General features: G+C 60.5%; 51 protein-coding genes (2 of these 51 only partly in view). 31 read left to right on the plus strand and 20 right to left on the minus strand.

Annotation, left to right across the window (positions count from 1 at the left end; all coding sequences use genetic code 11):
* The 5 genes from pyk to gcl form a co-directional block, all read right to left on the minus strand.
* Positions 1-27: the 5' portion of a pyruvate kinase gene (pyk, locus tag FHK92_RS21325; protein ID WP_181289821.1), read on the minus strand. The gene continues 1,389 nt to the left of window position 1, outside the view; 27 of the gene's 1,416 nt are visible here — the first part of the coding sequence; its start codon is at positions 25-27; its stop codon lies off the left edge, out of view.
* Positions 17-1,297, minus strand: a complete 1,281-nt coding sequence (locus tag FHK92_RS21330; protein ID WP_181289822.1) for a glycerate kinase type-2 family protein — start codon at positions 1,295-1,297, stop codon at positions 17-19. The genes pyk and FHK92_RS21330 overlap by 11 nt, the downstream gene beginning before the upstream one ends.
* Positions 1,298-1,444: 147 nt before the next feature.
* Positions 1,445-2,335 (minus strand): 2-hydroxy-3-oxopropionate reductase, encoded by an 891-nt coding sequence (locus FHK92_RS21335; RefSeq protein WP_181289823.1) that lies wholly within the window; start codon positions 2,333-2,335, stop codon positions 1,445-1,447.
* A gap of 163 nt (positions 2,336-2,498) precedes the next feature.
* Complete coding sequence (hyi, locus tag FHK92_RS21340) at positions 2,499-3,281, minus strand: hydroxypyruvate isomerase (RefSeq protein WP_181289824.1); 783 nt, start codon at positions 3,279-3,281, stop codon at positions 2,499-2,501.
* A 124-nt stretch (positions 3,282-3,405) separates the two neighbouring features.
* Entirely contained in the window at positions 3,406-5,181 is a 1,776-nt protein-coding gene (gene gcl, locus FHK92_RS21345; RefSeq protein WP_030142311.1) for a glyoxylate carboligase, read from the minus strand.
* Between the two features lie 267 nt (positions 5,182-5,448).
* Here gcl and FHK92_RS21350 point away from each other — a divergent pair, with 267 nt between their 5' ends.
* On the plus strand, positions 5,449-5,889 hold the full coding sequence (locus FHK92_RS21350; RefSeq protein ID WP_181289825.1) for a GlcG/HbpS family heme-binding protein: 441 nt from the start codon (positions 5,449-5,451) through the stop codon (positions 5,887-5,889).
* 209 nt (positions 5,890-6,098) lie between these two features.
* On the plus strand, positions 6,099-6,557 hold the full coding sequence (locus FHK92_RS21355) for an REP-associated tyrosine transposase (protein ID WP_181289826.1): 459 nt from the start codon (positions 6,099-6,101) through the stop codon (positions 6,555-6,557).
* A gap of 129 nt (positions 6,558-6,686) precedes the next feature.
* Here the strand turns inward: FHK92_RS21355 and FHK92_RS21360 are convergent, their stop codons facing one another.
* A complete protein-coding gene (locus FHK92_RS21360) occupies positions 6,687-7,292 on the minus strand; it encodes a TetR/AcrR family transcriptional regulator (protein ID WP_181289827.1) in 606 nt (201 codons plus the stop codon).
* A 131-nt stretch (positions 7,293-7,423) separates the two neighbouring features.
* On the opposite strand from FHK92_RS21360, the gene FHK92_RS21365 reads away from it, so the two are divergent.
* Positions 7,424-8,338: a DUF808 domain-containing protein gene (locus FHK92_RS21365; RefSeq protein ID WP_181289828.1), complete on the plus strand. Its 915-nt coding sequence runs from the start codon at positions 7,424-7,426 to the stop codon at positions 8,336-8,338.
* A 133-nt stretch (positions 8,339-8,471) separates the two neighbouring features.
* Here FHK92_RS21365 and FHK92_RS21370 read toward each other — a convergent pair whose 3' ends face one another.
* Positions 8,472-9,260: an MlaA family lipoprotein gene (locus tag FHK92_RS21370; RefSeq protein ID WP_181289829.1), complete on the minus strand. Its 789-nt coding sequence runs from the start codon at positions 9,258-9,260 to the stop codon at positions 8,472-8,474.
* Positions 9,253-10,551: a serine/threonine protein kinase gene (locus FHK92_RS21375; protein ID WP_181289830.1), complete on the minus strand. Its 1,299-nt coding sequence runs from the start codon at positions 10,549-10,551 to the stop codon at positions 9,253-9,255. The genes FHK92_RS21370 and FHK92_RS21375 overlap by 8 nt, the downstream gene beginning before the upstream one ends.
* Before the next feature lie 428 nt (positions 10,552-10,979).
* Between FHK92_RS21375 and FHK92_RS21380 the strand changes: the two genes are divergently transcribed.
* The 3 genes from FHK92_RS21380 to FHK92_RS21390 all read left to right on the plus strand — a co-directional run bounded on the left by FHK92_RS21380 (position 10,980) and on the right by FHK92_RS21390 (position 14,115).
* Positions 10,980-11,834, plus strand: a complete 855-nt coding sequence (locus FHK92_RS21380) for a glycine betaine ABC transporter substrate-binding protein (RefSeq protein ID WP_181289831.1) — start codon at positions 10,980-10,982, stop codon at positions 11,832-11,834.
* 314 nt (positions 11,835-12,148) lie between these two features.
* On the plus strand, positions 12,149-12,460 hold the full coding sequence (locus tag FHK92_RS21385) for a DUF485 domain-containing protein (protein ID WP_122565961.1): 312 nt from the start codon (positions 12,149-12,151) through the stop codon (positions 12,458-12,460).
* A complete protein-coding gene (locus FHK92_RS21390; RefSeq protein ID WP_181289832.1) occupies positions 12,457-14,115 on the plus strand; it encodes a cation acetate symporter in 1,659 nt (552 codons plus the stop codon). The genes FHK92_RS21385 and FHK92_RS21390 overlap by 4 nt, the downstream gene beginning before the upstream one ends.
* A 270-nt stretch (positions 14,116-14,385) precedes the next feature.
* On the opposite strand, the gene gltA is transcribed toward FHK92_RS21390, so the two are convergent.
* The gene (gene gltA / locus FHK92_RS21395; RefSeq protein WP_003172803.1) at positions 14,386-15,675 is read right to left on the minus strand and encodes a citrate synthase; all 1,290 of its coding nucleotides are present in this window, start codon (positions 15,673-15,675) and stop codon (positions 14,386-14,388) included.
* A gap of 365 nt (positions 15,676-16,040) precedes the next feature.
* On the opposite strand from gltA, the gene sdhC reads away from it, so the two are divergent.
* From sdhC to FHK92_RS21450, 11 genes are all read left to right on the plus strand, one after another.
* Positions 16,041-16,415 (plus strand): succinate dehydrogenase, cytochrome b556 subunit, encoded by a 375-nt coding sequence (gene sdhC / locus FHK92_RS21400; RefSeq protein WP_024780620.1) that lies wholly within the window; start codon positions 16,041-16,043, stop codon positions 16,413-16,415.
* A complete protein-coding gene (gene sdhD / locus FHK92_RS21405) occupies positions 16,409-16,777 on the plus strand; it encodes a succinate dehydrogenase, hydrophobic membrane anchor protein (protein WP_003179222.1) in 369 nt (122 codons plus the stop codon). Before sdhC ends, sdhD begins: the two co-directional genes overlap by 7 nt.
* Before the next feature lie 3 nt (positions 16,778-16,780).
* Positions 16,781-18,553, plus strand: coding sequence for a succinate dehydrogenase flavoprotein subunit (gene sdhA, locus FHK92_RS21410; RefSeq protein ID WP_053123969.1), 1,773 nt, complete (start codon positions 16,781-16,783; stop codon positions 18,551-18,553).
* 11 nt (positions 18,554-18,564) lie between these two features.
* Positions 18,565-19,269, plus strand: coding sequence for a succinate dehydrogenase iron-sulfur subunit (locus tag FHK92_RS21415; protein WP_039594133.1), 705 nt, complete (start codon positions 18,565-18,567; stop codon positions 19,267-19,269).
* A gap of 262 nt (positions 19,270-19,531) precedes the next feature.
* A complete protein-coding gene (locus FHK92_RS21420) occupies positions 19,532-22,363 on the plus strand; it encodes a 2-oxoglutarate dehydrogenase E1 component (protein WP_181289833.1) in 2,832 nt (943 codons plus the stop codon).
* A gap of 44 nt (positions 22,364-22,407) precedes the next feature.
* Positions 22,408-23,631, plus strand: coding sequence for a 2-oxoglutarate dehydrogenase complex dihydrolipoyllysine-residue succinyltransferase (gene odhB / locus FHK92_RS21425; RefSeq protein WP_030138331.1), 1,224 nt, complete (start codon positions 22,408-22,410; stop codon positions 23,629-23,631).
* 111 nt (positions 23,632-23,742) lie between these two features.
* On the plus strand, positions 23,743-25,179 hold the full coding sequence (gene lpdA, locus FHK92_RS21430) for a dihydrolipoyl dehydrogenase (protein WP_030138332.1): 1,437 nt from the start codon (positions 23,743-23,745) through the stop codon (positions 25,177-25,179).
* A gap of 196 nt (positions 25,180-25,375) precedes the next feature.
* Positions 25,376-26,542, plus strand: a complete 1,167-nt coding sequence (sucC, locus tag FHK92_RS21435; protein WP_003179235.1) for an ADP-forming succinate--CoA ligase subunit beta — start codon at positions 25,376-25,378, stop codon at positions 26,540-26,542.
* A complete protein-coding gene (gene sucD / locus FHK92_RS21440) occupies positions 26,542-27,426 on the plus strand; it encodes a succinate--CoA ligase subunit alpha (protein ID WP_003179236.1) in 885 nt (294 codons plus the stop codon). Before sucC ends, sucD begins: the two co-directional genes overlap by 1 nt.
* 516 nt (positions 27,427-27,942) lie before the next feature.
* Positions 27,943-29,256, plus strand: coding sequence for a branched-chain amino acid transport system II carrier protein (gene brnQ, locus FHK92_RS21445; protein ID WP_181289834.1), 1,314 nt, complete (start codon positions 27,943-27,945; stop codon positions 29,254-29,256).
* 244 nt (positions 29,257-29,500) lie between these two features.
* Entirely contained in the window at positions 29,501-30,238 is a 738-nt protein-coding gene (locus tag FHK92_RS21450; protein ID WP_181289835.1) for a DUF599 domain-containing protein, read from the plus strand.
* 77 nt (positions 30,239-30,315) lie between these two features.
* On the opposite strand, the gene FHK92_RS21455 is transcribed toward FHK92_RS21450, so the two are convergent.
* Entirely contained in the window at positions 30,316-30,567 is a 252-nt protein-coding gene (locus tag FHK92_RS21455; RefSeq protein ID WP_030138335.1) for a hypothetical protein, read from the minus strand.
* Between the two features lie 136 nt (positions 30,568-30,703).
* Between FHK92_RS21455 and FHK92_RS21460 the strand changes: the two genes are divergently transcribed.
* From FHK92_RS21460 to FHK92_RS21475, 4 genes are all read left to right on the plus strand, one after another.
* Complete coding sequence (locus tag FHK92_RS21460) at positions 30,704-31,180, plus strand: PaaI family thioesterase (RefSeq protein WP_181289836.1); 477 nt, start codon at positions 30,704-30,706, stop codon at positions 31,178-31,180.
* A complete protein-coding gene (locus tag FHK92_RS21465; protein WP_181289837.1) occupies positions 31,177-31,638 on the plus strand; it encodes a PaaI family thioesterase in 462 nt (153 codons plus the stop codon). The genes FHK92_RS21460 and FHK92_RS21465 overlap by 4 nt, the downstream gene beginning before the upstream one ends.
* Positions 31,639-31,725: 87 nt before the next feature.
* On the plus strand, positions 31,726-33,630 hold the full coding sequence (gene htpG / locus FHK92_RS21470; RefSeq protein ID WP_181289838.1) for a molecular chaperone HtpG: 1,905 nt from the start codon (positions 31,726-31,728) through the stop codon (positions 33,628-33,630).
* A 70-nt stretch (positions 33,631-33,700) separates the two neighbouring features.
* The gene (locus tag FHK92_RS21475) at positions 33,701-34,429 is read left to right on the plus strand and encodes a dienelactone hydrolase family protein (RefSeq protein ID WP_030138339.1); all 729 of its coding nucleotides are present in this window, start codon (positions 33,701-33,703) and stop codon (positions 34,427-34,429) included.
* A 141-nt stretch (positions 34,430-34,570) separates the two neighbouring features.
* On the opposite strand, the gene FHK92_RS21480 is transcribed toward FHK92_RS21475, so the two are convergent.
* Positions 34,571-35,431 (minus strand): pirin family protein, encoded by an 861-nt coding sequence (locus tag FHK92_RS21480; RefSeq protein WP_181289839.1) that lies wholly within the window; start codon positions 35,429-35,431, stop codon positions 34,571-34,573.
* A gap of 141 nt (positions 35,432-35,572) precedes the next feature.
* Between FHK92_RS21480 and FHK92_RS21485 the strand changes: the two genes are divergently transcribed.
* Together FHK92_RS21485 and FHK92_RS21490 are read left to right on the plus strand one after the other, a co-directional pair.
* Positions 35,573-36,565, plus strand: coding sequence for an amidohydrolase family protein (locus tag FHK92_RS21485; RefSeq protein WP_181289944.1), 993 nt, complete (start codon positions 35,573-35,575; stop codon positions 36,563-36,565).
* Positions 36,566-36,774: 209 nt separating this feature from the next.
* On the plus strand, positions 36,775-37,239 hold the full coding sequence (locus FHK92_RS21490) for a DUF3859 domain-containing protein (protein WP_030138342.1): 465 nt from the start codon (positions 36,775-36,777) through the stop codon (positions 37,237-37,239).
* Positions 37,240-37,452: 213 nt separating this feature from the next.
* Here FHK92_RS21490 and fabB read toward each other — a convergent pair whose 3' ends face one another.
* The 5 genes from fabB to FHK92_RS21515 all read right to left on the minus strand — a co-directional run bounded on the left by fabB (position 37,453) and on the right by FHK92_RS21515 (position 44,407).
* Positions 37,453-38,673: a beta-ketoacyl-ACP synthase I gene (gene fabB, locus FHK92_RS21495; RefSeq protein ID WP_181289840.1), complete on the minus strand. Its 1,221-nt coding sequence runs from the start codon at positions 38,671-38,673 to the stop codon at positions 37,453-37,455.
* Between the two features lie 11 nt (positions 38,674-38,684).
* A complete protein-coding gene (fabA, locus tag FHK92_RS21500; protein WP_030138344.1) occupies positions 38,685-39,200 on the minus strand; it encodes a 3-hydroxyacyl-[acyl-carrier-protein] dehydratase FabA in 516 nt (171 codons plus the stop codon).
* A gap of 249 nt (positions 39,201-39,449) precedes the next feature.
* Entirely contained in the window at positions 39,450-41,354 is a 1,905-nt protein-coding gene (locus tag FHK92_RS21505) for an ATP-binding protein (protein ID WP_181289841.1), read from the minus strand.
* Positions 41,351-42,283, minus strand: a complete 933-nt coding sequence (locus tag FHK92_RS21510; RefSeq protein ID WP_181289842.1) for an ABC transporter substrate-binding protein — start codon at positions 42,281-42,283, stop codon at positions 41,351-41,353. The genes FHK92_RS21505 and FHK92_RS21510 overlap by 4 nt, the downstream gene beginning before the upstream one ends.
* Positions 42,284-44,407, minus strand: a complete 2,124-nt coding sequence (locus FHK92_RS21515) for a TonB-dependent receptor plug domain-containing protein (RefSeq protein ID WP_181289843.1) — start codon at positions 44,405-44,407, stop codon at positions 42,284-42,286.
* Between the two features lie 199 nt (positions 44,408-44,606).
* Between FHK92_RS21515 and FHK92_RS21520 the strand changes: the two genes are divergently transcribed.
* From FHK92_RS21520 to FHK92_RS21535, 4 genes are read left to right on the plus strand one after another with little or no spacing between them, the layout of a single operon-like run.
* Positions 44,607-45,632, plus strand: a complete 1,026-nt coding sequence (locus tag FHK92_RS21520; RefSeq protein ID WP_181289844.1) for an NAD(P)H-dependent glycerol-3-phosphate dehydrogenase — start codon at positions 44,607-44,609, stop codon at positions 45,630-45,632.
* Between the two features lie 28 nt (positions 45,633-45,660).
* Positions 45,661-46,008, plus strand: coding sequence for a DUF4389 domain-containing protein (locus tag FHK92_RS21525; protein ID WP_181289845.1), 348 nt, complete (start codon positions 45,661-45,663; stop codon positions 46,006-46,008).
* A complete protein-coding gene (sixA, locus tag FHK92_RS21530) occupies positions 46,005-46,457 on the plus strand; it encodes a phosphohistidine phosphatase SixA (RefSeq protein ID WP_181289846.1) in 453 nt (150 codons plus the stop codon). The genes FHK92_RS21525 and sixA overlap by 4 nt, the downstream gene beginning before the upstream one ends.
* Before the next feature lie 46 nt (positions 46,458-46,503).
* Complete coding sequence (locus FHK92_RS21535; RefSeq protein ID WP_181289847.1) at positions 46,504-46,947, plus strand: hotdog fold thioesterase; 444 nt, start codon at positions 46,504-46,506, stop codon at positions 46,945-46,947.
* A gap of 40 nt (positions 46,948-46,987) precedes the next feature.
* On the opposite strand, the gene FHK92_RS21540 is transcribed toward FHK92_RS21535, so the two are convergent.
* Complete coding sequence (locus FHK92_RS21540; RefSeq protein WP_181289848.1) at positions 46,988-49,768, minus strand: RHS repeat domain-containing protein; 2,781 nt, start codon at positions 49,766-49,768, stop codon at positions 46,988-46,990.
* Positions 49,769-49,985: 217 nt separating this feature from the next.
* On the opposite strand from FHK92_RS21540, the gene FHK92_RS21545 reads away from it, so the two are divergent.
* From FHK92_RS21545 to FHK92_RS21560, 4 genes are all read left to right on the plus strand, one after another.
* Complete coding sequence (locus FHK92_RS21545; protein ID WP_181289849.1) at positions 49,986-50,789, plus strand: alpha/beta fold hydrolase; 804 nt, start codon at positions 49,986-49,988, stop codon at positions 50,787-50,789.
* A complete protein-coding gene (locus FHK92_RS21550) occupies positions 50,776-51,627 on the plus strand; it encodes an alpha/beta hydrolase (RefSeq protein WP_181289850.1) in 852 nt (283 codons plus the stop codon). Before FHK92_RS21545 ends, FHK92_RS21550 begins: the two co-directional genes overlap by 14 nt.
* Before the next feature lie 141 nt (positions 51,628-51,768).
* A complete protein-coding gene (locus tag FHK92_RS21555) occupies positions 51,769-52,575 on the plus strand; it encodes a DUF4892 domain-containing protein (protein WP_181289945.1) in 807 nt (268 codons plus the stop codon).
* Positions 52,576-52,637: 62 nt separating this feature from the next.
* Complete coding sequence (locus FHK92_RS21560) at positions 52,638-53,675, plus strand: AI-2E family transporter (RefSeq protein WP_181289851.1); 1,038 nt, start codon at positions 52,638-52,640, stop codon at positions 53,673-53,675.
* 96 nt (positions 53,676-53,771) lie between these two features.
* On the opposite strand, the gene xopAW is transcribed toward FHK92_RS21560, so the two are convergent.
* The 3 genes from xopAW to FHK92_RS21575 all read right to left on the minus strand — a co-directional run.
* Complete coding sequence (gene xopAW, locus FHK92_RS21565; protein ID WP_181289852.1) at positions 53,772-54,503, minus strand: XopAW family type III secretion system calcium-binding effector; 732 nt, start codon at positions 54,501-54,503, stop codon at positions 53,772-53,774.
* A 145-nt stretch (positions 54,504-54,648) separates the two neighbouring features.
* Entirely contained in the window at positions 54,649-55,686 is a 1,038-nt protein-coding gene (locus FHK92_RS21570) for a sensor histidine kinase (RefSeq protein ID WP_181289853.1), read from the minus strand.
* Positions 55,686-56,096, minus strand: the 3' portion of a protein-coding gene (locus FHK92_RS21575; protein ID WP_181289854.1) for a response regulator. It continues 348 nt past the right edge of the window; the window shows 411 of its 759 coding nt (coding positions 349-759); its start codon lies beyond the right edge, outside the window; its stop codon occupies positions 55,686-55,688. Before FHK92_RS21575 ends, FHK92_RS21570 begins: the two co-directional genes overlap by 1 nt.

The raw sequence follows: 56,096 nt of genomic DNA on the forward strand, positions 1-56,096 counted from the left end.
GATCTTGACCTTCTTATCAGGCGTCATGTTTGGGGTTCTCGAGGATCAGGATGGCGCGAAAGTCGTTGACGTTGGTGCGGGTCGGCTCGGTGACGATCAACGCATCCAGCGCGGCGAAGTAGCCGTAGCCGTTGTTGTTATCCAGTTCGTCGCTGGCGCACAGGCCCAGCTCGGCGGCGCGGCGATAGGTGTCCGGGGTCATGAGGGCGCCGGCGTTGTCCTCGGAACCGTCGATGCCATCGGTGTCGCCGGCCAGCGCGTAGATGCCGGGATGGCCCTTGAGGCTGTCGGTCAGGCTCAGCAGGAATTCAGCGTTGCGCCCGCCACGGCCGTCGCCGCGCACGGTGACGGTGGTCTCGCCGCCAGACAGAATCACGCACGGCGCGGCCAGTGGCTGGCCATGCTGGGCGATTTGCCGGGCGATGCCGGCGTGGACCTTCGCCACCTCCCGGGATTCGCCTTCCAGGTCACCGAGGATCAGCGGGCTGAAACCGGCCTGGCGCGCCTTCACCGCTGCGGCTTCCAAGGATTGCTGGGGGCGGGCGATCAGTTGGAAATGACTGCGGGCCAGGCTCGGGTCGCCGGGCTTGACGGTTTCCGATTCCGGGCTTTGCAGCCAGGTGCGCACCGAGGCCGGGATGTCGATGGCGTAGCGCTTGAGAATCGCCAGGGCCTCGGCTGAGGTGCTGGGGTCGGCCACGGTGGGGCCGGACGCGATGACCGTGGCCAGGTCGCCGGGCACGTCGGAAATCGCATAGGTGTACACCGTCGCCGGCCAGCAGGCCTTGCCCAGGCGTCCACCCTTGATCGCGGAGAGGTGCTTGCGCACGCAATTCATCTCGCCAATGGTGGCGCCGGATTTGAGCAGGGCTTTGTTGATCGACTGCTTGTCGGCCAGGGTGATGCCGGCCGCCGGCAAGGCCAGCAACGCCGAGCCGCCGCCGGACAGCAGGAAGATCACGCGGTCGTCTTCGTTGAGGTTGCTGACGAGTTCGAGCACCCGCCCGGCCACTTCCAGGCCCGCGGCGTCCGGCACCGGATGAGCGGCTTCCACCACTTCGATTTTCTGGCAGGGCGCGCCATGGCCGTAGCGGGTCACCACCAGGCCACTGATCTCGCCCTGCCAGCAACGCTCGACCACTTGCGCCATCGCCGCCGCTGCCTTGCCGGCACCGATGACGATCACCCGACCGCTACGGTCGCTGGGCAGATATTGTTCAAGGACCTGCTGCGGATGCGCCGCGTCGATGGCTGTGGCAAACAGCTCGCGCAGCAATTGTTGCGGATCGACCGACATGGCGGGCTCCCGATTTTTTATTCTTGGATTTGACACAGACCCTGTGGGAGCGAGCTTGCTCGCGATAGCGGTTTTACATTCAACAACGATGTTGGCTGGGCTACCGCTATCGCGAGCAAGCTCGCTCCCGCAAGGGGAGTGCAGGGCTTATTTGTCGCGAATCGAGAAATTGGCCATGTGTTCCAATCCCTTGATCAACGCCGAGTGGTCCCAGTTGCTGCCACCGATGGCCGCGCAGGTGCTGAACACTTGCTGGGCGTTGGCGGTGTTGGGCAGGTTGATGTTCAGTTCCTTGGCGCCTTGCAGGGCCAGGTTCAGGTCCTTCTGGTGCAGGCTGATGCGGAAGCCGGGGTCGAAGGTGCCCTTGATCATGCGCTCGCCATGCACTTCGAGGATCTTCGACGAAGCGAAACCGCCCATCAGCGCCTCGCGGACCTTCGCCGGGTCGGCGCCGTTTTTCGCGGCGAACAGCAGCGCTTCGGCCACGGCCTGGATGTTCAGGGCGACGATGATCTGGTTCGCCACCTTGGCGGTCTGGCCGTCACCGTTGCCGCCCACCAGGGTGATGTTCTTGCCCATGGCCTGGAACAACGGCAAGGCGCGCTCGAAGGCCGTGCTGTCACCACCGACCATGATGCTCAGGGTCGCGGCCTTGGCGCCGACTTCACCGCCGGACACCGGGGCGTCGAGGTACTGCGCGCCTTTTTCGTTGATCTTCGCCGCGAAGGCCTTGGTGGCGGTGGGGGAAATCGAGCTCATGTCGATCACCACCTTGCCCTTGCCAACACCGGCTGCGACGCCGTCGGCGCGGAACAGCACGTCGTCGACCTGTGGGGTATCCGGAACCATGACGATGATGAATTCGGCTTCCTGGGCGACTTCCTTCGGGTTGGCCAACGCCACCGCGCCGCCGGCCACGAGGTCGGCCGGGGCCGGGTCGTGATGCTGGGACAGGAACAGGCTGTGCCCGGCCTTTTGCAGGTTGAGTGCCATGGGGTGGCCCATGATGCCGGTGCCGATGAATCCGATTTTAGCCATGAAAAAATCCTCTCTTATTAAAGTGCCCACGGACTCTGCGGCGAAGGAGCTTGCTCCCGCTGGGTCGCGTAGCGGCCCCCAGAAATCCATGCGGATAAAAATTCATGCGTCTGCTTCGCAGCCGAGCGGGAGCAAGCTCCCTCGCCACAAGAGCTCTCGCCAGTCAGATCGCGTTATGGGTTTTCAGCCAGCCCAATCCGGCTTCGGTGGTGGTCAGCGGCTTGTATTCGCAGCCGATCCAACCCTGGTAGCCGATGCGGTCCAGGTGTTCGAACAGGAAGCGGTAGTTGATCTCGCCCGTGCCCGGCTCGTTGCGGCCCGGGTTATCCGCCAGTTGCACATGGTTGATCTCGCCCAGGTGCGTCGACAGGGTCCGGGCCAGGTCGCCTTCCATGATTTGCATGTGGTAGATGTCGTATTGCAGGAACAAGTTGGCGCTGCCCACCTGCTCGCGGATCGACAGGGCCTGGGCGGTGTTGTTCAGGTAGAAACCCGGGATGTCGCGGGTATTGATGGCTTCCATGACCAACTTGATGCCTGCGCCTTGCAGCTTTTCGGCAGCGAATTTCAGGTTAGCGACGAAGGTTTTTTCCACCAAGGCTTCATCGCAGTTCTGCGGGCGAATCCCCGACAAGCAGTTGACCTGGGTGTTGCCCAGTACCTTTGCATAGGCAATTGCCAGGTCTACCCCGGCGCGGAATTCCTCGACGCGGTCCGGCAGGCAAGCGATGCCGCGCTCACCCTTGGCCCAGTCGCCGGCCGGCAGGTTGAACAGCACCTGGGTCAGGCCATTGGCGTCAAGCAGGGCCTTGAGTTCGGCGGAGCTGTAATCGTAGGGAAACAGGTATTCGACGCCGCTGAAACCGGCCTTGGCGGCCGCTTCGAAACGGGCGAGGAAATCCTGCTCAGTGAACAGCATGGACAGGTTGGCGGCGAAACGCGGCATGGTGGTCTCCTGTAAATATTGGTGAAGCCCCTGTGGGAGCGAGCCTGCACGCGAAAGCGGTGTGTCAGTCGATACTCAATGACAGGTAAATTGCCTTCGCGAGCAGGCTCGCTGCCACAAGAGGTCAGTCGAGCAACGAAATGGCTGTCGGTGCATCGTTGCCCACCAGCGCCAAGTCTTCAAATTCATTGACGGCGTTGATCTCGGTGCCCATGGAAATATTGGTCACGCGCTCCAGGATGATCTCGACGATCACTGGCACCTTGAACTCTTCGATCATCTCCTGGGCCTTGCGCAATGCCGGTTGGATGCCGGACGGTTCGAACACCCGCAACGCCTTGCAACCCAGGCCCTCGGCCACGGCGATGTGGTCCACGCCATACCCGTTGAGCTCCGGGGCGTTGAGGTTGTCGAACGACAACTGCACGCAGTAATCCATGTCGAAGCCACGCTGGGCCTGGCGGATCAGGCCCAGGTAGGAGTTGTTCACCACGACATGGATGTACGGCAGCTTGAACTGCGCGCCCACTGCCAGTTCCTCGATCATGAACTGGAAATCATAGTCGCCCGACAGCGCCACGACCTTGCGGCTCGGATCGGCCTTGACCACCCCCAGCGCGGCCGGAATCGTCCAGCCCAGGGGACCAGCCTGGCCGCAGTTGATCCAGTGGCGTGGCTTGTAGACGTGGAGAAACTGCGCGCCGGCGATCTGCGAGAGGCCGATGGTGCTGACGTAGCAAGTGTCCTTGCCGAATACCTGGTTCATTTCCTCATAAACGCGCTGCGGCTTGACCGGCACGTTGTCGAAATGGGTCTTGCGCTGCAGGCTGGCCTTGCGTTGCTGGCAATCCTGGAGCCAGGCGCTGCGGTCCTTCAGCTTGCCGGCGGCTTGCCATTCGCGGGCCACTTCGATGAACACCGTCAAGGCCGAGGCGGCGTCGGAAACGATGCCCAGGTCTGGAGTGAATACGCGGCCGATTTGCGTCGGCTCGATGTCCACGTGAATGAACGTGCGACCTTCGGTGTAGACATCCACCGAACCGGTGTGACGGTTGGCCCAGCGGTTGCCAACGCCCAGTACCACGTCCGATTTAAGCAGCGTTGCGTTGCCATAGCGGTGGGAGGTTTGCAGACCGACCATGCCGACCATCAACGGGTGATCATCGGGGATCGTGCCCCAGCCCATCAAGGTGGGGATGACCGGAATGCCGGTCAGCTCGGCGAACTCCACCAGCAATTCGCTGGCATCGGCGTTGATGATGCCGCCGCCGGCCACCAGCAATGGACGTTCAGCCTGGTTGAGCATCGCCAGGGCTTTCTCGATCTGCACGCGGTTGGCCGCGGGCTTGGCCAGGGGCAGCGGCTGGTAGGCATCGATGTCGAATTCGATCTCGGCCATCTGCACGTCGAACGGCAAGTCGATCAGCACCGGGCCTGGACGGCCGGAGCGCATTTCATAAAAAGCTTTCTGGAAGGCATACGGCACCTGGCCCGGTTCCAGCACGGTGGTGGCCCATTTGGTTACGGGCTTGACGATGCTGGTGATATCCACGGCCTGGAAATCTTCCTTGTGCATACGGGCGCGGGGCGCTTGCCCGGTGATGCACAGGATCGGGATCGAGTCGGCCGATGCGCTGTAGAGCCCGGTGACCATGTCGGTACCGGCCGGTCCCGAGGTGCCGATGCACACGCCGATATTACCGGCCTTGGTGCGGGTGTAGCCCTCGGCCATGTGCGAGGCACCTTCAACATGGCGAGCGAGGACGTGATCGATGCCACCGACCTTTTGCAGGGCGGAGTACAGCGGGTTGATTGCAGCACCCGGGATGCCGAAGGCAGTGTCCACGCCTTCACGGCGCATCACCAGGACGGCGGCTTCGATTGCTCTCATTTTGCTCATTGTTTTGTGCCTCTTACGTTTTGTAATTGTATACAAGTGGCTTTGCTGTGGAGTGTATTCATGGGGAATGGGGCAGGTCAATCCCTTTCCTCAAGCGTTTGTTTCGTTCGTCGGGTAGCAGATTTGCTGCGGCCTTTTGTCGCTCAAGGTGATTCGTAGAAATTATTGTATACAAAAAACGTGTCTGTTGTGTTCTATTTGTGGTGTTCGGTTTTGCTGAAAGTGAAGCCGCCAAGGCTTTTCCATAACAAAAGAAGGACAGCACCCATGAGCGTTCTAACCTTGAAAGTTGCCGTCAACCTGGCGGGGCAGGCCCTCGCCGCAGGTCGCGAGGTCAATGCGGCACCCTTGACCGTCGCGGTCCTGGACAGCGGCGGACACCTGGTGACCTTGCAGCGCGAAGACGGCGCCAGCCTGCTTCGCCCGCAGATCGCCATCGGCAAGGCCTGGGGCGCTATCGCCCTGGGCAAAGGCTCACGCCTGCTCGCCCAGGACGCCCAACAGCGCCCGGCGTTCTTTGCGGCGTTGAATGGTCTCGGGCAAGGCAGCGTCGTGCCGGCGCCGGGTGGCGTATTGATCCGGGATCAGGAGGGCAGGGTGCTGGGTGCGATTGGGGTAAGCGGAGATGTTTCGGATGTGGATGAGCAGGTGGCGGTGAGGGCGGTGGAGGCTCTGGCGCTGAAAGCGGATGCGGGGGGAGTTGCCTGATTCTGTGGTGAATGGACTGGCACCATCGCGAGCAAGCTCGCTCCCACAGGGTTCCATATTGGAAACATTATGTATGACGCCGCAAATCCCCTGTGGGAGCGAGCTTGCTCGCGATGGCGATCTTGCTGACACATCCAGCTAAAAGTATGTCCGGCATTCAAAGTACGCCGGCCTACCCTTTGATGACTTGATCATTGAAGAGGCAAGGAATGCCAAATCGACCTGCTTCACATCGCCTGCGCACCGGTCGTTACGGTGAGTTGAATCGAATCTATTTATTGACCACCAATACCGCTGGACGAAAGCCGGTATTCCAGAGTTTTGCTTTAGGCCGATTGGTCGTTGAGCAATTTAGGTGTGCCCAGGATGAGAGATGGGCGAAGTCATTGGCTTGGGTGATCATGCCTGACCATTTCCATTGGTTGATTGAATTGCAGCAAGGCTCGCTGAATGAGTTGATGCAAAAAACCAAGTCCTTGAGTGCTCAGGCGGTAAACATGTCCACAGGGCATAGAGGCTGCCTTTGGCAACCGGGTTACCACGATCGAGCGCTACGGCGGGAAGAGGACTTGGTAAAGCTGGCTCGCTATGTTGTGGCAAATCCACTGCGGGCAGGCCTGGTAGAGCGACTAGGCGACTATCCGCTGTGGGATGCCATCTGGCTTTGACTTGGAATCGAGTTGCCTTCATCGCGAGCAAGCTCGCTCCCACAGGGTTCTGCGGTGAATTTAGATGCTGCGAACAACCCAAATCCCTTGTGGGAGCGAGCTTGCTCGCGATGAGGTCCACTCGGTCTGTCAGCCGGGCTCACACCCCTTCAAAACCAACCGGATAATCGTCTGCGCCGCCGCTTCGTAATCCGCTTCATCGAGCTTGGCCTTGCCGGTCACGGCGCTGATCTGCCAGTCGAAATCGGCGTAGGTCTGGGTGGCGGCCCAGATGCTGAACATCAGGTGGTTGGGGTCGATCGGGGCGATTTGGCCGCGGTCGATCCAGGTCTGGATGCAGTCGATGTTGTGCCGCGCCTGGGCGTTGAGCTGTTCGATGAGGTCGGCGCTCAGGTGCGGGGCGCCGTGCATGATTTCGCTGGCGAAAACTTTCGAGGCGAACGGCAGGTCGCGGGAGATGCGGATCTTGGAGCGGATGTAGTGGCTCAGCACTTCGCCCGGCTCGCCGTCGGCGTTGAAGGGGGTGGAGGCCTGGAGAATCGGCTCGATGATGCTTTCAAGGACCTCGCGATAGAGGTTTTCCTTGGATTTGAAGTAGTAGTAGACGTTGGGTTTGGGCAAGCCCGCCTTGGCCGCGATGTCACTGGTTTTGGTCGCGGCGAAGCCCTTGTCGGCAAATTCTTCGCTGGCGGCACGCAGGATCAGTTCTTTGTTGCGCTCGCGGATAGTGCTCATAAACCCTGGGGTTCCTTGCCGATTATGGCGGTGGCGCATGGTAGCACCGGCCTCGCGCGGCGCTCAAGAATGCCCCAGGGCGGCGCGGGTCGCGGTATGCTGCGCGGCATTATTGTTCAAGGAGCCCCTCCATGGCTGGAAGCAGTTTGCTGGTTTTGATCGACGACATTGCCACGGTACTCGACGATGTGGCGCTGATGACCAAGATGGCCGCCAAGAAGACGGCGGGCGTGCTCGGTGATGACCTGGCGCTCAATGCCCAGCAAGTCTCGGGCGTGCGGGCCGAGCGGGAATTGCCGGTCGTCTGGGCGGTAGCCAAGGGCTCGTTCATCAACAAGCTGATCCTGGTGCCGTCGGCGTTGGCCATCAGCGCGTTCGTGCCTTGGCTGGTGACGCCGTTGTTGATGGTTGGCGGCGCCTACCTGTGCTTTGAAGGGTTCGAAAAACTCGCCCACAAATTCCTTCACAGCAAGGCTGAAGACCAGGCCGAACACGTGCAACTGGTCGAGGCGGTGGCCGATCCGGCGGTCGATCTGGTGGCTTTTGAAAAGGACAAGATCAAGGGCGCGGTGCGCACCGACTTCATCCTCTCGGCGGAAATCATCGCCATCACCCTCGGCACCGTCGCCGATGCGCCGCTGACCCAGCAGGTGATCGTGCTGTCGGGCATCGCCATTGTCATGACCGTGGGTGTGTATGGTCTGGTGGCGGGGATCGTCAAGCTCGACGACCTGGGATTGTGGCTGACCCAGAAGCCAGGGCAGGCAGCCAAAAGCATCGGCGGGGCCATCCTGCGCGCGGCGCCTTACATGATGAAAGGCCTGTCGGTGATCGGCACTGCGGCGATGTTCCTGGTGGGCGGCGGCATCCTGACCCATGGCGTGCCGGCGGTGCATCACTGGATCGAAGGTGTCGCGGCGAGTGCCGGTGGCGCCGGGTTCATCGTGCCGATGTTGCTCAATGCAGTAGCGGGGATCGTCGCGGGGGCGGTGGTGCTGGCCGGTGTGTTGGCGGTGGGCAAGGTCTGGAAGGCGCTGAAAGGCTAAAACTGACAACACATAACCCCTGTGGGAGCGAGCTTGCTCGCGATGACGGCCTGACATCCAACATTAATGTTGCCTGACAGACTGCCATCGCGAGCAAGCTCGCTCCCACAGTAGGTTTTGGGGGGGCTGAAAGTTATTCGGCGATCTGCAACTTCCGCGACTCGGTGTACACGTAGCGCACCTTTTCATACTCGAACGGCGAGTTCAGCTGGCCGTAGCGGAAGCTGGTCTGGTAGCGCTTGTCCACGCCGCGCAGGAGCAGCAGTTCCGGGTGATCGGAGCTGACTTCGGAGACGTTCAGGAAATTGATCGCCGATTCGGCCGTGTAGTCCACCAGCAGGCCCGAGGTGTCGCGCAGGTTCGACGGGCCGAAGATCGGCAGCACGAAGTACGCGCCAGCAGGTACGCCATAGAAGCCCAGGGTTTGGCCGAAGTCTTCGCTCTGGCGCGGCAGGCCCATGGCGGTGGCCGGGTCCCACAGGCCGGCGACACCGACGGTGGTGTTGAGCAACAGCCGTGCGGTGGTTTCCATCGAACGCTTGCCCTTGAATTGCAGCAGGCTGTTCATCAGGTTCGGCACGTCGCCCAGGTTATTGAAAAAGTTGCTCACACCGGTGCGCACAAAGCTCGGGGTGACGTAGCGGTAGCCATCGACCACGGGCAGGAACACCCATTGGTCGAAGCGGTAGTTGAAGTGATAGACGCGACGGTTCCACGATTCCAGTGGGTCGTAGACGTTCAGGGCGTTGAGCGTCGAGCGTTCGAATTCGCGTTGGTCCAGGCCCGGGTTGAACTTGAGCTTGGTCAGCGGTTCCTTGAACCCGTCAGCATCCACCACCACGGGCGCATCGGCCTTGCTGTTATCGGCGTGGACCATGCCCGCGCTCATTAACGCGGCGATCAGCAGGAGGTATTTAGCCACGGAAGAACTCCAGCATGGCGTCGCTGTTGACGCGGTAGTTAAGGTTGCCGCAGTGGCCGCCCAGTGGATAGACCGTCAGGCGGTCGCCAAAAGTCTTGCGCAGGAAGCCCAGGTCACCGGGCCCGAGGATCACATCGTCGGCGTTGTGCATCACCGCAATCTTCGGGCTGGCCTGCAGATAATCCTTCAGCGCATACAGACTGACCTGGTCGACCAGTTGCAACAGGCTGCCGCCGTCGGTGCGCGCCCGCCACATCGGGATGACCTGCTCGGTGAGGTAGCAGTCGAAATCGCATTGCAGCGCACGCTTGAGGAACGGCGTCAGGCTGGTGCTTTCGGTGATCGGGAATTTGGGCGGGATGATCAGGCCGCGGCGGTTGATCAGGTCCGAGGTGAAGGCGATGTCGGCCGCCGAGAAGCGGAACGAGGTGCCGATCAGCATTGCCATCTGCTCGTTGCTCAAGTGTTGCTTGGACTGCTGGAAATCGTAGAGCAGGGCATCGTTGAGGTCGATGTAGCCTTTTTGCTGGAAGTAGCGGGTCAGCTTGTTCAGCACCAGCTCATAAAAGGTGGTGGTGCTGTTGATGCCCTTGACCTCGGTCTGGACCAGTTTGTCCAGGTTGGTGATCGAGGTGTAGAGGTTCACCGGCGGGTTCAGCAGCAGGACCTTCTTGAAATTGAAGCTGCGGCGGGTTTCGTCCAGGTGCGCGACGAAGGCCGCGTCCAAGGCGCCGAGGCTGTAGCCGGTCAGGTAATACTCGGTGACGGGGACTTTCGGATTCTGCGCGCGCACGGCCTGCATCACCCGGTACATGTCTTCGGCGTCTTCCTTGGTGATGCCTGGGGTGGCGAAGCGCGAGGCGGCACTCATGAAGTCGAAACTGGTGGGCGAAGACAGCTGCACCACGTGATAACCGGCTTTGTAGTAGAGGCGCTTGAGGTACTCGTTGAGCGTGCTGTCATACCGTGCGCCGGTGCCGGCGATCAGGAAGATCAGCGGTGCAGGCTTGTCCTGGGTCGCCATGCGGTAGGTGAGGCTTTTCACCGGCCAGAAATTGTCCGGCAGGATGAACTCGCGTTCGGGGCGCAGGGTGACGGTATGGTCCGACTGGTTGATGTCCTCGTTCAGCGGCAGTTCCGGTCTCAGGTCCGGCGGGGTGGTGGCGATGGTCGCCTCGAACGGGTTGGTCAAGGGATAGCCATAGCTGGCGGCGTCGATGTCCACCGCCAGCGCGGACGCACTCAAGATAAGGCCGCCAATGAGGGCAGCGAAGCGCAAGGAACGGAGCATGACTAAATCCCTTAGAGGAAGGTGCCGAATGAGGTTCGCAGCCTATGACCATCGAAGCCAAGCCAAGTGCCATGACGGCTGCAAAACAAGCGCGAAAGGGGCGCAAGAGTAGCGGGACAATACACGCTGTGGCGTGGTGGCGGCTAGTGGAGCTGCCGGCTTCTTGGTACGCCCATGCAAGGTTTGAGCGGAATCGGCCCGGCAAAACCGCTTAAATGCTTTGCTGGCTTTCTGATGTCGTTTCTCGTTGCTTCGGCGTCGCAGACAGAGCAGGTTCCAGAACGGCGCAGGTTGATGATCAGCCAGTCAGTACTCCGCTGGCGTTCGGACCGGTTTTGCAGGCGAGCGTGATGGGGGCGCTGTGCACCATAACAATACGTTGACGCCGCTCGGCATCCGTCGGGCGCAGCACTTTCGGGGAAGTAACGATGAAGATGCGACGACTCTTGGGCGCAGGTGCCGCACTGGTACTGGCGATCAGCTCCACCTTGGCCAGCGCCGAGAACAAAACCCTGAGCATTGGCTACGTTGATGGCTGGTCCGACAGCGTCGCCACCACGCACGTGGCCGCCGAAGTCATCCAGCAGAAACTCGGCTATGACGTGAAGTTGCAAGCCGTCGCGACCGGGATCATGTGGCAGGGCGTGGCCACCGGCAAGCTCGATGCAATGCTCTCGGCCTGGCTGCCAGTGACCCACGGCGACTATTGGACCAAGAACAAGGATCAGGTGGTCGACTACGGCCCGAACTTCAAGGACGCCAAGATCGGCTTGATCGTGCCTGAGTACGTCAAGGCCAAATCCCTCGAAGACCTGAAGACCGACGATTCCTTCAAGAAGCGCATCGTTGGCATCGACGCCGGTTCAGGCGTGATGCTCAAGACCGAACAGGCCATCAAGGACTACGACCTGACCGGCTATCAACTCAAGGCCAGCTCCGGCGCCGGCATGATTGCCGAGCTGACCCGGGCCGAGAAAAAGAACGAGTCCATCGCCGTCACCGGTTGGGTGCCGCACTGGATGTTCGCCAAGTGGAAACTGCGCTTCCTGGAAGACCCGAAAGGCGTCTATGGCGCAGCTGAGACGGTAAACAGCATCGGCAGCAAAGGCCTGGAAGCCAAGGCGCCGGAAGTCGCTGCATTCCTGAAGAAATTCCAATGGTCTTCGAAAGACGAAATCGGTGAAGTCATGCTGGCGATCCAGGAAGGCGCCAAGCCGGAAGCCGCTGCCAAGGATTGGGTTGCCAAGCACCCGGACCGCGTGAAGGAGTGGACCGGCAAGTAATCGGCCTGGTCTGACTGTTCCGAAAACCGCATGAGCTGGAGGCATGCGGTTTTTTTGTGCGTGCGATTCCTGAATTTTCCACTAAACCCTGTGGGAGCGAGCTTGCTCGCGATGATGGCGCAACATTCAACGCAGATGCAAACAGACACACCGCTATCGCGAGCAAGCTCGCTCCCACAGGGATCGTTGCAAAAAACTGCGGAAAACTGGCAAAACCGTCATGTCGTTCTAATACTAAGGTCGTCTGGAACCTGGCCTTGAGCCGCATAGAGTAGGGTCGTTCCAATTAAATCTGTGCTGCGAGGATAAAAACAATGAACGACAGCATTTACCTCTCGATTCAAAACAGCCCGCGCTTCAAGGAGCTGGTGAGAAAAAGGGAAAAGTTCGCCTGGATTCTCTCGGCGATCATGCTAGGGCTGTACTCCGGCTTCATCCTTCTGATTGCCTATGGGCCGCACATTCTCGGGGCGAAGATCACACCCGAGTCCACCATTACCTGGGGTATTCCCATCGGCGTCGGCCTGATTGTCTCGGCCTTCGTCCTGACCGGTATCTATGTGCGACGTGCCAATGGCGAGTTCGACGACCTGAACAATGCGATTCTCAAGGAGGCTCAGCAATGATCCGGCGCCTAATGGCTCTATTGAGCATCGCAGCGTTCGCTCCGGGCGCCTGGGCGGCTGAAGCCCTGACCGGTGCCGTGCAGAAGCAACCCCTCAACGTCGCTGCTATCCTGATGTTCGTGGCCTTTGTGGGCGCGACCCTCTACATCACCTACTGGGCATCCAAGAAAAACAACTCGGCCTCCGACTACTATGCGGCCGGCGGCAAGATCACAGGCTTCCAGAACGGCCTGGCGATTGCCGGTGACTACATGTCGGCGGCGTCCTTCCTGGGGATTTCCGCGCTGGTGTTCGCGTCTGGTTATGACGGTCTGATCTACTCCATCGGTTTCCTGGTGGGCTGGCCGATTATTCTGTTCCTGATCGCCGAACGCCTGCGTAACCTGGGCAAATACACCTTTGCCGACGTGGCGTCCTATCGCCTCGGGCAAACCCAGATCCGCAGTCTGTCCGCTTGCGGCTCGCTGGTGGTGGTGGCGTTCTACCTGATCGCGCAAATGGTCGGTGCCGGCAAGCTGATCCAGTTGCTGTTCGGTCTGGACTACCACGTTGCGGTGATCCTGGTCGGCATACTGATGTGCCTCTACGTGTTGTTCGGCGGCATGCTGGCGACCACTTGGGTACAGATCATCAAGGCTGTGCTGTTGCTGTCGGGTGCTTCGTTCATGGCCTTGATGGTCATGAAGCACGTCGGCTTCGACTTCAACACGCTGTTTGCCGAAGCGGTCAAGGTTCACCCTAAAGGCGAGGCGATCATGAGCCCTGGTGGCTTGGTGAAAGATCCGATCTCGGCCTTCTCCCTGGGCTTGGCGCTGATGTTCGGTACCGCTGGCCTGCCACACATCCTGATGCGCTTCTTCACCGTGAGCGACGCCAAGGAAGCTCGCAAGAGCGTGCTGTATGCCACTGGCTTTATCGGTTACTTCTACATCCTGACCTTCATCATCGGCTTTGGCGCAATCCTGTTGGTCAGTACCAACCCGGCGTTCAAGGACGCGGCAGGTGCCTTGCTGGGCGGCAACAACATGGCGGCGGTGCACCTGGCCAACGCGGTGGGCGGCAGCATCTTCCTGGGTTTCATCTCGGCGGTGGCGTTCGCGACGATCCTGGCGGTAGTCGCAGGCCTGACCCTGGCCGGTGCCTCGGCGGTGTCCCACGACCTGTATGCCAGCGTGATCAAGAAAGGCAAGGCCAACGAGAAGGATGAGATTCGCGTCTCGAAAATCACCACCATTGCCCTGGCAGTGCTGGCGATCGGCCTTGGCATCCTGTTCGAGAAGCAGAACATCGCGTTCATGGTGGGCCTGGCGTTCTCCATCGCGGCGAGCTGCAACTTCCCGGTATTGCTGCTTTCGATGTACTGGAAGAAGCTGACCACCCGTGGCGCCATGATTGGTGGCTGGCTGGGCCTGGTCAGTGCGGTGGGCCTGATGATCCTCGGCCCGACCATCTGGGTGCAGATCATGGGTCACGAGAAGGCGATCTTCCCGTATGAATACCCTGCGCTGTTCTCGATGATCATCGCGTTTGTCGGCATCTGGTTCTTCTCCATCACCGACAAGTCGGCTGAAGGCGCCAACGAGCGGGCGCTGTTCTTCCCGCAATTCGTGCGTTCGCAGACTGGCCTGGGGGCGAGTGGGGCGGTTAATCACTGAGGCGGTAAGTTGTAAGGGTAGTGATTGAAGAGGTACCCCGGTCGAGAGGCCGGGGTATTTTTTTGCATGGATATTTGTGTTGTCTGTGAGGGCGCTTTCGCGAGCAGGCTCGCTCCTACAGTGGAATGCGATCCTTGTGGGAGCGAGCCTGCTCGCGAAGACGTCGGGTCCGGCACCGATACTTTGGAGGTATAAACAAAACAGCCCCCGCTCTTATATAAGAAGCGGGGGCTGTTTCGGTGCAGCTTGGGATCTATTGCAAGGCAAGTCTTACTTGCGATCTTCCAGCTTGGTGATGTCACGCGACTCGTAGCCGGTGTACAGCTGGCGCGGGCGGCCGATCTTGTACGGGCTGGAGAGCATTTCCTTCCAGTGGGAGATCCAGCCGACGGTCCGCGCCAGGGCGAAGATCACGGTGAACATGCTGGTTGGAATGCCGATCGCCTTGAGGATGATCCCCGAGTAGAAGTCGACGTTCGGGTACAGCGAGCGCTCGATGAAGTACGGGTCGGTCAGGGCGATCTCTTCCAGGCGCATGGCCAGTTCGAGTTGCGGATCGTTCTTGATCCCCAGTTCCTTGAGCACTTCGTCGCAGGTCTGCTTCATCACGGTGGCGCGCGGATCGCGGTTCTTGTAGACCCGGTGACCGAAGCCCATCAGCTTGAACGGATCGTTCTTGTCCTTGGCCTTGGCGATGAACTTGTCGATGTTCGAGACATCGCCGATTTCATCGAGCATGGTCAGCACCGCTTCGTTCGCACCGCCGTGGGCAGGGCCCCAGAGCGCGGCGATACCGGCGGCGATACAGGCGAACGGGTTGGCACCCGACGAGCCGGCCAGGCGCACGGTGGACGTGGAGGCGTTCTGCTCGTGGTCGGCGTGGAGGATGAAGATCCGGTCCATGGCCTTGGCGAGCACCGGGCTGATCGGTTTGATCTCGCACGGGGTGTTGAACATCATATGCAGGAAGTTTTCTGCATAGGTCAGGTCGTTGCGCGGGTACATCATGGGCTGGCCCATGGAGTACTTGTAGACCATGGCTGCCAGGGTCGGCATCTTCGCCACCAGGCGGATCGCGGAGATTTCGCGATGCTGGGGGTTATTGATGTCCAGGGAGTCGTGGTAGAAGGCCGAGAGGGCGCCGACAACGCCGCACATGACGGCCATCGGGTGGGCATCGCGACGGAAACCGTTGAAGAACGTCTTCAACTGTTCGTGAACCATGGTGTGGTTCTTCACGGTGCTGACGAACTGGGCCTTCTGCTCTGCGGTCGGCAGTTCGCCGTTGAGCAGCAGGTAGCAGGTTTCCAGGTAGTCCGATTTTTCAGCCAGTTGCTCGATCGGGTAGCCGCGGTGCAGCAGGATGCCGTTGTCGCCGTCGATATAGGTGATTTTCGACTCGCACGAGGCGGTCGACATGAAACCCGGGTCAAAGGTGAAACGGCCCGTGGCCGTCAGGCCCCGTACGTCGATTACATCGGGACCAACGGTGCCGGTTAAAATGGGCAGCTCGACGGGGGCTGCGCCCTCGATGATCAACTGCGCTTTTTTGTCAGCCATGTGGCCTCCTATTAATGCTTGGAATCATCAGACAGACCCCCCACGCAGGGCCCGCACCACTATAGTGAGATAAATCCGAATGTCAATTTGCCTAAAGTCTTGCTCCAGAAGGCTTTAACCGGACTTTTTCCGCGAAATTGCCTGCCGTTTACGCCTTTTGCCGCGTATGTGCAATGCGCTATTAGGGGAAGGTGAACGCGTTGTCATTAGTAGCCTAACTGTCTATACTCGGCCACCGACCGCCAGGGGCTTTTGGGCCTGCTTTCTTGGGGGTCGTCACTCCCTGGGTGGTGAGTACCTGACCAGTGCGCGCCCCAACAACTTTGCCCTGATTGTTAGGGGCTCTTCAGTGTGAAAAAAAAGCCGTGAAAAGCCAACGACCTGTAAACCTAGACCTAAGGACCATCAAACTCCCAGTCACTGCTTACACGTCCATTCTTCACCGTATTTCCGGTGTCATCCTCTTCGTCAGCCTGGCCATCATGCTTTATGCATTGGACAAGTCGCTCGATTCGGAAGAAGGCTTCGGTCAGGTGAAAGCGTGTCTGACCAGTCCGCTAGCCAAGCTAGTGATTTGGGGCATCCTGTCCGCCTTGCTGTATCACTTGGTTGCCGGTGTGCGCCACTTGATCATGGACATGGGCATCGGTGAGACGCTGGAAGGCGGCAAGCTGGGCTCGAAAATCGTTATCGCCGTTTCCGTGGTGGTAATCGTTCTGGCAGGAGTCTGGATATGGTAACCAACGTCACGAACCTCTCGCGTTCGGGCCTCTATGACTGGATGGCGCAGCGTGTGTCTGCGGTCGTTCTCGCGGCTTATTTCATTTTCCTGATCGGATATGTCGTAGCCAACCCCGGCCTGGGCTACGCCCAATGGCATGAACTGTTTGCAAACAACTGGATGCGTATCTTCAGTCTGCTGGCACTTGTCGCACTGGGCGCCCACGCCTGGGTCGGCATGTGGACCATCGCGACCGACTACCTGACGCAGATGGCGTTCGGCAAGTCGGCAACTGCCGTACGTTTCCTCTTCCAGGCAGTATGCGGCGTTGCGATGTTCGCTTACTTCGTCTGGGGCGTGCAGATTCTCTGGGGTATCTGATTCATGGCTAACATTCCAACGATTTCTTTCGACGCCATCATCATTGGTGGTGGCGGTGCTGGCATGCGCGCCGCGCTGCAACTGGCACAGGGCGGTCACAAGACTGCCGTGATCACCAAGGTTTTCCCGACGCGCTCGCACACCGTTTCCGCCCAGGGTGGCATCACCTGCGCCATCGCTTCGGCCGACCCGAACGATGACTGGCGCTGGCACATGTACGATACCGTCAAGGGTTCCGACTACATCGGTGACCAGGACGCTATCGAATACATGTGTCAGGAAGGCCCGGCCGCGGTGTTCGAGCTGGACCACATGGGCATGCCGTTCTCCCGTACCGAGCAAGGTCGTATCTACCAGCGTCCGTTCGGCGGGCAGTCCAAGGACTACGGCAAGGGCGGCCAGGCTGCGCGTACTTGCGCGGCGTCCGACCGTACCGGTCACGCGCTGCTGCACACCCTTTATCAGGGCAACCTGAAAGCCGGTACCACGTTCCTGAACGAGTACTACGCCGTTGACCTGGTGAAGAACCAGGACGGCGCCTTCGTCGGTGTGATCGCGATCTGCATCGAAACCGGCGAAACCACCTACATCCGCGCCAAGGCCACCGTACTGGCGACCGGCGGTGCAGGCCGTATCTACGCATCCACCACCAACGCCCTGATCAACACCGGTGACGGCGTCGGCATGGCCCTGCGTGCTGGCGTGCCGGTACAAGACATTGAAATGTGGCAGTTCCACCCAACCGGCATCGCCGGCGCCGGTGTACTGGTCACCGAAGGTTGCCGCGGTGAAGGCGGTTACCTGATCAACAAGCACGGCGAGCGTTTCATGGAACGTTATGCGCCGAACGCCAAGGACCTTGCCGGTCGTGACGTTGTAGCTCGTTCGATGGTTAAAGAGATCATCGCCGGCAACGGCTGTGGCCCGAATGGCGACCACGTGATGCTCAAGCTCGACCACCTGGGCGAGGAAGTGCTGCACAGCCGCCTGCCAGGTATCTGCGAACTGTCGAAGACTTTCGCACACGTCGACCCTGTCGTTGCGCCGGTTCCAGTGGTTCCAACCTGCCACTATATGATGGGCGGCGTTGCCACCAACATTCATGGCCAGGCAATCACCCAGAACGGCGAAGGCGTGGACGAAATCATCCCTGGCCTGTTCGCAGTGGGTGAAGTGGCCTGCGTATCGGTCCACGGTGCCAACCGCCTGGGCGGCAACTCGCTGCTCGACCTGGTGGTCTTCGGTCGCGCTGCCGGCCTGCACCTGGAAAAAGCGCTGTCCGACGGCATCGAATATGACGATGCCACCGACGCCAACATCGAAGCCGCCCTGGCGCGTCTGTCCGCTCTGAACGAGCGTACCGAAGGCGAAGACGTGGCAACCCTGCGTCGCGAGTTGCAAAACTGCATGCAGAACTACTTCGGTGTGTTCCGTACCGGCGAATACATGCAGAAGGGTATTGCCCAGCTCGCACAATTGCGTGAACGAATCGCCAACGTGAAGATCAACGATAAGTCGCAGGCGTTCAACACTGCCCGTATCGAAGCGCTGGAGTTGCAGAACCTGCTGGAAGTGGCCGAAGCCACCGCCATCGCCGCAGAAGTGCGTAAAGAGTCCCGTGGTGCCCACGCCCGCGAAGACTTCGAAGACCGTGACGACGAAAACTGGCTGTGCCACACCTTGTACTTCCCGGGTGAAAAACGCGTCGCCAAGCGTGCCGTGAACTTCTCGCCGAAGACTGTTCCGACTTTCGAACCAAAAGTCCGGACTTATTAAGGGTGACCGCTATGTTGCAAGTCAGTGTTTATCGCTACAACCCTGATCAGGACGCCGCGCCGTTCATGCAGGACTTCCAGGTCGATACCGGTGGTAAAGACCTGATGGTGCTGGACGTGCTGGCCTTGATCAAAGAGCAGGACGAAGGTTTCTCCTATCGTCGCTCGTGCCGCGAGGGCGTTTGCGGCTCCGACGGCATGAACATCAACGGCAAGAACGGCCTGGCCTGCATCACGCCGCTGTCGGCCGTGGTCAAGGGCAACAAGCTGATCGTTCGTCCGCTGCCAGGTTTGCCGGTCATTCGTGACCTGGTCGTCGATATGAGCATCTTCTACAAGCAATACGAGAAGGTGAAGCCATTCCTGCAGAACGACACGCCGGCTCCGGCCATCGAGCGTCTGCAGTCCCCTGAAGAGCGTGAAAAGCTCGACGGTCTGTACGAGTGCATCCTGTGCGCTTGCTGCTCGACCTCGTGCCCATCCTTCTGGTGGAACCCGGACAAGTTCCTGGGCCCGGCCGCCCTGCTGCAAGCGTACCGCTTCCTGGCAGACAGCCGTGATACCAAGACGTCCGAGCGTCTGGCCGCACTGGATGACCCGTTCAGCGTATTCCGCTGCCGCGGGATCATGAACTGCGTCAACGTCTGCCCGAAAGGCCTGAACCCGACTAAGGCCATCGGTCACGTACGTAACATGCTGCTGCAAAACGGCGTGTGATTCAGCTGCTGTACCCGTAGAACCGCTGTACCCGTAGAGGCGAGGGCGTGGGCTTCAACCCACGTCCTGGCTATAACCAGAACAGCCGCTCACAAAGCGGCGGTTCTTATTTTGAAGAAATGAGACAAGCAGGGGCATCCGGGCTGGTACCCGGACTATCAGCGTGATCCTAAGTGGCTTGTTTTAGTCGCTGCACTCGGACTTCTGCAAGTTTGCTCGGTGTTTTCGCCGGTGGTGTTCCCCTAATCGAGGGTGACCAAGCATGCAAGAAAGCGTGATGCAGCGCATGTGGAACAGTGCCCACCTCTCCGGTGGTAACGCTGCCTATGTGGAAGAGCTCTACGAGCTCTACCTGCACGACCCTAACGCTGTGCCAGAAGAATGGCGCACCTACTTTCAGAAGTTGCCGGCTGACGGTAACTCTGCCACCGATGTTTCGCACTCGACGATTCGCGATCATTTCGTGCTGCTGGCAAAGAACCAGCGCCGCGCTCAACCGGTGTCTGCCGGCAGCGTGAGCTCCGAGCATGAGAAGAAGCAAGTTGAAGTGCTGCGACTGATCCAGGCCTACCGGATGCGTGGCCACCAGGCAGCCCAGCTTGACCCGCTGGGGCTGTGGCAGCGTCCTGCACCTGCAGACCTGTCGATCACTCACTACGGCTTGACCAATGCCGATCTTGATACGACCTTCCGTGCCGGCGACCTGTTCATCGGCAAAGAGGAAGCGAGCCTACGCGAAATTCACGAAGCGTTGCAGCAGACATATTGCCGCACCATCGGCGCTGAATTTACGCACATCACCGATTCCGAGCAGCGCCAGTGGTTCCAGCAGCGTCTGGAAAGCGTTCGTGGCCGTCCGACGTACTCCGCCGACATCAAGAGCCACTTGCTCGAGCGCGTCACTGCCGGTGAAGGCCTGGAGAAATACCTGGGTACCAAATACCCGGGCACCAAGCGTTTCGGCCTGGAAGGCGGCGAAAGCCTGATTCCGATGCTCGACGAGCTGATCCAGCGTTCCGGTTCCTACGGCACCAAGGAAGTCGTCATCGGCATGGCCCACCGTGGTCGCCTGAACGTACTGGTCAACACCTTCGGCAAGAACCCGCGCGAGCTGTTCGACGAGTTCGAAGGCAAGAAGAAGGTCGAGCTGGGCTCCGGTGACGTCAAGTACCACCAGGGCTTTTCGTCCAACGTGATGACCACCGGTGGCGAAGTCCACCTGGCCATGGCGTTCAACCCGTCCCACCTGGAAATCGTTTCCCCGGTGGTCGAGGGTTCCGTCCGTGCCCGCCAGGATCGTCGCAACGATCCGACCGGCGAGAAGGTGCTGCCGATCTCCATCCACGGTGACGCGGCATTCGCCGGTCAAGGCGTGGTCATGGAAACCTTCCAGATGTCGCAGACCCGCGGTTTCAAGACCGGCGGTACCGTGCACATCGTGATCAACAACCAGGTCGGCTTCACCATCAGCAACCCGCTGGACTCGCGTTCCACCGAGTACGCAACCGACGTCGCGAAAATGATCCAGGCGCCGATTCTCCATGTGAATGGCGATGATCCGGAAGCCGTGCTGTTCGTGACCCAGTTGGCCATCGACTACCGCATGCAGTACAAGCGCGACGTGGTGATCGACCTGGTCTGCTACCGTCGTCGCGGCCACAACGAGGCCGACGAGCCAAGTGGCACCCAGCCGCTGATGTACCAGCAGATCGCCAAGCAGCGCACCACCCGTGAGCTGTACGCCGATCGCCTGACCCAGAGCGGTGTTCTGGATGCCGCGCGCGTCCAGGAAAAAGTCGACGAATATCGCAACGCCCTGGACAACGGCCTGCACGTTGTAAAAAGCCTGGTCAAAGAGCCGAACAAAGAGCTGTTCGTGGACTGGCGTCCGTATCTGGGCCACGCCTGGACCGCTCGTCACGACACGCGTTTCGATCTCAAGACATTGCAGGAACTGTCCGCCAAGCTGCTGGAAATCCCGGAAGGCTTCGTGGTCCAGCGCCAGGTTGCGAAGATCTACGAAGACCGTCAGAAGATGCAAGCCGGCGGCCTGCCGATCAACTGGGGTTACGCCGAAACCATGGCGTACGCGACCCTGGCGTTCGAAGGTCACCCGATTCGCATGACCGGTCAGGACATCGGTCGCGGTACGTTCTCGCACCGTCACGCTGTCTTGCACAACCAGAAAGACGCGGGTACCTACATCCCGCTGCAAAACCTGTACAAGGGCCAGCCACGTTTCGACCTGTACGATTCGCTGCTGTCCGAAGAAGCCGTCCTGGCGTTCGAATACGGCTATTCCACCACCGAGCCAAATGCCCTGGTGATCTGGGAAGCCCAGTTCGGCGACTTCGCCAACGGTGCCCAGGTGGTTGTCGACCAGTTCATCACCAGCGGCGAGCACAAGTGGGGCCGTCTCTGCGGTCTGACCATGCTGTTGCCACACGGTTATGAAGGGCAAGGGCCGGAGCACTCGTCGGCACGTCTGGAACGCTACCTCCAGCTGTGCGCCGAGCACAACGTCCAGGTTTGCGTACCGACGACTCCAGCGCAGATCTACCACCTGCTGCGTCGCCAGGTCATCCGTCCGCTGCGCAAGCCGCTGATCGTGCTGACACCGAAGTCCCTGCTGCGTCACAAACTGGCGATCTCCACGCTGGAAGACCTGGCCGAAGGCTCGTTCCAGACCGTCATTTCGGAAATCGACACCCTGGACGCGGCGAAGGTGACTCGCCTGGTCCTGTGCAGCGGCAAGGTCTACTACGACTTGCTGGAAAAACGTCGTGCCGAAGGCCGCGAAGACATCGCCATCGTGCGTATCGAGCAGCTTTATCCGTTCCCGGAAGAGGACCTGATGGAGGCCATCGCGCCTTACACCAACCTCACCCACGTGGTGTGGTGTCAGGAAGAACCGATGAACCAAGGCGCGTGGTACAGCAGCCAGCATCACCTGCGTCGCAGCATCGGCAACCATAACAAGGCCCTGGGCCTGGAATATGCCGGCCGTGATGCTTCCGCCGCACCTGCGTGTGGTTATGCGTCGATGCACGCCGAGCAGCAGGAAAAACTGCTGCAAGATGCTTTCACTGTTTAACGCCTTCGCGCTGACTGAAACCGAATTTTAAGGACCCACAGATAATGGCTATCGAAATCAAAGCCCCGTCATTCCCGGAATCGGTTGCCGATGGCACCGTTGCCACCTGGCACAAGAAACCAGGCGAGGCCGTCAAGCGTGACGACCTGATCGTCGACATCGAGACCGACAAGGTCGTGCTGGAAGTATTGGCCGAAGCTGACGGTGTGCTGGGCGCAATCGTTGCCGAAGAAGGCGCCACCGTTCTGTCGAACCAGGTCCTGGGCTCGATCGAAGAGGGCGGCGCTGCTGCCGCTGCTCCAGCCGCCGCTGCTGCACCGGCTGCCGCTCAGGCCGCTGCGCCTGCTGCTTCGGGCGAAGACGATCCAGTCGCCGCTCCAGCTGCTCGCAAGCTGGCTGAAGAAAATGGCATCAACATCGCTTCCGTTGCCGGTACCGGCAAAGGCGGTCGTGTGACCAAGGAAGACGTGGTTGCAGCCGTTGCCGCCAAGAAAGCCGCTCCAGCCGCCGCACCGGCCAAGCCAGCCGCGCCTGCCGCTTCCGCGCCAGTGTTCGCTGCCGGTGACCGCGTCGAGAAACGCGTTCCGATGACCCGCCTGCGTGCCAAGGTTGCCGAGCGTCTGGTCGAAGCCCAGTCGAACATGGCGATGCTGACCACGTTCAACGAAGTCGACATGACCGAAGTCATGGCCCTGCGTTCGAAGTACAAGGACCTGTTCGAGAAGTCCCACAATGGCGTACGCCTGGGCTTCATGTCGTTCTTCGTCAAGGCTGCCACCGAAGCGCTGAAGCGCTTCCCGGCCGTCAACGCGTCGATCGACGGTTCCGACATCGTCTACCACGGCTACGCCGACATCGGTGTCGCGGTCTCCAGCGATCGTGGCCTGGTGGTTCCGGTCCTGCGCAACGCCGAGCTGATGAGCCTGGCCGAAATCGAAGGCGGCATCGCCACCTTCGGCAAGAAGGCCCGTGACGGCAAGCTGTCCATCGAAGAGATGACCGGCGGTACGTTCACCATCACCAACGGTGGTACATTCGGTTCGATGATGTCGACCCCGATCGTCAACCCGCCACAAGCGGCTATCCTGGGCATGCACAACATCCTGCAGCGTCCGATGGCGATCAACGGTCAGGTCGTGATTCGTCCGATGATGTACCTGGCACTGTCCTACGATCACCGCCTGATCGACGGCAAAGAAGCCGTGACGTTCCTGGTCACCATCAAGAACCTGCTGGAAGATCCGGCTCGTCTGCTGCTGGATATCTGATTTCGCCGCGAGGGCCGGTCTTTTCGACCGGCCCCTTGCTGAAACAACCGGTTTCGTCCCACGGCGGTCCCCACAAGTGACCGTCCGGTTTGATTCGAGAAGGAATGACTCATGACTCAGAAATTCGACGTGGTAGTGATTGGTGCGGGCCCTGGCGGCTACGTAGCGGCCATCAAGGCTGCGCAACTGGGCCTTTCCACTGCCTGCATCGAGAAATACACCGACAAGGAAGGCAAACAGGCCTTGGGCGGTACTTGCCTGAACGTCGGTTGCATTCCATCCAAGGCGCTGCTGGACAGCTCCTGGAAGTACAAGGAAGCCAAGGAAAGCTTCAACGTTCACGGTATCTCTACCGGTGAAGTGAAGATGGACGTCGCCGCGATGGTTGGCCGCAAGGCTGGCATCGTCAAGAACCTGACCAGCGGTGTTGCCACCCTGTTCAAGGCCAACGGCGTCACCTCCATCGAAGGCCACGGCAAGCTGCTGCTGGGCAAGAAAGTCGAAGTGACCAAGCCTGACGGCTCGGTCGAAGTGATCGAAGCCGAAAACGTCATCCTGGCGCCAGGCTCGCGTCCGATCGACATCCCGCCTGCTCCAGTCGACCAGAACGTCATCGTCGACTCCACTGGCGCCCTGGAATTCCAGTCCGTGCCAAAACGCCTGGGCGTGATCGGTGCTGGCGTGATCGGTCTCGAGCTGGGTTCGGTATGGTCGCGCCTGGGTTCGCAAGTGACCGTGCTCGAAGCCCTCGACACATTCCTGATGGCCGCTGACACCGCGGTGTCCAAGGAAGCGCTGAAGACCCTGACCAAGCAAGGCCTGGACATCAAGCTGGGTGCCCGTGTGACCGGCTCCAAGGTCAACGGTGAAGAAGTCGTGGTGAACTACACCGACGCCAACGGCGAACAGACCATCACCTTCGACAAGTTGATCGTTGCGGTCGGCCGTCGTCCAGTGACCACCGACCTGCTGTCCGCCGATTGCGGCGTGGAAATCGACGAGCGCGGTTTCATCGCGGTCGATGACCATTGCGCAACCGCCGTACCGGGCGTCTTCGCCATCGGTGACGTGGTTCGCGGCATGATGCTGGCCCACAAGGCTTCCGAAGAAGGCATCATGGTTGTCGAGCGCATCAAGGGCCACAAGGCCCAGATGAACTATGACCTGATCCCATCGGTTATCTATACCCACCCGGAAATCGCTTGGGTTGGTAAAACCGAGCAGGCCTTGAAAGCCGAAGGCGTTGAAGTTAACGTCGGCACCTTCCCGTTCGCCGCCTCCGGCCGTGCCATGGCAGCCAACGATACCGGTGGTTTCGTCAAAGTCATCGCCGATGCCAAGACGGATCGCGTATTGGGCGTTCACGTCATTGGCCCAAGCGCTGCCGAGCTGGTACAGCAAGGCGCGATCGGTATGGAATTCGGCACCAGCGCTGAAGACCTGGGCATGATGGTCTTCTCCCATCCGACCCTGTCCGAAGCCTTGCACGAAGCGGCCCTGGCCGTGAATGGCGGCGCCATCCACGTGGCCAACCGCAAGAAGCGTTAACAGATAATAAGAAACCACGGCGGTATGGCCCGTCGCGAGCCTTGCGAGCAAGACTCACCGCGGAATATCCGCTGGACGCAGCCTTGCGTAGTGGCACCGGTTCACCGGAACGCTACGCAAGCAGCAGTCACAGGTGGTGCGGCACCACAACGGTGCAGCACCGAATGCGCAGTACCTAACGAAGACGGTAATAAGCATGAATCTTCACGAGTATCAGGGTAAGCAGCTGTTCGCTGAGTACGGCCTGCCAGTATCCACCGGCTACGCTGTAGACACCCCGGAAGCGGCAGCAGAAGCTTGCGACAAAATCGGCGGCAGCGAATGGGTTGTCAAAGCCCAGGTTCACGCCGGTGGTCGCGGTAAAGCGGGCGGCGTCAAGCTGGTTCGCAGCAAAGAAGACGCCAAAGCCTTCGCACAGCAGTGGCTGGGCAAGCGTCTGGTGACTTACCAGACCGACGCCAACGGTCAGCCAGTCACCAAGATCCTGGTTGAATCGTGCACTGATATCGCTAAAGAGCTGTACCTGGGCGCTGTCGTTGACCGTTCGAGCCGCCGCATCGTGTTCATGGCTTCCACCGAAGGTGGCGTGGACATCGAGAAAATCGCTCACGACACCCCTGAGAAAATCCTCAAGGCCACCATCGATCCACTGGTTGGCGCACAGCCATTCCAGGGCCGCGAGCTGGCATTCCAGCTGGGCCTGGAAGGCAAGCAGGTCACTCAGTTCGCCAAGATCTTCGTAGGTCTGGCCAAGCTGTTCCAGGACCATGACCTGGCACTGCTGGAAGTGAACCCGCTGGTAATCAAGGCCGACGGCGACCTGCACTGCCTCGATGCCAAGATCAACATCGACGCCAACGCCATGTACCGTCAGCCTAAGCTGAAGACTTTCCACGATCCGTCGCAAGACGATCCGCGCGAAGCGCACGCTGCCAAGTTCGAACTGAACTACGTAGCCCTGGAAGGCAACATCGGTTGCATGGTCAACGGCGCTGGCCTGGCCATGGGTACCATGGACATCGTCAACCTGCACGGCGGCAAGCCAGCCAACTTCCTCGACGTGGGCGGCGGTGCTACCAAGGAACGCGTTACCGAAGCGTTCAAGATCATCCTGTCCGACACCAACGTCGCTGCAGTACTGGTCAACATCTTCGGCGGCATCGTTCGCTGCGACATGATTGCCGAAGGCATCATCGGCGCCGTGAAAGAAGTCGGCGTGAAAATCCCGGTTGTTGTTCGCCTCGAAGGCAACAACGCTGAGCTGGGCGCTAAAGTACTGGCAGAAAGCGGTTTGAACATCATCGCTGCTACCAGCCTGACCGACGCTGCTCAACAAGTCGTTAAAGCTGCGGAGGGCAAATAATGAGCGTCCTGATCAACAAAGACACCAAGGTTATCTGCCAGGGTATTACCGGTTCGCAAGGTAGTTTCCACACCCAGCAAGCCATCGAATACGGCACCAAGATGGTTGGCGGCGTAACGCCAGGCAAAGGTGGCACCGAGCACCTGGGCCTGCCGGTGTTCAACACCGTGAAAGACGCTGTAGCTGCCACTGGCGCCACCGCCAGCGTGATCTACGTTCCAGCTCCTTTCTGCAAGGATTCCATCCTTGAAGCAGCGTTCGGCGGCATCAAGCTGATCGTTTGCATCACCGAAGGCATCCCGACCATCGACATGCTGGAAGCCAAGGTCAAGTGCGACGAGCTGGGTATCACCCTGATCGGCCCTAACTGCCCAGGCGTGATCACTCCAGGCGAATGCAAGATCGGCATCATGCCAGGTCACATTCACTTGCCAGGCAAGGTCGGTATCGTTTCCCGTTCCGGCACCCTGACCTACGAAGCTGTGAAGCAGACCACTGACGCCGGTTTCGGTCAGTCTACTTGCGTCGGCATCGGCGGTGACCCGATCCCAGGCTCCAACTTCATCGACATCCTGAAGCTGTTCCAGGAAGACCCGAAGACCGAAGCGATCGTCATGATCGGTGAGATCGGCGGTTCCGCTGAAGAAGAAGCCGCTGCCTACATCAAGGCAAACGTGACCAAGCCGGTTGTTTCCTACATCGCTGGTGTGACTGCTCCTCCGGGCAAGCGCATGGGCCATGCTGGCGCAATCATCTCCGGCGGCAAAGGCACTGCAGACGAGAAATTCGCTGCACTGCAAGACGCAGGCGTGAAAACCGTGCGTTCGCTGGCAGACATCGGCAAGGCCCTGGCCGAGCTGACTGGCTGGGAAATGAAGAAGTAAGCTTCGGCTGACTTTTTTGTTCCAGCAACAAAGGCCACCTTCGGGTGGCCTTTGTCGTTTCTGGAATGGGATTGTGCAACCGTTCCACGGGAGCGGCGACCGGGGGAAAGCGCAGGGACTGCTCTTGTGGCGAGGGAGCTTGCTCCCGCCGGGCTGCGCAGCAGCCCCAATTCAGGCGCCGGTATTTATTCAGACAAAATGCGTTGTCCGGTTCATGTCTGCTGCGCAGCCGAGCGGGAGCAAGCTCCCTCGCCACGGGGGATGTACTGCTTGGAGAAGGCACGGCTCGGAAAAATAGATACGCAAACGCGACACAGATACGTCGTGTATCGGATAGTTCGCCCTGTAACAGTGCGTTTTGCGCGCAAATTCGTTAGTCTGGCGGCCAATTTTGCGACCGCTGCCCACAAGGAAGCGACGCGCTAAACGGGTCGGTCCCATACGGATCGACAGCATTTCCCTCACCCATAAGGGAAATCCCTCTCTAAATTCCGATTCAGTAGTGTGGTTTCCTTAATGAAAGTGTTGAAAGGTCAGGACATCCTGGCGCTTGGTTTCATGACATTTGCCCTGTTCGTCGGGGCCGGCAACATCATCTTCCCGCCTATCGTCGGTTTGCAGTCCGGACCTCATGTCTGGATGGCGGCGCTGGGCTTCTTGATCACAGCTGTAGGGTTGCCGGTGATCACGGTCGTCGCGCTGGCCAAGGTCGGTGGTGCGATGGACGCCTTGAGCAGCCCGATCGGCAAGATTGCCGGTGGCTTGCTGGCCGCGGTGTGCTACCTGGCGGTCGGTCCGCTGTTCGCTACGCCTCGAACCGCCACCGTATCGTTCGAAGTCGGCTTGGCGCCGTTGACCGGTGAGAGCCCGTTGGCGCTGTTCCTCTACAGCGCGATGTACTTCCTGCTGGTGTTCTTCATCTCGCTCTACCCGGGCCGCTTGCTGGATACCGTCGGACGTTTCCTCGCGCCGCTGAAGATCATCGCCCTGGCCGTACTCGGTATCGCCGCGTTTGCCTTGCCAGCCGGCGATATCGGCGTGGCGACTCCCGAATATGTGGCGGCACCGTTCTCCCAGGGCTTCATCAATGGCTACCTGACCATGGACACCCTGGGCGCCCTGGTCTTCGGCATCGTCATCGTCAACGCGATCCGTTCCCGAGGCGTCGAGTCGCCGGCCTTGATCACCCGTTATGCGATCATCGCCGGGCTGATCGCCGGCGTGGGCCTGGCGCTGGTCTACGTCAGCCTGTTCCGCCTGGGCTCGGGCAGTCATGAAGTAGCGGTGGGCGCGACCAACGGCGCCGCCGTTCTGCATGCCTACGTGCAGCACACGTTCGGCAGCCTGGGCAGCGGTTTCCTTGCGGTGCTGATCTCCCTCGCATGCCTGGTAACGGCGGTCGGCCTGACCTGCGCCTGCGCGGAATACTTCAGCCGCGTCCTGCCGCTGTCCTACAAGACCCTGGTTGTCATCCTGGCGGTATTCTCGCTGCTGGTGTCCAACCTGGGCCTGACCAAGCTGATCGCGTTCTCGATTCCGGTCCTCACCGCGATCTACCCGCCGTGCATCGCCCTGGTGGCCCTGAGCTTCTGCAAGGGTTTCTGGCAAGAGCAAGGGCGCATCGTCGGCCCGGTGATGCTGGTGTCGTTCCTGTTTGGCCTGATCGATGCGCTCAAGGGCGCCGGTCTGGCGGACTGGATGCCAACGCAACTCGCTCACCTGCCGCTCAGCGAGCAAGGCCTGGCGTGGCTGGTGCCTTCGGTCATGACCCTTGCGGTCGCGGTGGTCTGTGATCGGTTGCTGGGCAAGCGGAGCGAGGCCTTGGCATAAGCCGTTCGCCGTCAGTTTGCCAATAAAACAAATGCCCCGTATCGATCGATACGGGGCATTTTTTTGTGCGCAGTGTCTTTTTCCGTGGACTGTGGGAGCGAGCCTGCTCGCGAAAGCGCAGGAGCTACCGACAGTGAAGTGACGGTTATACCGCTATCGTCGGATCGCCGCCCGGAGCAGGCTTGCTCCCACAGGGTTCGCTGATACTATTGCCACCGATTTTGTTTCTGCCACAGGAAACTGCATGTCATTCATCCAAGCCAACCTGATCCATCTTCTGGCCGCGATCTGGTTCATTGTCTGCTGGGCCGGCTACACCCGTTACGCCTCATGGAAAGCACGCGATACGGCCTGCCTGGCCAGTGTCATGCACCTCTACCGCGAAGACTGGATGCGCCGCATGCTGCTACGCGACAACCGTATCGCCGATGCCAGCGTGATCGGCAACCTGGAGCGCAACGCGTCGTTTTTTGCCTCCAGTACACTGATTATCCTGGCAGGCATCCTGACGGTACTCGGGGCGTCCGACCGGGCGGTGTCGTTGCTGGCGGACCTGCCATTGGTACAACAAGCCTCACAGGGCATGGCTGAAGTGAAGTTGCTGTGCCTGGCGCTGGTGTTCGTGTATGCGTTCTTCACGTTCAGTTGGTGCATGCGCCAATACAACTTCGCTGCGGTCCTGGTGGGGTCGGCGCCGATGATCGGTGAGCGGCATGTGTCCGAGCAGGAGCGCAAGGCTTTTGCGTCAAGGGCCGCACGGGTTATTTCCATGGCGGCCAACCAGTTCAACTTCGGCCTGCGTTCGTATTATTTCGGCATGACCATGTTGGCCTGGTTCGTCAGCCCCTGGTTATTCATGTTGATGAGTGCCGGCGTGGTCTTCGTGTTGTATCAGCGCGAGTTTCATTCCGATGTATTGGATGTGATGGTCTATACGCCTACCGAAGCGCCAGCGCCCGAGGCAGGCAAGGAAGCGGCCTGATGACGCAGCAACTTTCGTGAATGCCAGATACAAGAAAACCCGCACCAGGCGGGTTTTCTTTTGCTGCTAAAACCGTATCAGTTGGTTTTAGGCGCGGTGGCAGGTGCTTGTTCCTGCTGGGCGGCGCTGTTCGATTCAGACTGAGCTTTGGCAGCTTCGGCGTTTTCTTTCGCCGCGTCGTTCACTTTATCCTGTGCTTTGTTCATGTCTTGCTGAGCTTGTTCAGCGTGTTGGTTGGCATCTTGAGCTTTGTCCTCGGATTTTTTATCGCAGGCGGCGAGACCGAGGGAGGCGGCCAACATCAAGGCAATAGCAAAAGTCTTACGCATGGGGTGTTTCTCCTTATGGATATAACTACTGGCCGTTGGAGCCGCGCCCCCGGGGTTAAGTTCCTCCTGAAGCCATAGATATATAACTTGCCTGTAGATGGAACTTTATCGCCTACCTTGAAGGAGTATTGGACCGATGGCTGAAGATTCCGTTTTTGACCGCGCGACACGTTTTTTATCTGCGCTCAGGCACTGCCAGGTGTTGGGCTTGAAGCTGCACAGCGCCAGTCGCGATGGGTTGACCGTCGTGTTGCCTTACAGCCCACAGATCATTGGCAATCCCCTGACTGGGATTGTCCATGGCGGTGCGTTGACCACCTTGATGGACACCGCCTGCGGCATGTCGACGTTGTACGTGTTACCGCAGTTTGAAGTCTGTCCGACCCTGGACCTGCGTATCGACTACATGCACGCCGCCATGCCCGACAAAGCGATTTATGGCTTCGCTCAATGCTATCGGGTCACGCCGGACGTGATCTTCAGCCGTGGGTTTGCCTACCAGGACGATCCGGAGCAGCCCATTGCCCATGCGGTCGGCACGTTCATGCGCCTGGGTGACAGCGCCCGGGGAATGAAAAAGGGCGGCCTGACGGCGGCTGCGCAAAAACCATGACCGATATCACTGAGACGCAACTGCGCCAGGCGTGCGAGCAGGGCGACGTCGGACGGCTGCTGGCCTTGATTCCCTATGCACGACTCATCGGCGTCGAATGCGCGCGCCAGGGCGATGAATTGCTGTTTTGCCTACCAGCCAATAAGGACAACATTGGTAACCCTTTACTGCCTGCTATCCACGGCGGGGTCATCGCCGGATTCATGGAGCTATCGGCCGCCGTTCATCTGCTGATCGCCACCCGTGCGGCCGGTGTGCCGAAGATCATCGATTTTTCCCTGGATTACCTGCGGGCCGGGCAGTTTCGCGATACCTATGCCAGATGCCAGGTCTGGCGCCAGGGGCGGCGTGTGGCCAACGTTGCGATCACCGCCTGGCAGGAAGCTGAAGCCGAACCCATCGCCACCGCCCGAGCCCATTTCAAGATCCCGGCGTCCTCCAAGCCGGCCGGCTCTTGAAATCACCCGAGTTGCCCCCACCTTGAGGACATCCCGCCGCCAATCTCTGCGAGGCGGACACCACCATCCACTTGGAGTTTGATGACCATGAGCGTGGAAACTCAAAAGGAAACCCTGGGCTTCCAGACCGAGGTGAAGCAACTGCTGCACCTGATGATTCACTCGCTGTATTCGAATAAGGAAATTTTCCTCCGCGAGCTGATTTCGAACGCCTCCGACGCTGTCGACAAATTACGTTTCGAAGCGCTGTCCAAGCCAGAACTGCTGGAAGGCGGCGCCGAGCTGAAAATCCGTGTGAGCTTCGACAAGGACGCCAAGACCGTCACCCTCGAAGACAACGGTATCGGCATGAGCCGCGACGAGGTGATCACGCACCTGGGCACCATCGCCAAGTCCGGCACCGCCGATTTCATGAAGAACCTGTCCGGCGATCAGAAAAAGGATTCCCACCTGATCGGTCAGTTCGGCGTTGGTTTCTATTCCGCGTTCATCGTCGCTGACCACGTCGAAGTGTTCAGCCGCCGTGCCGGCCTCGCTGCGAGCGAAGGCGTGCACTGGGCGTCCAAGGGCGAGGGCGAGTTCGAAGTCGCCACTGTCGACAAGGCCGATCGCGGTACCCGCATCGTCCTGCACCTCAAGTCTGGCGAAGAAGAGTTCGCCGATGGCTGGCGTCTGCGCAACATCATCAAGAAGTACTCCGACCACATCGCGCTGCCAATCGAGCTGCCGAAGGAAGTCACCGCTGCCGAAGGCGAAGAAAAGCCTGAAGTGGAATGGGAAACCGTCAACCGCGCCAGTGCCCTGTGGACCCGTCCTCGCACCGAGATCAAGGACGAGGAATACCAGGAGTTCTACAAGCACATCGGTCATGACTACGAAAATCCGCTGAGCTGGAGCCATAACAAGGTCGAAGGCAAGCTGGAATACAGTTCGCTGCTGTACGTACCGGCCCGTGCGCCGTTCGATTTGTACCAGCGCGAAGCGCCACGCGGCCTCAAGCTGTATGTGCAGCGCGTATTCGTGATGGACCAGGCCGAATCGTTCCTGCCGCTGTACCTGCGCTTCATCAAGGGAGTTGTGGACTCCAACGATTTGTCGCTGAACGTTTCGCGGGAAATCCTGCAGAAAGATCCGATCATCGATTCCATGAAATCGGCGCTGACCAAGCGTGTCCTGGACATGCTTGAGAAGCTGGCGAAGAACGAGCCCGAGCAGTACAAGGGCTTCTGGAAGAATTTTGGCCAGGTCATGAAAGAAGGCCCGGCCGAAGACTTCGCCAATAAAGAGAAGATCGCCGGCCTGCTGCGCTTTGCCTCGACCCAGGGCGACGACGGCGAGCAGATCGTTGGCCTGGCCGACTACCTGGCCCGCGCCAAGGAAGGCCAGGACAAGATCTACTACCTGACCGGCGAGACTTATGCACAGGTCAAGAACAGCCCGCACCTGGAAGTCTTCCGCAAGAAAGGCATCGAAGTGCTGCTGCTCACCGATCGCATCGACGAGTGGCTGATGAGCTACCTCAACGAGTTCGACGGCAAGAGCTTCGTCGATGTCGCTCGTGGCGACCTGGACCTTGGCAACCTGGATTCGGAAGAAGACAAGAAAGCCGCCGAGGAAGTGGCCAAGAGCAAGGAAGGCCTGGTGGAGCGGATCAAGACTGCATTGGGCGATGCTGTCAGCGAAGTGCGGGTTTCCCACCGTCTGACCGATTCCCCGGCGATCCTGGCCATCGGTGAGCAGGACCTGGGCCTGCAAATGCGCCAGATCCTCGAAGCCAGCGGCCAGAAGGTCCCGGATTCCAAGCCGATCTTCGAATTCAATCCGGCTCACCCGCTGGTGGAGAAGCTCGACAACGAGCAGAGCGAAGAGCGTTTTGGCGACCTGTCGCATATCCTCTTCGACCAGGCGGCCCTGGCGGCCGGCGACAGCCTGAAAGACCCGGCGGCGTATGTCCGGCGCTTGAACAAGCTGTTGGTTGAATTGTCAGCTTAATCACGTTGTAGGAAAAACCCGCTTCGGCGGGTTTTTTCATTTCCATTGTTCCGCCAAGGGGAAGTCAACTATGAGTCAGATTACGGTTCGTTCGGTGGTGTATCAGCTCGATGGCCAAACCTATGAAAGTCGCCTGGCCTTCGATACCCACCAGCAGGGCCCGCGCCCGGGTTTGCTGATGGCACCGAATTGGATGGGCGTAGGGGCTGGAGCCGAGGAAATCGCCAGGTCAGTGGCGGCGAACGGTTACGTGGTGCTGATTGCCGACCTGTACGGGCAAACGGTGCGCCCGAGCAATGCCGACGAGGCCGGTGCGGCGATGATGCCGCTCAAGAACGACCGGGCCTTGTTGCGCAAGCGCATGCAGGCCGCATTCGAGCAATTGCAAAGCCAGGGCGAAGCACAGGTCGACGTTTCGAAACTGGCCACGTTCGGCTTTTGCTTTGGCGGTTGCTGTTCCTTGGAACTGGCTCGCACCGGTGCGCCGCTCAAGGCCGCGATTTCGTTCCACGGCACCTTGGACACGCCGAACCCGGCCGATGCGCAGAACATCCAGGGCGCTGTCCTGGTGATGCACGGCGCCTCCGACCCGTTGGTGCCGAAAGAACAACTGCCGGCTTTCGAGGATGAAATGAACGCCGCTGGGGTGGATTGGCAACTGCTGAGCTATGGCGGTGCCGTGCACTCTTTTACCGACCCGCAGGCCAACGTGCCCGGCAAGATGATGTACAACGCCAAGGTTGCCGGGCGGGCGTTCCGCTCGATGCACAATTTGCTCGATGAAGTGTTCAAGGGCTGATTGCGCTGTCGTCTGTCTGATTGCTATCGCGAGCAAGCTCGCTCCCACACTGGCTCTAAGCGTTCGCAAATGCTGCGGGCACCTCGGTCAACTGTGGGAGCGAGCTTGCTCGCGATGGCTGCCTGACAGGCAACCCTGAAATCAGGGCAACTCGATCCGCTCGCTTTCCCCCGGCACAGTTGGCCAGTCTCCAGCCGCCCAGCGCCGGCGGGCCTCGTCTATCCGGGCCGGGTCGCTGGAGACGAAATTCCAGTTCATTCGCCGCGGCCCGTCCAAGGGCGCACCGCCGAACAGCACGGCATGGCAATCGCTGTCGGCCGACAGCGTCATTTCTTCTCCGGCGGGCAATATGACCAGCGAACGGGGCTCCAGTGGCTCACCGTCCAATTGCGCTTCACCGCCCAGGACATACAACGCGCGCTCTTCATGTTCCGTGGGAATCAGCAAGGTCGTCGCGGTTTGCAGGTGCAGTTCGGCATACAGCGTAGGCGACAGCACCGGCACCGGCGATTCCAGGCAAAAGCCTGACCCGGCGATCATGCGAATGCTGACGCCCAGGTTATCGCTGACCGGCAGGCTGTTGGCCGGATGATAACTGTAGTGTCCAGGGCCTTCTTCATGGGACTTGGGCGAGGCCAGCCAGACTTGCAGCCCATGCATGACAAAACCTCGTTTCACCAATGCCTGCGGCGTGCGTTCGACATGGGCAATCGCGCTGCCAGCGGTCATCCAACTGACGTCTCCGGCGTTGACCACCTGATCGGAACCGAGGCTGTCCTTGTGCTGGATCTGGCCCTCGAACAGGTAGGTGAGGGTGGACAGGCCGATATGTGGGTGCTGGCGGATGTTCATCCCTTTGCCCGCCGGGTAGGACGTCTGCAGCATATGGTCGAAAAACACGAAAGGTCCGACGCTACGGCATTTGGCGGACGGCAAGGGCCGAAGAATCGGCTGGCCTTCCACGTCCTCTGCACGGGGGCGAACGATCAGGGGAGCGGTCATGGTGTCTTCCAGGTTGAACGACGAATGGGCGAAGCATAACCCGAGCTTGCAACGGACGGCAGCGACGGCTTGAACCCAGGCGGGACGGCGGGGGTCTATGCTGCTCATGGCTTCTGGAGAGCGCCCGTGTCGATCCGTCTGATGTTCGCTTGTCTGCTGGCCATTGTGAGCAGCGCCGCCGTGGCTCGCGAATATGCCTACAGTGATGCGCACCTGCATTACGTTGATTTCTTCCAGGAAACCGCCGGCATGCCCAAGCTGCTCAAGGCGATGGCGGACAATCGCATCGAGCACGTGATGATTTCCGGCGTGCCCGTGGCGAAGAAATGGCACGAAGACGAACCCAAGCGTCCGCGTTATTACGCCGGTGACGATGCGGACGCCTATTGGTACAGCGCCACCGACGTGATCGTCGCTGCAGCGGTCTCCAAGCTCCCTGCTGAGCAACGCCAGCACTTCCATCCCTTCCTGTCAGGCTTCAACCCCAACGACAAAAACTCCGACGCCCACATCCAGCGCATGCTCGATCTCTATCCGGGGCTGTGGCAAGGCATCGGCGAAGTGTTTACCCGTCATGACGATCTGACGGCGCTGACCTCAGGCGACACGCCGCGCGCCAACAATGAGGCTATGACACGCATCTATCACTTGGCGGCGGAAAACGACCTGCCGGTGATGCTCCATTCCAATATCACCTCCAAGCGTGAGAAAAATCCGCTGTACCTGGCGGAAATCGAAGAGCCGTTGCGCAATCATCCGCACACACGGTTCATCTGGGCTCATGCTGGCACGAGCCTGGAGATTCACCGGCATCAGACCCAGCTGGATTTTCTGCTGCCTACTCTGACGCGGATGCTTGAGTCATACCCCAATCTATACATTGACCTGTCTTGGAGCCTGCTCACGCCGTATCTGCTGGACGAGGCGGGTAAGCCTCGCGATAAATGGCTAAAGCTCGTGGAGCGCTTCCCGGAGCGCTTCATGGTGGGGTCGGACGTGGTAGGACGATTCAACAAGTTGGGTAAGGAATTGCACGGCTTCGATCCGTTCCTCGATGCTTTGCCGGAAGACGTAGCGAGAAAAGTGGCGCGGGATAACTTCCTGGCGGTGTTGCCGCGCTCAGTGCCGCGTTGAGTTGCTTTTGTGGCGAGGGAGCTTGCTCCCGCTGGGCTACGCAGTAGCCCCAAAATCTGGCGACTGCTGCGCAGTCGAGCGGGAGCAAGCTCCCTCGCCACAGGTCAACCTTATCCCCGAGCTATCGGTGGCCTGGCCAACATCGCTCTGTCATCAGCCTGTCACCCCCGCGTCATACCCTCGCGCTCATCTCAATCAAGGAGCGCACCATGCACCTCACCCGTTCAAGCGCACTGCTCGCGTTGTTGTTGACCTGCGGCCTGGCCCAGGCTGAAGTCCGTGTCGAAGGCCCGGTGGAATATGGGGTCTTCGAAGGACCGAAGGCCGAGTTGCAGTCGGGCGAGCGGGTCCTGCGTCGCAGCAATGAGCAGATCCGCCAGACCGAAAGTGTTCCGGCCAAGCTGGGCACCAAATTTGGTATGCGCTATCAGTTGGCGGGCAAGATCGAGAATGACCAGCCGCTGACCTTGCTGTATTTCACCCCGGGTATCCGTACGCCCGATGGCGTGCGCCACGACAAGTTCGAGGTTATCCAGAAACTGGTGCCCGGCGCGCCCCAGGATGTCATGGCCTATGAATTCACTGAAAGCCACGAAGTGGTGCCGGGGGAGTGGCGGTTCATGGTGTTCCAGGGCGATCGGTTGCTGACGCAGCAGCGGTTTGTCGTGCGCTGAAGCGGAGTCAAATTTGAGGGCGAGCTTGTGTGGGAGCGAGCTTGCTCGCGATAGCGGTTGATCAGCCAACTTCGATATTGACTGATCCGGCCTCATCGCGAGCAAGCTCGCTCCCACAAAGGGATGCTCTCTGGCATCTGCGGTTTATTGAGCAGACAAAAAAAACGCCCCGAACCAGTCGGGGCGTTTTTGTGTGTGGCGTCGCGGCGGGGCTTACTTGCCCTGCCAGCGCTTCATCACCAGGGTAGCGTTGGTGCCACCGAAGCCGAAGCTGTTGCTCATCACGGTGTTGATGGTGGCATTTTCGCGAGTCTTGGTCAGGATCGGCAGGTCGGCCACTTCCGGGTCAAGCTCGTCGATGTTGGCGGAACCTGCCATGAAGTTGCCTTCCATCATCAGCATGCAGTAGATCGCTTCGTGAACGCCGGCGGCGCCCAGGGAGTGACCCGACAGGCTCTTGGTGGAGCTGATGGCCGGGGCCTTGTCGCCGAACACTTCACGTACGCCTTTCATCTCCGCGACGTCGCCGACCGGAGTCGAGGTGCCGTGGGTGTTCAGGTAGTCGATTGGCGTATCGACGGTGGACATGGCCATCTGCATGCAGCGCACGGCACCTTCGCCGCTTGGCGCGACCATGTCGTAGCCGTCGGAAGTGGCGCCGTAGCCGACGATTTCCGCATAGATTTTCGCGCCACGGGCGAGGGCGTGTTCCAGCTCCTCGACCACGACCATGCCGCCACCGCCGGCAATGACGAAACCGTCACGGTCGGCATCGTAGGCGCGGGAAGCGGTTTGCGGGGTGTCGTTGCGTTTGCTGGACAGGGCGCCCATCGCATCGAACAGGAACGACTGGCTCCAATGTTCTTCTTCACCGCCGCCGGCGAACACGATGTCTTGCTTGCCCATCTGGATCTGCTCGACCGCGGTGCCGATGCAGTGGGCACTGGTGGCGCAAGCGGAGGAGATCGAGTAGTTCAGGCCCTTGATCTTGAAAGGAGTGGCCAGGCACGCCGAAACGGTGCTGCCCATGGTCCGCGTGACGCGGTAAGGGCCGACGCGCTTGACGCCTTTCTCGCGCAGGATGTCCAGCGCTTCCATCTGGTTCAAGGTCGACGCGCCGCCCGAACCGGCGATCAGGCCAGTGCGCACGTTGGACACCTGCTCGTCGGTCAGGCCGGAGTCAGCGATGGCGTCTTTCATGGCCAGGTAGGCATAAGCCGCCGCGTGGCCGACGAAACGGTAGATCTTGCGATCGATCAGCTCTTCGAGGTTCAGGTCAATGGAGCCGGAAACCTGGCTACGCAGACCCATTTCGGCATATTCCGGGTTGTACCGGATGCCAGGGCGACTTGCACGCAGGTTAGCGGAGACGGTCTCTTTGTCATTGCCCAGGCACGAAACGATGCCCAGACCAGTGATAACGACGCGGCGCATGCGGATAACCCTTAGAAGTTGTCAGTGGAGGTGAAAACGCCGACCCGAAGGCCTTCGGCGGTGTAGATCTCGCGACCATCCACGGCAACCGAACCATCGGCAATGGCCATGTTCAGCTTGCCCTTGAGGACGCGTTTGATATGAATGTTATAGGTGATCTTCTTCGCAGTCGGCAGTACCTGACCGAAGAACTTCACTTCGCCCGAACCCAGGGCGCGACCGCGGCCTGGCAGGCCCTGCCAGCCGAGGAAGAAGCCGACCAGTTGCCACATGGCGTCGAGGCCCAGGCAGCCGGGCATCACCGGGTCACCTTCGAAGTGACAGGCGAAGAACCACAGGTCTGGAGTGATATCCAGCTCGGCGACCAATTCACCTTTGCCGTACTTGCCACCCTCATCGCTGATATGGGTGATGCGATCAACCATCAGCATGTTGGGGGCGGGCAGTTGCGCGTTACCAGGGCCGAACAGCTCACCGCGACTGCAGCGCAGCAGATCTTCCCGAGTAAAGGCGTTTTGTTTGGTCATGCGAGCTCCTCAATAGTCCCATGCGGCAGGGTGGGGCAAATCTTCCCGGCCGATCGAAGCGTTCATGCCTCGAGTCGGCAGCCTACTCATAGACTATTGCGTTGTAGTGAAAGTCACAGCACACGGGAAATGAATGTACACCTGTGCACTGAAATTGTTATTCCTGTCCCGCTCGAGGCGTGTCCGGGTGCCTAAGACTGCCGCACTTTCGCCTTTCACGCCAGTCGCAGATAGTCCAAGGCCCCGTATTTACCCTACCCAGCGTTGCAGAGTCTGCTGCAAGTCAATTCGCTTGAAGGGTTTGGCCAGGTAATCGTTCATGCCTGCCGCCAGGCAGGCTTCACGGTCGCCCTGCAATGCATTGGCCGTCAGGGCGATGATGGGGACGTCGGTGCAGCCCGGCAATTGGCGGATCTGCCGGGTGGCTTCGTAGCCATCGATGACCGGCAGCCGACAGTCCATCAGGATCGCTTCGAAAATCAGGCTCTCTGCGCTGCGTACGGCCTGGGCGCCATCGGTGGCGACGCTGACCTTGAAGCCCAGGCTGCGCAGCATGGCTTCGATCACCGTCTGGTTCACCGGGTTGTCTTCTACCAGCAGGACATTGCGGCCTTCTCCATCACCGCTTCCGCCGGGCAGGCGTGGGGGCAGCAACGGCGGAGGAGCCAGGCGAGACAGGGCCAGGGGGATCTCCAGCGTAAACACCGAGCCCTGGCCTTCCTCGCTCTGGGCTCGCAGCGTGCCGCCCATGCGTTCGGCCAGGGTGCGGGCGATCGGCAAGCCCAGGCCCGTACCGCCGTAGCGCCGGGAAATCGAACTGTCGGCCTGCTGGAACGCGTCGAACATCCGCTCCAGGCTCTCGGCCGAGATGCCGATGCCACTGTCACGCACCGTGCAGGTGAACCAGAGCAGTTCGTGGTCCAGGGCCTGCCATTGGCATTGCACGGTAACGCGGCCCTGGTCGGTGAACTTCAGCGCGTTGCCGATCAGGTTCACCAGGATCTGCCGGATCCGCGTCGGGTCGCCTTGTACCTGCAGCGGCTTCATGTCGTCGGGGATCAGCAGGTCCAGGCCCAGCTTGCGCTGCGCGGCGCTGTGCTGGAACGATTGGGCGCAACTGCCGACCAGCTCCGCCAGGTTGAACGCAATGTGTTCCAGCTCCAGTGCCGAACGTTCGATGCGCGAAAAATCGAGAATGTCGTTGATCACCTTCAACAGGTGCTCGGTGGATTCCGAAGCCAGCGCGGTGTACTCGTGCTGTTCATCGGTCATGTGGGTGGTTTCCAGCAGTTGCAGCATGCCCAGGACGCCGTTCATCGGCGTGCGCAGTTCATGGCTCATCATCGCCAGGAATTCGGACTTGGCGCTGTTGGCTTTTTCCGCTTCTTCCCGGGTCTTGATCAACTGGGTCATGGCCTGGTGCTGTTCACGGCTGGCCTGCTCCAGCCCATCGGCGAGGTTGTTGATGTGCCGTGACAAAGCCCCCAGTTCGCCGTCGTCGACGATGGGCAGCGGGGCGTTGTAGTCGCCTTGCTGGATCGCCTTGACCGCGTTGCCGATGTCGCGGATCGGCCGTGACAGGTCGGCCGCCAGGCGCCGCGCCACCAGGAACGTGAACAGCAGGGCGAACAACGCCAGGATCGCCGCCTTGAGCAGGATCTCCTGCTGCCGCTGGCTGAAGGCGTCATTGGACATGCCGACGATTACCCGGCCCAGATAATCTTCGCCGGGCCTTTCGGTGGTCGGATTGTTGCCTTGCAGGAAGTCATTGTTCAGGGCAATGCGCTGCAGGCGAACCGGGGCCTGGAACACTTCGACCTGTTGTGAATGATTGCGGGTCTGGGCCGGTTGCTCGACGTATACAAGGACCCGCTCCGTGCGGTCCTGGACTTCGAGGAATCGCACATGGGGCGTTGCCAGGGTCGCGGTGAGCAGGCTTTCCAGCACTTCGTTGTTGCCGGAAATGACGCCGTATTCCGCTGCCGGAGCCAGTTGGTTGGCGATCAGTTGTCCGGTGTGGTTGAGTTCCTGGCGCAAGTCCTGGATCCGCACGAAAGTGAAGAAACCGATCAGCAACACGGTCAGCAATAATGCCGGGCCGAGGGCGATGAGCTGGGTGCGGGTGTGGATATCCCAACGACGGCGCAAGGTCATGGGCGGTGTTCTCCTTCTGCCAACTGCGCAGCGACGGATTCGGCATCGATCGGTTCGATCCCCAGGGAGCGGGCGACCTGTTGATTGCTCAAGACTTTGAAGCGGGCCGGGTACAGGCTGCGCGGCCAGGTGGTGGCGGGGCGGTCGAGCAGATCGTCGAGAATCGCCAGCCAGTCTTCCTGGTCGCTGTAGGTGCTGGCCAGGCTGCCGGCCTTGACGAAGGCCGGGCTCGGGCCGATCAGCGCGCGTTGCCGGGCATAACTGCTGAGCAACAGGTTCTTCACCGTCTTGGGGTTGTACAGGTCGGGATCATCCAGGCCGAGCAACACGTCGCTTTGGCCCAGCAGGTTCTGCAACGGGCGGCTGTCACTGCTGTCGTCCCAGCGCTCGCCGACAATTTCCAGACCCAGGGCAGGCGCTGCCTGATTGGCATCCTTGAGTAAAAACTCGCTGTGCTTGTCGAACAGTATGCCGACCCGTCGCACTTGCGGCAGGACCTGGCGGATCAGGCGCAGTTGCCGCGCCATCGGCGGATCGCTCCAGAGCAGGCTCAGTTGCTCGGGCGTTGCATCGCCAAGGCGGTCGCGGGCTTGCTGGCGACTGATCCGCAGCACCAGGGTGGCCGGTCCGTGGATCTTCTGCAGGCGCCAATCGAGGCTCGGCAAATCCAGCAGCACCAGGCGCAGGTCGCCGGGTAACCGGTCCGGCGTCGGCAGGCTGGCCAGCGGGGCAAAGCGTACATTGTCGTAGGGGCGTCGGGCCTGCAAGGCTTGGGTAAACGACTGCACGCCGGGGCTATCCTGGGCGCCGGTCAACAAGATCTCGGCAGCCCGGGCCTCGGTGACGGTCAGCAGACTGGCAAAAGCCAGCCACGGCAACAGCCACAGGCGGCCACGGAATGGCGTCTTGCGTGGTTGGCCCCGAGACATCTAGAAGGACAACTCTGCGCTGAAATACAGGACGTGACGGGAGTCGTAGCGATTGTCGACGTAAGTGGTCGGTTGATCGTCGAGCCGCTGTTGCATCACCCCCGCCAGCTCCAGGCTGGCCTTGCCCAAGGGGATTCGCCTGGCGAGGCGGGTGTCGACTCGCTCGTAGCGGTAGCCATTGAGGGCATCGGCAGCGTAGTAGAAGACCGCGCTGTTCCAACCTTTGCCCCAATCGCGCAGCCAGCCGGCGGAACCGCTGTTGCGGGCGGTCAGTTGTTCGTCGAGGGGATTGCTCGCCAGGGCATCGACGTAGGCGTAGGTCAGGCGCAGCCGATCGGTTAGGGTCACGCGCCAGTCCAGTTGGGTCTCGGCACCGGTGAACTGTGATTCGTTGCTGTTGCTGGCGATGTATTGGTTGTTGCGCAGGGGTTCGCTGATCATCCCGGTGATTTCGTCATGGAACAGCTTCACATCCATTGTCAGGCCAAGGTCCATGAAATAGCCGTTGTAACCCAGCTCTCGGGAGCGCATGTGCTCTTGATCCAGATTCCCCGGGCCGCGCGTGCGCACGAAATAGCGTGCGCTGTCCTGACCGAATGCGGCGGGCTTCAGGTTGGTGACCTGATAGCTCCAATTGACGTTGTTTTCGAACATGTCCGGTGAACGCACCGCCTCGGAATATACCGCCCGCAGTCCGTGTCGCGGGGTGATCAGGTAGTTGACCGCCATCCGCGGCGTCAGCGAACTGCCGGTCAGGTGCGTATCTTCGAACATCGCGCCGCCCTGCAGCAGCCAATGTTCGCTGGCTCGCCATTCGAGCTGGCCGAACAAGCGGTAGGTGGTGTCGTCCAGGGTGCCATTGAAGTAGGTCTCCGAGTCGGCCCGGTCGTAGCGATAATTCGCCCCGGTGACCAGCCGCAGGCTGTCGGACAGGCTGAGGGTGTCCTGGATCTCCAGGTCATAGCGCGACTCCCGGGCGCTTTGGTCGATGTCGCCGCACAGTGTTTGGGAAGCACCGTTGCGCCATTGATCAAGTACCTGATTGGCCAGCGCCTGTTCCTGTGCGGTACCGGCGGGAACCCCGGTCGTCAGGGAACCGGGAATACTGCGCGCCAGCTTCTCGGCATAGTTGGGGTTGAGTTGCCACAGGTCGGTCAATTGCGGGCTGAAGGACACCTCTGCGTCACAGGCGCGCCAGGTTTGCTGGCGATCCCAATGCTGGATCGAGCCTTGTACATAGAGACTGTGATTGGGGTTCAGATCCAGGTTCCAGCGCAGCGAACCGGCGTAATCCTTGGCGATGACGTCGGAGTTATCCCCAGCCGCTGTAATCCCGGCGAACACGGGACGATAGGTGTAGGGCCGCTGATTGGTCCCGTCCTTGGCGTTCAATTGCCAATCGATGCTCTGGGATTCGTCCAGGGTATGGCTGACGGACAGGTTGAAGCGGTCCAGTCGTCGACTGTCGCGGTAATCGGCGCCGTTGCGGTCACTGTCGAAACCGTCGTCTTCCTGGCCGGACAGCGAGAGCCGGAAATCGCCGTTTTCCCAACCGCTGCCTTGACTGGCGTACCAGTCGCCGATCCCCCGCTGGCCCCGGGTGATCTTCAGTCGGGTGCCGTGGCTGTCGGCCGGGGAGCGGGTGATGATGTTGACTACCGCCATCAGCGCGTTGGCACCGTAGCTGACGGTGTTCGGGCCCCGGAAGACTTCGATCCGGTCGATGTCTTCCATGGCGACCGGAATATCACTCCAGTCCACCGTTGCCAGGCCGGCGCGATACACCGAACGGCCATCGATCAGCACCTGCATGCGCCGCGCTTCGCTGGCGTTGCTCCCGTGGTAATTGACGGTGGCCTGGTTGCCGCTGAGATTGCCGACCATCATGCCCGGCACCAGGCGCAACAGTTCGCTGATGTCCCGGGCGCCGCTGGCCTTGATCAATTCACGGTCGAGTACGGTCATGCTGCCCGGCACTGCGGCCGGCGACTGTTTCAGGCGCGTGGCGGTCAACACCTGGGGCACGGCCTGGCTGTCCACGAACAAATCGTCGGCCACCACCGGCGGACTGATGATCAGCGCCAATAGCAGTGAAGAACCTGGACGGAAGGGGCCAACAAACACGGCACAGCCTTGGATAACGAAAGGATGGCAGGCATGTTAACCGAGCCGAACGACTTTTCCATTCACGTTGACAGCATTTTCCTGGGAAATGATGGTCAGCTTGCTACAGCGATGGGTAATTACTGACGGGGCTGGTCGTGGTCCGGCCGCTCCGTATAATGCCCCGCATTGCCACTTGGTACGGAAGAACGGATTGCATATGACTGAACAGCGCCCGATTGCGGTCCTGGGAGGCGGGAGTTTCGGCACTGCCGTGGCTAACCTGCTGGCGGAAAACGGCCACGCGGTGCGCCAATGGATGCGTGACCCCGAGCAGGCCGAGGCCATCCGGGTCAACCGAGAGAATCCGCGTTACCTCAAAGGCATCAAGGTCCGGCCTGAAGTGGAGCCGGTCACTGACTTGCAGGCAACACTCGAAGGCAGCGACTTGTTCTTCGTCGCCCTGCCTTCCAGCGCCTTGCGCTCGGTGTTGGCGCCCCATGCCGAACGCTTGAGCGGCAAAATGCTCGTGAGCCTGACCAAAGGCATCGAGGCGCAGACTTTCAAGCTGATGAGCGAGATTCTCGAGGAGATCGCCCCCAAGGCGCGAATCGGCGTGATCTCCGGGCCGAACCTGGCGCGCGAGATCGCCGAGCATGCCCTGACCGCCACCGTGGTCGCCAGCGAAGATGAAGAACTGTGCCAGCGTGTCCAGGCCGCACTGCATGGCCGCACGTTCCGCGTCTATGCCAGCGCGGATCGTTTCGGCGTGGAGCTGGGCGGGGCGCTGAAGAATGTCTACGCGATCATCGCCGGCATGGCGGTCGCCCTGGGCATGGGCGAGAACACCAAAAGCATGCTGATCACCCGGGCGCTGGCGGAAATGACCCGTTTCGCCGTCAGCCAGGGCGCCAATCCGATGACCTTCCTCGGGCTGGCCGGGGTGGGCGACCTGATTGTCACCTGCTCTTCGCCTAAAAGCCGCAACTACCAGGTCGGCTTCGCCTTAGGACAAGGCCTGAGCCTGGACGAGGCCGTGTCGCGCCTGGGTGAAGTGGCCGAAGGGGTCAACACCCTTAAGGTGCTCAAGGCCAAGTCCCAGGAGGCTGGCGTGTACATGCCGCTGGTCGCCGGTCTGCATGCGATCCTCTTTGAAGGGCGCACGCTGGAGCAGGTGATCGAACTGTTGATGCGTGGCGAACCCAAGACCGACGTTGATTTTATTTCCACCAGCGGTTTCAACTGATTCCCATGACCGCAAGCAGGAGCGAACCATGAACGATCCGAAAGGGCAGCCTCAATACGAATCCATCCTGCTGCGCGTGCTGTGGATGGTGATTTACCTGTTGGTCTGGCAGGTGGCGCAATTCATCCTCGGCGCCGTGGTGCTGGTGCAATTGATCTATCGGCTGATCTACGGCGCACCGAGCGCCAGCCTGATGAATTTTGGCGACAGCGTGAGCCAGTTCCTCGCGCAGATCGGCCGCTTTGGCACCTTCCACAGTGACCAGAAACCTTGGCCATTCGCCGACTGGCCGACCCCACGCACACCGGAAGGCGAAGCGCCCCACGCCGTGGCGCCGGCACCGCACCCGGTCCGGGACGAGGAGCCGAAGTTATGAAACTGTGGGTATTGCGTCATGGCGAGGCCGAGCCCCACGGGGCCCGTCCCGATCCGGAGCGGGTGTTGACGATCCATGGTCGCGAAGAAGTGCTGCTCAGCGCCGGTCGATTGATGGGCGAACCGTTGCGGGCCATTTATGCCAGCCCTTACGCGCGCGCGCAGCAGACCGCGCAACTGGTGCGCGAGGCCCTCGGATTCGAGCCTGAATTGATCACCGTGAACTGGTTGACGCCGGAGACCCGTCCGGCCGAGGTGTTGAAGCACCTGGACGATCAGGACAACGTTCTGCTGGTCAGCCATAACCCGCTGGTGGGCAGCCTGCTGGGCTTTTTGCAGCACGGTCACTTGCAGCAACCGGAACAGGTCGCAACGGCTGGCCTGGCCGAGCTGGAAGGTGATCTGCCGCTGGCCGGCGCGATGAAGCTCAAGAGCCTCAGGCATCCCTGAAACAAACGGTTCCAAGCAAAACAAACATCACAAAGGAACGGCAACGATGAGTCTGTGGCGCACCACTCCGAATATCGAACAACTGAATGCCGCTGGTAAAAACACCATCAGCGAAGTGCTGGACATTCGTTTCGAGTCTTTCGACGACGAGTCCCTGACCGCGAGCATGGTCGTCGATCACCGTACTCATCAGCCATTTGGCCTGCTGCATGGCGGCGCGTCGGTGGTGCTGGCCGAAACGGTCGGTTCCATGGCCGCCTACCTGTGCGTGGACACCAGCAAGTTCTACTGCGTAGGCCTGGAGATCAATGCCAACCACCTGCGCGGCGTGCGCAGCGGACGAGTCACGGCCACGGCCCGCTCGGTTCACCTGGGGCGCACCACCCAGGTCTGGGACATCCGCCTGGTCAATGATGACGGCAAGGTCAACTGCGTATCGCGCCTGACCATGGCGGTGGTGCCGTTGGGGGAAAATCCGCGTGCATCCTGAGGTTCAGTGGCCATGAGGGCAGGCAAGCATTTAAAGGTGCTTAGCCTGTTTTCTTATAGACGTATTGGTGCGGCTGCAATTTCACGGTGTTCGGCACCAATACCTGAGGTCGATAAAGGCTGTTCATCAGTGTTTCGGCCGGTATATCAATAAGAGTGTCCGATGGGGTTTCCGCATAGGTCAGGACGTCGATCATGACGTTGATCCCCATCCCACGGATCATATCTTCGCCGACAAACATTGCGCGAAGGCGTTGAGTGTTTTCATCTGCGCCATCCCTCATAGCGAAATCAACCGTGTAATCATACTTATCCTCTACCCAGGGAGGGGCCTCTTTCGGCCTCATTCCAGGCTGAAGGATGTCCAGGGTCTGAAGCATGGAGGTTTCCAACTGCCCACTGTCCTGCAGCGCGGATAGCGGCGTTCTGTAGCGTTGATCACCGAAGCGGCTGCTGGGCTTCACCGGCTTCTGCGATGCCTCTAACGAAAAAAAGACAAAGTCATCGGTTGCCAGCTCCTCCAGGTCATCCTCGTGTGTATTTTCTGTGCTGAACGCTAGGCCACGATTGAGCAGTTGTTTTCTGGAGAAGAGTTCAACGACATTGTCTTCCTGGCGTAGATCCTGGTTTGAAAAGTGAACGATATGAAATGGCTTGGCATTGAATGGACCCAGGAAAAATTTATCGGCGTTCTCCAGATCGATGTGCTCTTCAAGTTTCGTTTCAAGGCGTGTGATGTTGTATTTCGATAGTTTCTGAAAGGCCATGAAAGGGTTGGACGTTGCACCAAGCTCCTTCCATGCTTCTCCTCGCGTCAGGGCATGGTTGAAGGCCGCGATGGCTTCCTCAGTGATCTGCCCGTCGCTATCAAGAAAGGTCACAGGGTTGTTTTGAACAAACCGAAAGAGATTCAGACCGTCAACGGTCCCAGCCGGGTCGGCATTGATCCAGCGCCCCAGCCAAGGCGCGTAATACCGCTGTCCGTAATAGTACAACCCCGTGGCATCGCGCTCCTGGCCGGAGTATCGCCGGGTCTTGTAGCTCGCTTGAACTTTGTCCGGGCCTGCCCACCACGACGTGCCTCCGTAGGGGTAGTACATTTCCTCGCTGACCAGGTTGGCGCGGTCATCGAGCTCCAACGTACTGGAGCCCAGGTGATTCGTCAGGTTGTAATGGTATTGATCGGCGTGCGGGGATCCTGATTTCCAATGCAGGACCTGCACGGCGCAACGTCCTGCTTGTACCGAAATGACATGGACCTCCTCGGAAGGCGAGGTGCGGATCTCCAGGCTGGGCAAGTAGCGCACCTCATGGGTGCGCGTGAGGGCTGTGTAGGTCAGGCGAACTTTGCGCTTGCGCTGGCCAGTTCCGTCGTAGACATAGATTTCGCTGTCATTAGGTGCGTCCTCACGCACCACTTGATCAACCTGGCGCAGGCGATTGCTTAAACTCCAGGTCAAATCCTGGCCCGCCAATAATTGTGTCCTGTTGCCATTGGCATCGAACCCGGCAGTGATTTCATCCTCGTCGGGCAAACTGCCGTCGGCTTTCTGCTCCAGTGCGCGGTTGCTGTATTTCGAAATCGTCGTTCGTTGTGTCCAGCCGTGGCTGGCAGCGGTATGCACCAGCGTCGTGAGATTGCCACCGTCGTCGTAGCTGTAGACCTGCCGATAATTCTCCAGTTGTCCCGGATCGGGAGGCGAAACGAAAACCGGCTCTTGTGGGCCGTTGTGGCTACCGATACGTTGCCAGCCAGTCGCCTTGATCAGTTGGTAAAGACTGTCGTAGACGTACGACTGGACCGGCTCGATCTTCTGGTTACGAAAGAAGCGGGTGTCCCGCGTCGCGTCTCTGATGCTGAGGATATTGCCGACACGATCATAACCATAGGCCAGGTCCTGCAACGGTGGCTGACCCACGAGGCCGGCCTTGACATTCATCAGGCGACCGTCACGTGGGTCGTACACTGCCTCGCTGACAACGCCGTTACCGGCGGTCTGCCGTTCGACATTGCCGTTCACGTCGTAGCGAATGTCGTTCAGCAGCGATGTCTCGTGCGTTTGCCCCGCGAGTTTCAAGCGAACTTGCCGGAGCTGGCCGGCGATATCCAGATCCGATTGCTGGATGTTGTCTTGCGCATCTGCTTGCAGGATTGCGTTGCCCAAGGCGTTATAAGCGATGCGAGCGGTCGCTCCAATGCCAGTCTCATTCAACAGATCCCTGTCTGCCTCATCGATGGGCCAGTCCGGCTCGTTCAGCTCCTGGAGGAAATGCCGGGTTTGCGAAACGACCCCGCCCGTCAGGGCATATTGGTTGAACAGGACCGTGCCCGCATCATCATCGTGGCGGATCAATCGGCCGCATTGATTGCGCGAGGCTAGCTCAGGGGCGTTTCCCCCGTAGGCGTAGAACGCATTTTTTCTGGCATGCGAGCCTTGAGCCTGTTCAATGGTTCTGACGGGGCGCAACAGCGTGTCATATTCGGTTTGCGCCTGGGTGTGCAAGCTGTCCCAGCCAACCAGATGCTGACCGGCCAAGCCTAAGAATGCCAGGCGATAACCCGCATCGACATTGTCGGTAAAGAGCGCCGCGCCCGTGAGGCTGAAGACGGTTCTCAGGTTGGGGCGGACATCCGGCTCGGTCTCAAGCAACTTGAACAGGCGGGGGTCGTAGTTGAGCACCGCGTGTCCGGCGACATCATGGATATGGCGATGGATCCGGGCTTCGGGCATCGTTGCCGGATCATTGCGAAAGTATGCTACCGAGGCGATGCCCAGTCCTCGGGCGTCTTGCACGGAAACGGTCGGTGTCTTGGCATGCATGCAATTCCCCTCGGACAAAGTGTCGCCACCGCTGTAGTTATTGCCAAGCCGATATAAGCGTCAACTGTAAGGTCTGACAGGTGCCAAGGGAGAATCGATAATCGATAATCGATAATCGATGGAGCGACGCTGTCATCATTCCTGTCAGTTACGGTCATTGCCGCGCCGCCGGGTTCTGCGGACAATCGGTCGCAGTTCTCGCAATGGATCGGTCAACATGTCGCAACCGGTGTTTTTCGCCCACGCCAATGGTTTCCCCTCGGCCACGTACGGCAAGCTGTTCGCCGCGCTGGCGCCGCAATACCAGGTCGCGCATCTGGAATTGCACGGCCATGACCCGCGGTTCCCGGTCGATGACAACTGGAATAACCTGGTGGACGAGCTGATTCATCATCTGGAGCAGCAACCGGAACCGGTGTGGGGTGTGGGGCATTCCTTGGGTGGCGTGTTGCACTTGCACGCGGCGTTGCGCAGCCCTCGGTTGTATCGGGGCGTGGTCATGCTTGATTCTCCGGTGCTGACCCGTGTGGATCGCTGGCTGATCCTGGCCGCCAAACGCCTGGGCTTCATCGATCGCCTGACCCCGGCGGGGCGAACCCTGGGGCGGCGGGAAGAGTTCAGCGACCTGGAGTCGGCGCGGTCTTATTTTGCCGGCAAGACGCTTTTTCGCGGTTTCGATCCGGAGTGCTTCGAAGCGTACCTGCAACATGGCTTGCAGACGGTGGGCGATCGGTTGCGACTGCGCTTTGACCCCGCCACGGAAATCAGCATCTATCGCGGCGTGCCGCACACCAACCCTGGACGGGCCCGAAAACTTGAAATCCCGCTGGCGGTGGTGCGGGGGCGGCAGAGTCGGGTGGTGATGCGTCACCACGCCCGGTCGGTGGATCGCATGCCCTTCGGTGAATCGCTGAGTATGCCTGGCGGCCACATGTTTCCTCTGGAGCGTCCAGTGGACACCGCCAATCTGCTCAAGGATCTCTTCCAGCGCTGGGAAGGAGTCGCCCATGAGCGTCGTTGAAGAAGTCCGCCTGAGCCTGCCTCATATCGAATTGGCGGCTCATCTGTTCGGGCCCGAAGATGGTCGCCCGGTAATCGCCTTGCATGGCTGGCTGGACAACGCCAACAGTTTCGCCCGGCTGGCGCCCCGGTTGGAAGGCGTGCGGGTGATCGCCCTGGACATGGCCGGCCACGGTCATTCCGGGCACCGCCCGCCTGGTGCCGGCTATGCGCTGTGGGACTATGCCCACGATGTTCTGCAAGTGGCCGAGCAACTGGGCTTGAAGCGTTTTGCCCTGCTGGGCCATTCCATGGGAGCCATTGTCTCGCTGGTGCTGGCCGGGTCGTTGCCGGAACGTATCACCCACCTGGGCCTGATCGATGGTGTGATCCCTCCTACGGCGAAAGGCGATAATGCGGCGGAGCGCATGGGCATGGCCTTACAAGCGCAGTTGGATTTGCAGCAAAAACGCAAACCCGTCTACAAAACCCTCGACCGTGCGATCGAAGCCCGGATGAAAGGGCTGGTGGCGGTCAGCCGCGAGGCCGCCGAGTTGCTGGCCCAGCGCGGCTTGATGCCAGTGCCGGGAGGCTACACCTGGCGCACCGACAATCGCCTGACCTTGCCCTCGCCGCTGCGCCTGACCGACGAACAGGCCATGGCCTTCGTGGCGCGGATCGCTTGTCCTGCTCATCTGGTCGTGGCGGCGGACGGTATGCTGGCCCACCACCCGGAGCTGCTGGAACGTCTACCCTTCAGTCATGAACAACTGCCTGGCGGCCATCATTTGCACCTGAACGATGAGTCCGGGGCGGCGCTTGTAGCAGACTGTTTCAATCGGTTCTTCAGCGTTTCTTGACTTGCGCCGGGCAAGTGTCGAGGCTGGGCGGGTTGAAAGGGAGCCAACCATGACTGATATCCGTCCACTCGCCTTGCTGCGCATTGACGAACGCCTTTGCGTCGCGCGGATCCAGGCGAAGCCGATCCAATGAAATTCACCATCCACTCATTCGTCCTGCTGGCGCTGGCCTGTTTCGCGCCGGCAACGCTGGCCGCCGATGTGCCTGGCAGCCAGGACCTGGAGCGTGTGCCACGCATGCCCGACGCGCAAATCGTCGACTACCGGCAAGCCAGCGACCTGGAGCGGATCTACCCCATGGGGTCGATCCGCAAGATCAGCGGCCAGTTGCGTTTCGACGGACAAATCGATGCCCGTGGCAACGCCACTTCGGTGACCTACGAGCTGCCGCCCGAGCATTCCGCCACACAGGCCTTTACCGCCGCCCGCGAAGCGCTGCAAAAGCAGGGCGCCGAGCTGCTGTTCTGGTGCCAGGCCCGCGACTGCGGCGAAAGCAGCCTGTGGGCCAACGAAGTATTCGGCAATGCCAAGCTCTACGGCGCCGACAACGGCCAGGCCTATCTGCTGCTGCGCCTGGCGCCGCCGACGGACAACACGCTGATCGCGCTGTACGCCATCACCCGTGGCAATCGCAAGGCCTACTTGCACGTCGAGCAGTTCGAAGCCAATGCGCCGCTGGGCGATGTCTTGCCGACGTCGGCCACGCTGCTGCGCCAGCTCAAGGACACCGGCGTGCTGGACTTGCCGCGCCTGGCCGCTGAGCCGGACGATACCTGGCTGCGCCTGTTGTCCCGGGCGTTGAACCTGGACACGGGCCTGCGGGTCGGCATTGCCGGGCCGCAAGCCGAGGCGTGGCGACAGGCGCTGATCGGCCAGGGTGTGCGCGCCGCTCGAATGGAGACGGTCAGCGCAGAGACGGCAGGCCTGCATCTTGAGTTGCTGCGATAAACCGTTGCGGGGGCGTCGCTTGAAGGGATTGCCCCGGCACTTTTCATTTTTCGAGACCTTTCATGCTCAATAACGATCGGCTGTTGGTGCAGATCCTGCTCCTGGTGTTGTTCGGCGCAAGCCTCTGGGTGATGGCGCCGTTCTGGTCGGCGCTGTTCTGGGGCGCGGTGCTGGCGTTTGCCAGTTGGCCACTGATGCGCCTGCTGACCCGTTGGGTCAACGGTCGAGAATCCCTGGCGGCGGCCTTGCTCACGGTGGGCTGGATGTTGTTGGTGGCGGTGCCGCTGGTTTGGCTGGGATTCAACTTGGCCGATCATGTGCGCGATGCGACGGCATTCATCCGGGATGCACAGGTCGACGGCCTGCCTGAAGCGCCAGACTGGTTGGCCGGCGTGCCATTGGTGGGTGGGCGCCTGGTCGGCATCTGGAACAGCATCGACCAGCAAGGCGCGGCGATGATGGTGTCCATCAAGCCGTACCTGGGTCAGGTCGGCAACTGGTTGCTGGCCCGCAGCGCCCAGATCGGCGGCGGCATCCTCGAGCTGACCCTGAGCATCGTATTCGTGTTCTTTTTCTACCGTGACGGCCCGCGGCTGGCCGCGTTTGTCCAAGGGCTGCTGGAACGGCTGATCGGCGACCGTGCCGGTTATTACGTCGAGCTGGTGGCCGGGACAGTGCAGCGGGTAGTCAATGGAGTGATCGGGACTGCGGCGGCCCAGGCGGTGCTGGCACTGATAGGCTTCCTGATCGCCGGGGTTCCCGGAGCGCTGGTGCTGGGTATTGTCACCTTCCTGCTCAGCCTGATCCCGATGGGTCCACCACTGGCCTGGATCCCCGCCACGGCGTGGCTGGTATGGAAAGGTGAATACGGGATGGCGGTATTCCTGGGCATCTGGGGCACCTTCATCATCAGCGGCGTAGACAACGTGCTCAAGCCCTACCTGATCAGCCGTGGCGGAAACCTGCCGCTGGTGATCGTGCTGTTGGGGGTGTTCGGCGGGTTGATTGCGTTCGGCTTCATCGGGCTGTTCATCGGCCCAACCTTGCTGGCGGTGGCGTACAGCTTGCTGACGGATTGGAGCAAGAGCCAGGCGCGATAGTGGAAAGCCGTGCATCCCGCTGAGCTCCTACGGTCCAGCGGGAGCAAGCTCCCTCGCCACGAAAGCTGGCCAGCCTGGCCCCGGCTTAGCGGTAAATCAGGTCGCCACGTTCATGTGTTTGCCCACGGTGGCGACGTTATCCAGCGAATACTGCCGGCTGAGGTTGGCGATCATTTTATTCAACGCCTGGCTGGCATCGGTACGCTCTGAGGTGCTGTCGTCTCGGCGTCCGGCCTGCAAGGCGCTGTCCAGTTCGCTGGCGCTGATGCTGGCGTCGCCATCGGTGTCGAGCTGGCTGAACAGCGTTTCACTGGAGGACTGCTGGGAGGGCGGCGCTGGTGGCGCGAGGCTGGCGCTGAGCTCGTCGAGGCTGACTGTGCCGTCTTCATTCGCGTCCAAGGCCGAGAACACCTGGTCGCTGTCGGCGCTGCTGCCGGCGCTGGCGAGGCCGCTGCTCAGCTCGTCGCTGCTGATCACGCCATCGCCATCGGCGTCCAGGGCACTGAGCAACGCGTCGGCCAGTTCGGTATTTGGCGCCTGGTCCCGTGGCGGCGGAGGTGGCGGAGCCATCGCGGCCATCTCTTCACCGCTCAGGTCACCGCTGCCGTCACTGTCCAGGTCAGCAAAGTTGTCGCTCAGGCTGACAAGAATGCCATCGTCGCTTTTTTGCGACAGGGCCGTACTCAACTCATCCTGACCGACCGAGCCGTCGCCATTGCTGTCGAGCTTGTCGAGCAATTGTTTTTGAAACTGTTGGCTGCGGGCATTGCTTGCCACGGTATTGCTGGTGCTGGTGTAGGTCGAGTAACCGCTGATGCTGCCGATCATGGGCATGCTCCTTGAGGTGTGATGGCCGGTGGGTGCACCGGCTCATGCAGCCTCGACGGGGCAGTTGTCGTGGGTGTTTCGAGTGTGTACCGAGAGGAATACACAGTACTCGGACAGCCCCGAACCCCACGGGAGAGTAGAAGACTCAGGGGCGAGGCAAGCTGATCACCGCCGTCAATCCGCCCCCCGGCGTCTCTTCCAGGCTCAAGTGCCCGCCCAGGCGCTCGGCGGCCTCCCGGGCAATGGTCATGCCCAGGCCGACGCCACCAGAGTTGCGGTTACGCGAGCCTTCCAAGCGGAAGAATGGCTCGAATACCGCTTCGCGCTTGTCCACCGCGATGCCGGGGCCATGGTCAATCACCCGGATCAGCAATTGGTGCTGTTGATCTTCCAGAACAATCGAGGCGTCGCCTGCGTAGCGCAGGGCATTGTCGATGAGGTTGTTGAGGCACGAACGCAATGCCATCGGTTGCACCTGCAAAGGGGCGCAGGTGCCGCTGGCTTGCACGTTGGCGCCCTGGTCCTGGGCGTTTTCGCTCAGGGACTCCACCAGGGCCTGCACGTCCATCCACTGCAACGCCTCGCTGGTGCGTTGTTCGTGCAGATAGGTCAGGGTGGCATCGAGCATGCCGATCATATCGTCCAGGTCCTGGCGCATCTGATCCTGCAAACGGCTGTCGTTGATCTGCTCCAGGCGCAGCTTGAGCCGCGACAACGGGGTGCGCAGGTCATGGGATACCGCCCCCAGCATGCGCGAGCGTTGCTGCACTTGTTCACGGATCCGTCGTTGCATCAGGTTGAAGGTATGGGCGGCTTGCCGGGCCTCTCGCGGACCACTTTCAGCCAACGGCGGGCTGTCGAGGTCTTCGCTCAGTCGTTCGGCGGCGTCGCTCAGGCGTTGGATCGGTCGGGTCAGCAGCTTGGCGCCGTACCAGGCCGCGACAATCAGGAACACGAACTGAAACGTCAGCGGCACCACGGGGCCGCCGAACCAGGGGCGTTGGCCCGGTGGCGGGCCGGAGCGCGGGGGGCCTGCAGCTTGATGGGAGAATGCCGGGGGCGGCCCGGGAGGTGGCTTGTCGTAATGAAAGAACCAGGCAAAGGCCAACAGATGCGCCAGGATGATCGCCAAGAGCAGCACGCCGAACAGGCGGCCGAACAGGGAATCGAAGCGCAGGCGCATCAGCCGATATCCCGCGCGTCGAACAGGTAGCCTTCACCGCGCACGGTCTTGATCAACTGCGGGGCCTTCGGGTCGTCGCCCAGTTTCTGGCGCAAGCGCGAGACCAAAAGATCGATGCTGCGGTCGAAGGCCTCGATCGAACGACCACGCGCGGCGTCCAGCAGTTGTTCACGGCTGAGCACTCGGCGTGGTCGTTCGATGAACACCCACAGCAGGCGGAATTCAGCGTTGGACAGGGGCACCACCAAGCCGTTGGGAGAGACCAGCTGGCGCAGCACGCTGTTGAGTCGCCAGTTATCGAAGCGAATGTTGGCGCGCTGCTCGCTGCGGTCATCGCGCACGCGGCGCAGGATGGTCTGGATTCGCGCCACCAGTTCCCTGGGTTCGAAGGGCTTGGCCATGTAGTCGTC

Source organism: Pseudomonas brassicacearum subsp. neoaurantiaca, assembly GCF_013608025.1.
GTDB lineage: Bacteria > Pseudomonadota > Gammaproteobacteria > Pseudomonadales > Pseudomonadaceae > Aquipseudomonas.

What these genes read in the sequence shown, in the direction of transcription:
- FHK92_RS21355 (WP_181289826.1), top strand. Translation starts at nt 6,099, where the DNA reads ATGCCAAATCGACCTGCTTCACATCGCCTGCGCACCGGTCGTTACGGT.
- sdhA (WP_053123969.1), top strand. Translation starts at nt 16,781, where the DNA reads ATGGCTAACATTCCAACGATTTCTTTCGACGCCATCATCATTGGTGGT.
- FHK92_RS21350 (WP_181289825.1), top strand. Translation starts at nt 5,449, where the DNA reads ATGAGCGTTCTAACCTTGAAAGTTGCCGTCAACCTGGCGGGGCAGGCC.
- FHK92_RS21450 (WP_181289835.1), top strand. Translation starts at nt 29,501, where the DNA reads ATGTCATTCATCCAAGCCAACCTGATCCATCTTCTGGCCGCGATCTGG.
- fabA (WP_030138344.1), bottom strand. Translation starts at nt 39,200, where the DNA reads ATGACCAAACAAAACGCCTTTACTCGGGAAGATCTGCTGCGCTGCAGT.
- hyi (WP_181289824.1), bottom strand. Translation starts at nt 3,281, where the DNA reads ATGCCGCGTTTCGCCGCCAACCTGTCCATGCTGTTCACTGAGCAGGAT.
- odhB (WP_030138331.1), top strand. Translation starts at nt 22,408, where the DNA reads ATGGCTATCGAAATCAAAGCCCCGTCATTCCCGGAATCGGTTGCCGAT.
- fabB (WP_181289840.1), bottom strand. Translation starts at nt 38,673, where the DNA reads ATGCGCCGCGTCGTTATCACTGGTCTGGGCATCGTTTCGTGCCTGGGC.
- FHK92_RS21510 (WP_181289842.1), bottom strand. Translation starts at nt 42,283, where the DNA reads ATGTCTCGGGGCCAACCACGCAAGACGCCATTCCGTGGCCGCCTGTGG.
- FHK92_RS21545 (WP_181289849.1), top strand. Translation starts at nt 49,986, where the DNA reads ATGTCGCAACCGGTGTTTTTCGCCCACGCCAATGGTTTCCCCTCGGCC.
- lpdA (WP_030138332.1), top strand. Translation starts at nt 23,743, where the DNA reads ATGACTCAGAAATTCGACGTGGTAGTGATTGGTGCGGGCCCTGGCGGC.
- FHK92_RS21385 (WP_122565961.1), top strand. Translation starts at nt 12,149, where the DNA reads ATGAACGACAGCATTTACCTCTCGATTCAAAACAGCCCGCGCTTCAAG.
- FHK92_RS21420 (WP_181289833.1), top strand. Translation starts at nt 19,532, where the DNA reads ATGCAAGAAAGCGTGATGCAGCGCATGTGGAACAGTGCCCACCTCTCC.
- sucD (WP_003179236.1), top strand. Translation starts at nt 26,542, where the DNA reads ATGAGCGTCCTGATCAACAAAGACACCAAGGTTATCTGCCAGGGTATT.
- FHK92_RS21475 (WP_030138339.1), top strand. Translation starts at nt 33,701, where the DNA reads ATGAGTCAGATTACGGTTCGTTCGGTGGTGTATCAGCTCGATGGCCAA.
- FHK92_RS21560 (WP_181289851.1), top strand. Translation starts at nt 52,638, where the DNA reads ATGCTCAATAACGATCGGCTGTTGGTGCAGATCCTGCTCCTGGTGTTG.
- FHK92_RS21550 (WP_181289850.1), top strand. Translation starts at nt 50,776, where the DNA reads ATGAGCGTCGTTGAAGAAGTCCGCCTGAGCCTGCCTCATATCGAATTG.
- FHK92_RS21465 (WP_181289837.1), top strand. Translation starts at nt 31,177, where the DNA reads ATGACCGATATCACTGAGACGCAACTGCGCCAGGCGTGCGAGCAGGGC.
- FHK92_RS21520 (WP_181289844.1), top strand. Translation starts at nt 44,607, where the DNA reads ATGACTGAACAGCGCCCGATTGCGGTCCTGGGAGGCGGGAGTTTCGGC.
- brnQ (WP_181289834.1), top strand. Translation starts at nt 27,943, where the DNA reads ATGAAAGTGTTGAAAGGTCAGGACATCCTGGCGCTTGGTTTCATGACA.
- FHK92_RS21375 (WP_181289830.1), bottom strand. Translation starts at nt 10,551, where the DNA reads ATGCTCCGTTCCTTGCGCTTCGCTGCCCTCATTGGCGGCCTTATCTTG.
- FHK92_RS21490 (WP_030138342.1), top strand. Translation starts at nt 36,775, where the DNA reads ATGCACCTCACCCGTTCAAGCGCACTGCTCGCGTTGTTGTTGACCTGC.
- gcl (WP_030142311.1), bottom strand. Translation starts at nt 5,181, where the DNA reads ATGAGCAAAATGAGAGCAATCGAAGCCGCCGTCCTGGTGATGCGCCGT.
- sixA (WP_181289846.1), top strand. Translation starts at nt 46,005, where the DNA reads ATGAAACTGTGGGTATTGCGTCATGGCGAGGCCGAGCCCCACGGGGCC.
- FHK92_RS21540 (WP_181289848.1), bottom strand. Translation starts at nt 49,768, where the DNA reads ATGCATGCCAAGACACCGACCGTTTCCGTGCAAGACGCCCGAGGACTG.
- FHK92_RS21570 (WP_181289853.1), bottom strand. Translation starts at nt 55,686, where the DNA reads ATGCGCCTGCGCTTCGATTCCCTGTTCGGCCGCCTGTTCGGCGTGCTG.
- FHK92_RS21535 (WP_181289847.1), top strand. Translation starts at nt 46,504, where the DNA reads ATGAGTCTGTGGCGCACCACTCCGAATATCGAACAACTGAATGCCGCT.
- FHK92_RS21525 (WP_181289845.1), top strand. Translation starts at nt 45,661, where the DNA reads ATGAACGATCCGAAAGGGCAGCCTCAATACGAATCCATCCTGCTGCGC.
- sucC (WP_003179235.1), top strand. Translation starts at nt 25,376, where the DNA reads ATGAATCTTCACGAGTATCAGGGTAAGCAGCTGTTCGCTGAGTACGGC.
- FHK92_RS21460 (WP_181289836.1), top strand. Translation starts at nt 30,704, where the DNA reads ATGGCTGAAGATTCCGTTTTTGACCGCGCGACACGTTTTTTATCTGCG.
- FHK92_RS21380 (WP_181289831.1), top strand. Translation starts at nt 10,980, where the DNA reads ATGAAGATGCGACGACTCTTGGGCGCAGGTGCCGCACTGGTACTGGCG.
- sdhD (WP_003179222.1), top strand. Translation starts at nt 16,409, where the DNA reads ATGGTAACCAACGTCACGAACCTCTCGCGTTCGGGCCTCTATGACTGG.
- FHK92_RS21365 (WP_181289828.1), top strand. Translation starts at nt 7,424, where the DNA reads ATGGCTGGAAGCAGTTTGCTGGTTTTGATCGACGACATTGCCACGGTA.
- FHK92_RS21480 (WP_181289839.1), bottom strand. Translation starts at nt 35,431, where the DNA reads ATGACCGCTCCCCTGATCGTTCGCCCCCGTGCAGAGGACGTGGAAGGC.
- FHK92_RS21390 (WP_181289832.1), top strand. Translation starts at nt 12,457, where the DNA reads ATGATCCGGCGCCTAATGGCTCTATTGAGCATCGCAGCGTTCGCTCCG.
- htpG (WP_181289838.1), top strand. Translation starts at nt 31,726, where the DNA reads ATGAGCGTGGAAACTCAAAAGGAAACCCTGGGCTTCCAGACCGAGGTG.
- FHK92_RS21330 (WP_181289822.1), bottom strand. Translation starts at nt 1,297, where the DNA reads ATGTCGGTCGATCCGCAACAATTGCTGCGCGAGCTGTTTGCCACAGCC.
- xopAW (WP_181289852.1), bottom strand. Translation starts at nt 54,503, where the DNA reads ATGATCGGCAGCATCAGCGGTTACTCGACCTACACCAGCACCAGCAAT.
- FHK92_RS21455 (WP_030138335.1), bottom strand. Translation starts at nt 30,567, where the DNA reads ATGCGTAAGACTTTTGCTATTGCCTTGATGTTGGCCGCCTCCCTCGGT.
- FHK92_RS21505 (WP_181289841.1), bottom strand. Translation starts at nt 41,354, where the DNA reads ATGACCTTGCGCCGTCGTTGGGATATCCACACCCGCACCCAGCTCATC.
- FHK92_RS21360 (WP_181289827.1), bottom strand. Translation starts at nt 7,292, where the DNA reads ATGAGCACTATCCGCGAGCGCAACAAAGAACTGATCCTGCGTGCCGCC.
- gltA (WP_003172803.1), bottom strand. Translation starts at nt 15,675, where the DNA reads ATGGCTGACAAAAAAGCGCAGTTGATCATCGAGGGCGCAGCCCCCGTC.
- FHK92_RS21485 (WP_181289944.1), top strand. Translation starts at nt 35,573, where the DNA reads ATGTTCGCTTGTCTGCTGGCCATTGTGAGCAGCGCCGCCGTGGCTCGC.
- FHK92_RS21335 (WP_181289823.1), bottom strand. Translation starts at nt 2,335, where the DNA reads ATGGCTAAAATCGGATTCATCGGCACCGGCATCATGGGCCACCCCATG.
- FHK92_RS21415 (WP_039594133.1), top strand. Translation starts at nt 18,565, where the DNA reads ATGTTGCAAGTCAGTGTTTATCGCTACAACCCTGATCAGGACGCCGCG.